The following is a 56,915-nucleotide window of genomic DNA, read 5'->3' on the forward strand; positions in this document are numbered from 1 at the left end:
GTCCACCCCGATGACCGAGCCCGAGGACGTCACCGCCTCCGCCATGGCGGGCAGATCGGTGCCCGGCCCGCACCCGACGTCCAGCACGGTCAGCCCGGGCCGGAGGTCGAGCGCGGCCAGCACCTGGCGCTTGTAGTCGCGTCCGGCCTCGGCGACGCGGGCGTAGTAATCGAGTTTGTCCGGTCTGGGGACTCCGAAAGTCTCGGCCATGTCTTCGAGTGAACCAGAAACGCCGGCGACGCGGATCAGGTGATCGGCTGGCGCCACGCGGGCTTTGTCCACTGTGGCCGGACTGGCACCAGCCCGCGGACCGGATCCTCGCTGTCGGACACGTCCGGGCCGTCGATTCCGGCTGGCTTTTCGCGAGAAAAATTCGCGGCGAATCAAGCCGGAATGGCAACACCCCTTCAGGGCGTCACGGTCTGCCCCGGGGAATTGGCCGGTGTCCAGGCGGCCGTGGCGGTTTTACCTGGTCGGGTTCCCCCTATGCGGTGATTCCTGGCCGTTCGCCTCCCCGCCGCGGGGGAGGGCGCGGTACGAATTCCCCTGTCCATTGTCGATGAACGCGGGTAGCAGCTCGACAATTCCGTCCATCCCCTCGGGAGCTTTCGTGATGGCCCGTCGTTCCGGATTCATGCGCTCCCGCGGGAAGCGCGCCGCCGCCGCTTTCGCGGTGGTTTTCGCCGTCGGCGTCGCCAGCGCCACGCCGGCGATGGGCGCGACCCTGCCGCCCAGCCTCAGCCCGGCGGCCCCGTCCGCCTCCGCACCGGCCAGTCCGGCGGCGGCCGCGCCGTCCAGCGCAGCCACCCCGGCCCCGGCCAGCCCCGCCCCGGCCAGCCCAGCACCCGCGAGCCCCGCCCCGTCCGCCGCGCCGCAGCCGAGAGCGGTGGAACCGAGAGGCCTGGGCACGCCGCGCAAAATCGGCCCCGACCCGGCCTTCTCGACGGTCGCCCACGGCGCGATCACGATGGCTTCGAACTCCGTCGTCAGCTGCAGCACCGTGCCGACGTCGTGCGGGGAGACGGCGAACAACTCGACCTACGGCTACTGGGTCAAGAGCGATCCGGCCGCGCCAGGCAACACGGCATCGAGCGCGAACCTCACCATCCCGCCCGGCGCGACGGTGCTGTCCGCCCGGCTGTACTGGCAGTCCAACCCCATCTCCTCGAACGCCGACTCCGGCGACCCGTCCCGCGCGAACCAGGTCGCGTTCAAGGCCCCGGGCTCCGGCTCCTACCAGCGCCTGACCGCCGACACCTACGACTGGTTCGACGCGCTCGGCGGCGGATACCCGCAGATCACCGCGCACGCGGGCGTCAAGGACGTCACCGATCTGGTCAAACAGGCCGGCGGCGGCTCCTACACCGTCGCCGACCTCCAGGCGTGCCGCGGCAACTCGGCCAACAGCGCCAGCAACCTCGGCTGCTGGGGCGGCTGGTCGCTGGTCGTGGCCTACGCGCTGGACACCGAACCGCTGCGCTATCTGCAGGTCTGGGACGGTTTCGACTGGGTCCGCGGCGGCGGCAGCCCGACCGCCACGACCATCGACCTGAACGGCATCCGCACCCCGGCCGACCACCCGCCGACGGCGACCCTCGGCGTCGTCCTCGGCGACGGCGACGCCAACATCTCCGGCGACTACCTCGAATTCGGCCAGGACGCCGCGTCGCTGCGGCGGCTGACCCTGCCCGCGCCCGGCGGCTCCAGCACGACCAACGCGTTCAGCAGCCGGATCGACCGCGTCACCGCGAGCGGCACCGGCAGCAATGTCACCGACCGCACCCCGAATCCGGCGAACAACTTCGGCTACGACGCGCGCACGGTCGACGTCACCGGCAAGCTGCCCGCCGGCGCGGACCGGGCCCAGCTGAAGGTCGGCACCACCGGGGACGCGCTCTACCCGCAGGTCGTCTGGCTGATGGCCGAGGCCAACGAGCCGAACCTGCAGATCGTCAAGACCAACGACCCCGAGGGCAACCTCCAGGAGCGCCCGCCCGGCTGGGTCGGGCGCGGCGGCGAGATCTCCTACGGGCTCGACGTGGCCAACCGCAACCCCGACGGCAGCATCACGAACCTCGACACCGCGACCGGCGTGGTCGTCACCGACACCCTGCCCGCCGGAGTGTCCTATGTGGCCGGTTCGAACCCGCGCTGCTCGGCGGCGGGCCAAGTAGTCACCTGCACCTTGCCCGACCTGGCCCCGGGACAGAGCACGCACGTCGGCTTCCGCGTCACCGTCTCGCCGACGGTCGCCGCGGGCACCCGGCTCGACAACACCGCGTCAGTGGTCTTCCGGGGCAAACAGACCGGCCGCGAACAGACGCGGGAGAGCAACACCGTCCGCAACGTCGTCGCGGTGCCGGAGTACACGCTGAGCAAGGTCGTGGACAAGGTGAACGCGCTGCCCGGCGACCAGCTGACCTACACCGTCACCCTGGAGAACACCGGCAACATCCCGGTTCCGCCGGTCACGGTCACCGACACGCTCCCGCCCGGCACGACGTTCGTCAGCGCGGACACCACCAGCGGGACCGTCTCCGGCACCGGCCCGCTGCAATGGCATCCCGCCGCGATCCCAGTCGGCGGCCGCGTCACGTTAACCGTTCACACCCGCATCGACGACGCGACCATCGGCACCACACTGATCAACCGCGCCAAGGTGACCGAAGGCCCGCCGCCTACCGTCCCGCCGGACCGGCAGTGCAAGGACGACGCCACGGCCTCCTGCGCGGAGACCGTCGTGCCCGGCACGAAAATCGAGATCGCCAAGACCGCCTCGCCAGCCAGCGCGAACCCCGGCGACACCGTGAAGTACACCGTGGTCGTGCGCAACACCGGCCAGGTCGCGGCGCGTGGCGCGACGTTCACGGACGACCTGTCGAAAGTCCTGGACGACGCCGTCTACAACAACGACGCCTCGCCTGCCGCGCAAATCTCTTACACCGCACCCCGGTTGACGTGGACTGGCGATCTGGCCGTCGGCGCTTCGGCGACGATCACCTACAGCGTGACTGTGAAAAATCCCAACACCGGTGACCACAGGCTGATCAACGTCATCACGTCCACGACGCCGGGCAGCAACTGCGCCGCCGGATCCACCGATCCTCGTTGCGGCACAACGACTCCGGTCTCGGGAATCCGGATCAGCAAGACCGCCGCTCCGGCCAGCGCGAAGCCCGGCGACACCGTGAAGTACACCGTGACCGTCGCGAACACCGGTCAAACCCCGTTGTCCGGCGCGACTTTCACCGACGACTTGTCGAAGGTCCTGGACGACGCTGCCTACAACGGCGACGCCTCAGCGTCGACCGGCTCGGTGAGCTACGCGGCACCGAAGCTGACTTGGACCGGCGATATCCCCGTCGGTGGCACGGCGACCGTGACGTATTCGGTGAAGGTCAACAACCCCGACACCGGTGACCACAAGCTGGTCAACGCGATTACTTCGACGACCCCCGGCAACAACTGCGTCGCGGGTTCGACCGATCCGGCGTGCTCGACCACGACCCCCGTGTCCGGCCTGCGGATCGAGAAGAAGGCCGACAAGCAGTCCGCAAACCCCGGCGACCAGGTGACGTACACCGTCGTCGTCACCAACACCGGCCAAACCCCGTTGCCGGGCGCGACTTTCACCGACGATCTGTCCAAAGTGCTCGACGACGCTTCCTACGACGGCGATGCGTCAGCGTCGGTGGGTTCGGTGGCTTACGCCGCGCCCCGGCTGACCTGGACGGGCGACCTGGCGGTCGGCGCGTCCGCGACGATCACTTACCGCGTCACGGTGAAGAACCCCGTGCCCGGCGACCACAAACTGGTCAACACGATCACCTCGACGACCCCGGGCAACAACTGCGTCGCGGGCTCGGCCGACCCCGCGTGCTCGACCACCACTCCGGTGTCCGGGATCGAGTTCGCCAAGACCGTCGACAAGACCAGTGTGAATCCCGGCGACAAGGTCACTTACACGGTGAGAATCATTAACACCGGCCAAACCCCGTTGTCCGGCGCGACGTTCACCGATGACCTGTCCCAGGTGCTGGACGATGCGGTCTACAACAACGACGCCACCCCGGCCGCGCAAGTCTCTTACACCGCGCCCAAGCTGACGTGGGCCGGCGATCTCCCGGTCGGCGGCTCGGCGACGGTGACCTACAGCGTGACTGTGAAAAATCCCAACACCGGCGATCACAAGCTGATCAACGTCATCACGTCCACGACACCGGGCAGCAACTGCGTCGCAGGCTCCGGCGACCCGAAGTGCACGACGGCCACGCCGGTGTCCGGGATGCGGATCGCCAAGTCCGCCGACCGCGAACAGGTCGTGCCCGGCGACAAGGTGACCTACACGATCACCGTCACCAACACCGGCCAAACCCCCTTGCCCGGCGCGACCTTCACCGATGACTTGTCCCAGGTGCTGGACGACGCCGTCTACAACAACGACGCCACCCCGGCCGCGCAAATTTCTTACACCGCACCGAAACTGACGTGGACCGGCGACCTCCCGATCGGCGGATCGGCGACCGTGAAGTACAGCGTCACGGTCAAGAACCCGGATCCGGGGGACAAGAAGCTCGCCAACGTCGTCACGTCCTCGACCCCCGGCACCAACTGCCCGCCGGGCTCCACCGACCCGTCCTGCTCGACCACGACGCCGGGCAAGGAGCTGACGGTCGCCAAGACCGTGGACAAGCAAACCGCGAACCCGGGCGACAAGGTCACCTACACGGTGAAAATCACTAACACCGGCCAGGTCCCGCTGCCGGACGCGAATTTCACCGACGACCTGTCGCAGGTCCTGGACGACGCTTCGTACAACGGCGACGCCGCGGCCTCAACGGGCTCGACGGCCTACGCCGCCCCACGCCTGACCTGGACGGGAGACCTGCCAGTCGGTGCCTCGGCGACGGTCACCTACAGCGTCACGGTGCACAACCCGATCACCGGCGACCACCAGCTGCGCAACACGGTCAGCACCCCCGTGCCCGGCAACTGCGAGCCAGGGTCGACGGACCCGAAGTGCTCGACCGTGACGCCGCTGCCCGGCCTGACGATCGAAAAGAAGGCCGACAAGCAGTCGGCGAACCCCGGCGACAAGGTCACGTACACGGTGACCGTGACGAACACCGGCAAGACCCCGTTGCCTGGCGCGACATTCACCGACGACCTGTCCAAGGTCCTGGACGATGCCGCCTACAACGCCGATGCCAAGTCGTCAACGGGCTCGACCGCGTACGCCGCCCCGCGCCTGACCTGGACCGGCGACCTGCCGATCGGCGCTTCGGCGACGGTCACCTACAGCGTCACCGTGAACAACCCCGCCGGCGGCGACCACCGGCTGACGAACGTCGTCACGTCGGACACTCCAGGCGGGAACTGCCCGCCGGGCTCGAAGGATCCGCGCTGTGGCACCACGACGCCGGTGTCCGGCATCGCGATCAGCAAGGTGGCGGACAAGAAGGACGCGAAGCCAGGGGACAAGGTCACCTACACCGTGACCGTCGCGAACACCGGCCAAACCCCGTTGTCCGGCGCGACGTTCACCGACGACCTGTCCAAGGTCCTGGACGACGCCGCCTACAACGGAGACGGCGCGGCCTCCGCCGGGGTGGTGACCTATGCGTCGCCGAAGCTGACGTGGACCGGCGATTTGGCCGTCGGTGCTTCGGCGACGGTGACCTACAGCGTCACGATCGCGAACCCGGTGAAGGGCGATCACCGGTTGACGAACGTCGTCACGTCGGACACCCCGGGCGCGAACTGCCCGCCGGGATCCACCGATCCACGGTGCGGGACAACAACTCCGGTCGCGGGCTTGGAGATCGTCAAGACTGTGGACAAGAAGGACGCGAAGCCGGGCGACAAGGTCACCTATACGGTGACGGTGAAGAACACCGGTCAGACTGTCCAAACGGGAGCGACGTTCACGGACGACCTGTCGAAGGTGCTGGACGATGCGATCTATGGAAACGATGCTTCGGCGTCGATCGGCAGTACGACCTATGCCGCGCCGCGTTTGACGTGGACCGGCGATCTGCCAATCGGTGCCACGGCGACGGTCACCTACAGCGTGACGGTGAACAATCCGGCTGGCGGCGATCATCGTTTGACGAACGTGGTCACTTCGGACACTCCGGGTGGTAACTGCCCGCCGGGTTCGAAGGATCCTCGTTGCGGGACGACGACTCCGGTCGCGGGCTTGGAGATCGCCAAGACCGTGGACAAGAAGGACGCGAAGCCAGGGGACAAGGTCACTTATACGGTGACGGTGAAGAACACCGGCCAGACCGTCCAAACAGGAGCGACCTTCACGGACGACCTGTCGAAGGTCCTCGACGACGCCACGTACGATGGCGATGCGGCAGCCTCCCTCGGCTCGGTGACTTACACGGCACCGCGACTGACCTGGACCGGAGACCTGGCGATCGGCGCGTCCGCGACGGTGACCTACAGCGTCACGGTGGCAAACCCGGTGAAGGGCGACCATCGCTTGACGAACGTGGTCACTTCGGACACTCCGGGCGGTAACTGTCCGCCGGGTTCGAAGGATCCCCGTTGCGGGACTACGACTCCGGTCGCCGGTTTGGAGATCGCCAAGACCGTGGACAAAAAGGACGCGAAACCGGGCGACAAGGTCACTTACACGGTGACGGTGAAGAACACCGGCGAGACCGTCTACAAGGGAGCGACGTTCACCGATGACCTCTCGAAGATCCTCGACGATGCCGCCTACGACAACGACGCAACAGCATCCATCGGCGACGTCACCTATGCGGAACCGAAGCTGACATGGCTGGGCGACCTCCCGGTCGGTGCCACAGCGACAATCACCTACAGCATCACCGTGAACAACCCCGTCAAGGGCGACCACCAGTTGACGAACGTGGTCACTTCGGACACTCCCGGCGGTAACTGCCCGCCGGGCTCGAAGGATCCGCGGTGCGGGACCACGACTCCGATCGCGGGCCTGGACATCACCAAGGTCGCGGACAAGAAGGACGTCAAGCCAGGCGACAAGATCACCTACACGGTGACAGTCAAGAACACCGGCCAGACCGTCCAAACAGGAGCGACCTTCACGGACGATCTCTCGAAGGTCCTCGACGACGCCACTTACGACGGCGACGCAACAGCCACGACCGGCGCAGTCACCTACGCGGCCCCGAAACTGACGTGGACCGGAGACGTGCCGATCGGCGGGACCGCGACGGTGACGTACAGCGTGACGGTGAACAACCCGGTCAAGGGCGACCACACGCTGGCGAACGCCGTCACGTCGGACACCCCGGGCACGAACTGCCCGCCGGGCTCGAAGGATCCGCGGTGCGGGACCACGACCCCGGTCGCGGGCCTGATCCTCGCCAAGAAGGCGAACGTCACCGAGGCCAAGGCGGGCGACCAGGTCACCTACACCGTCACCGCGACGAACACCGGCCAGACCGAGCTGAAGGGCGCGACCTTCACCGACGACCTGACCGGCGTCCTGGGCAACGCCGCCTACAACAATGACGCGACAGCCTCGACCGGCGCAGTCACCTATGCGGCCCCGAAGCTGACCTGGACCGGTGATTTGGCGGTCGGCGCCGTCGCGACGGTCACGTACAGCGTGAAGGTCAAGACCCCGGTCGGCGACGGGCAGAGCCTGCGCAACGTCATTTCCTCGACAACGCCAGGCACCAACTGCCCAGACCCCTCCACCGACCCGAGGTGCAAGACGACCACCCCACTCACCAAGACCCCGCCGACTCCGCCCACGCCGCCAACGGTCCCGCCGACTCCGCCGGTCCAGCCGCCGAACCCGCCGCTGGCGTCCACCGGGGTGGTGCTGATCCCGGTCGGAATCGCAGCCCTCGCCCTCCTCGCCGGCGGCGGTGCGCTGCTGCTGATCTCGCGCCGCCGCAGGTCCCAGCGATGACCGCCTGATGCGGTGGCGGGCAGGGCGCAGCCGGTGAACCGTTCTCGCGCACGGGGAAAGCGGTCGCTGACCCGCTTCGCCCGCTGCGAGGCCATCGGTGCGAGGTTCCGCCGTCCGTGAAGGACTCCTTGAGGGAATCAGATTCCCCCAAGGAGTCCTTCACGTACATCTGCGAACCAAAGCCGGATGGTCGGCGTTGGTTCGGCCGATGGTCAGCATCGCCCGCCGGGGCCTCGTCACGACGAACCCACCGTCACGCCGCGCTGGTGAGAACCCCAATGTGGCATTGGGTGCGTCCCACGCACCGAACGCCACATTGGGTGCGCTCGACGCAACCAACGCCATATTGGGTGTGTCAGATGCACCCAATGCCACATTGGGGCGGTCGGCAGCGAGGCACGGACTTTGCCGTCGCCAGGGACCAGGTCCGGGACCCCAAAGGGCACCGGCCCCGGTGCTGCCAAGAGCCCCGGACTGGTGCTGCCAAAGGGCCCCGAACCCGGCAAGGATCAGCCCTGCTTCAGCAACCCCTGCATCTCGGCGATCTCCGCCTGCTGCGCGTCGATGATCCGCTGCGCGAGCGCCTTCGCCCCGGCATCGGCGCCCTGGGCCAGTTCGGTCTTCGCCATCTCGACCGCGCCCTGGTGGTGCTTGATCATCATGTCCAGCCACGCCCGGTCGAACTCCGGGCCCTTCGCGGCGTCCAGGCTCTTCATGTCGGCGTCGGACATCATGCCGGTCATGTTGTGGTCGCCGGACATCTCGTGGCCGCCGGGCATGGAGTGGCTGGCGGCCGCGACGCCCCAGGCGCTCAGCCAGCCCTGCATCTGCCGGATTTCCGGGTCCTGCGCCCGGTCGATCCGGCCGGCCAGGTCGACGACCTTCGGGTTGCTGCTGCGCGACGGCACCATTTTCGCCATCTCCAGCGCCTGCTGGTGGTGCGGGATCATCTGCTGCGCGAACGTCGCGTCAGCGGCATTGTGACCCGCCTGCGCACTCGGCGCGGGAGCGGGGAATCGGTGCTGCTGCACGCGCCGAGCAGGAGCGAAGCCGCAAGGACGGCACCGCTGAAAAAGATTTTGCGCACGAGAAAACCTTCTCTCAAAAGGAAAAATTGCGAAGAGGACCGGAACAGCGAAGGCCGGTCAGGTGCGCAACACGCAGAGAGAAGTCAGGACAGTCCGGCCGCGTCTGTCCGGCGGCCGGTCGACGGCGGGGGAGCCGCGCGTGCCGTCGGGCGCTGCGGCGACGGCGGTGTAGCGGCGGAAAGCCAGCAGCCCGAGGATGAGCGCGCCGGCGGCATACAGGACGGCCAGGCAGAGGTGCAGCATCGAGTGCTCGCCGGCGGGCATGCCGGAGTCCACGGCAGCGGCGGCGTCATGGCTCTCGACGACCGACATCTGGCTCGACATGACGTGCGCGGCACCGTGCGCGGGAGAGGGCACGTGGTGCATCACGGCGATGCCCAGGGCCAGGGCGAACAGCAGCAGAACCCGCTGCACGCTGCCGAGCCGGGACGCCGCCATGAGCCAACCGTACCGGGGTCCGCGCGGCATCCGGGCGAGCAGGTGGCACGAGGGTGATATTTCCGACGGACCGGTCACCGTCCGTGGCCGCGAGGATCCCGCGCGACCTGCCCGGTACTGGAAGTTGAACGTTCACTCAACCAGGTTCCAGCCTGTGGAGCGGAGGCCGCCCCCGCTCGCCCGGGACCGGGGTGTGCTACTAGGTTCGAGGGGGCAAGACTTGATGTCGGAAACAGAAGGAGGGCCCCATGGCCCGGTACGAGCTGCCCGAACTCGATTACGACTACGGTGCCCTCGCGCCGTCCATTTCGGGTGAGATCAACGAGCTGCACCACAGCAAGCACCACGCGACGTACGTGAAGGGCGCGAACGACACGCTGGAGAAGATCGCCGCCGCGCGCGAGGCGGGCGACTTCGGTTCGATCGTGGGCCTGGAGACGACGCTGGCGTTCAACCTGGCCGGGCACGCCAACCACGTGGTGTGGTGGAAGATCCTGTCGCCGGAGGGCGGGGACAAGCCGACCGGGGAGCTGGCGGCGGCGATCGACGAGGCGTTCGGGTCGTTCGACAAGTTCAAGGCCCAGTTCACCGCGGTGTCGACGACGATCCAGGGCAACGGGTGGGGCGCGCTGTCGTGGGACCCGATCGGCAAGACGCTGATCACCCAGCAGCTGCGCGACCACCACAACAACCTGATCCTGCCGACCACGCCGATCCTGCTGGTCGACGTGTGGGAGCACGCGTTCTACCTGGACTACAAGAACGTGAAGCCGGACTACGTCAACGCCCTGTGGAACATCTTCAACTGGGCCGAGATCAGCAAGCGCTTCGACAACGCCGTCGCCGGCGGCAACGGCCTCCTGCTCGGCTGAGCAGCGGCGCGCACTGCGGCACCCGAAACGGGGTCCGGCCCACGCGGCCGGGCCCCGTTTCGCATTCCGGCCCGCAATAGTCGCCCGGGTGGCGGAAATCGTTGCGACAAATGTCGGGAACTGCCGGGCCGCGGGCAGTCTGGCACCCGGCGGGAAGCGCGGTCCGCGCCGGGCGCACAGTACGGGGCAAGCGGCATCCGGGCGTGCACGGCCCGCCCGGCGAATGCGCTCGGCGGCTTCGGCGAGACGATTTGTCTCGAATCCGCGGTTCGCGCGCGAACGGCCTCCGGGCGACCACCTGATTCAGCGAGATTCGCTGGCATTCGGTGGGTTCTTTCCCCGAACGGAAAAAGCGCCTGGACAGCGGCGGATCGGCGCGGCACCCTGGAAGCGCAACCATGTCGGGGGGCAGGGGGAGCACATGGCGTTGCGCATTCATTTCACCGACGACGATTTCGGCCGGACGAGGCGGCGCACCGGCCCCGATCCGCTGTGGGAACTGGTGCTGAGCCTCACCGCGCTGCAGAGCCGCCGTCCCGCCGGAGGGCTGCGGGTCTGGTCCGCGCGGGCCCGCAAGCAGCTTCGCCGGGAGGGGCTGCTTCCGCCGTCCCGTCCGGTCGCCGCGCTGGACTTCCGCGCTCGGGCGGTGAAGGCGCTGCCGCCCGGCGGCGAAGCGCGGGCCCGGCACGCGAGCGTGCTGCGGCAGGCGGACCCGCGGCCGTTCGGCGGGCGCGAGATCGGCCCGGTCGCGGGAAGCGGCGTCGTGCACGTCCCGAAAACGAGCCTGCGCGCCGAACTCCAGACGTTCTTCGTGCACGGGGTCGTGCCTCCGTGGGCCGGGGACCTCGCGGACGGACCCCGCGCGATGCTCGCCTCGTCCGGCGCCGCGCGGCGCGCGCCGATCTGGCCTTCTGCCAACAATAATCGGGATCCCGGCGTGCCCCCGGTCCGCTGGGAGAACCCGGAGGAGCCGCCCGCCGACCGCAGTGTCTACTTCGGCGGTTTGCTCGTGATCCCGGCCTATTTCCGGGTTGTGGAGCCGGATCCGGACGTCCGGCCGGAGCTGCCGGGCCGTCCGGCGATCGACGCCGCGCCCGATCCGCTGCCCGACCTGCTCGGCGCGACCCGCGCCCGTGCGCTGCACGCGCTGGCGGTCCCGCGGTCCACCGCCGAGCTGGCCGGCGAGATCGGCGTGACCCCGGGGGCGGCGAGCAAGCACGCGGGAGTCCTCCGCCGCGCCGGATTGGTGGAAAGCCGTCAGGACGGAAGCACAGTCCGGCATGCGGTGACGCCCACCGGGCAGGCATTGCTGAGCGCGTCGAACGGGTAAGCCGGGAATGGTTGTGCGGGCTGGAAGAATTCCACGTACTGGCGGAAGACGGCGGGAATAAACGACCGGTCAGACGACGCGGTACCGCGCGCGTTTACGCTGGCCAGCCGGGAATGGGGCGCTCCCAGTCGGCCGCGGCGTCCAGGTTGCTTCGGGTGGCGTTACTCACGAATGAGTGAAAACAACGGGTGAAATCGGGCGAGTCCGCGCGGTCGCTTGCCCGCGGCGGGCATCTTCCCCCGCGACGAGGGGCACATTCGGCCCGCGAACCCTGCCGTTCTCCGGGTTTTCACGGCATTCTCGAGGCATGGCTCCTGGTGGTTTTCGCGCGTCCGCGGTGCGCGGTCGCGTGTTCCTGCTGCCGATGCTCGCCGCGGCCGTCGCGGTCTCGGCGGCGGCCGGGATCTGGCTGGGCCTGTGGATCCACCGGCAGGGCGCGGCGGCGATCGACCGCGCGCCCGGCCGGTCCGTGGTCGCCGCCGTCCATCCCGGCTCCGGCGCGCTGCGCGGCAGCGAGGGCACCGCGATGCCCGACACCCGGCGGGTCACCTGGACCGCCCCGGACGGCGGCACCGAGGAGGCGAACATCCCGCTGCGCTCCGACCCGGCGGCGCGCGGCCGGACCCGCGTGCGCGTCGACAGCAGGGGGCAGCTCCAGCCGTCGTCCCCGGACCGGATCGACGTGCTGTCGATGTCGGTCATCACGACGGTCGCCTGGGAACTGGTCACCGCGATCGCGGGATTCGCGCTGTACCGGCGTTTCGGGCGTGCGCGCGTCGCCTGACGCGCGCACGATCTCGTCGCGGATTTCCCGGCGGTCAGCCACAATCGGCCGGCCGGGTCACGACCTCGCGGCACTCTCGGCGCGGCGGATCTGTCCGGGACAGCGAAAGCCGTGCTGCCGCGGCGGGTTCATCGCCAGTGGCAGCGGTAGAACCACACGAGCGCGAGCGGGATCGCGGTCGTGAGCACCGCGCCCACCGCGATCGGCGGGGCGGAGCCCATCCCGAAGCCGACCACCAGCGTGACGAGCCCGGTGAGGAACACGCTGAGCACGCCGAGCGCGGCCGCGGCGAAGGTCACGACCGGCACCGGACGGAATTTCTCGAACCGGCGGGCAAGGCGCGGATTCTCCTGGGCGAGGCGGCGTTCGATCTCGTCCAGCTGGTGTTGTTCGTGGTCGCGCAGCGCCATCGTCCGCTCCGCCCGTCGACCTGGCCGGGATTTCGTCCGCTGATTCTGCCACGAAACACGGCCGGAATCCGGAGCCGAGTTCAATCCGAGGCCCCGTCCGGGTGAGTCCGCGAGATCGGCGGCTGAGGAGACGAAAGTCTTTCGTAATCGGCGAATCAGCGCTGTGCGGAGGGACCGGCCTCGGCGACGACGCATCCCGGGTGACGACCGCTGGTCCTGCTCCGCGGCGAGACCAGCGCGATCGCCGGGGCGACGTCGGCTGCGCAGATTCCGGCGAGGCGGCGCGTGGACCGTGCCGAGGGCCGCCTCCACGGTGCCGCTCGAAGCGGGTGGTGCGGTGCGCGGTCGCGGCGGCGGGTGGCGGGCAGGTGGCTGGGCCTGGCGGAGCGGGCCGCGTCGCCTGCCGGTCGTGGCGGCTGCTTGCGGTATGTGGGTCAGCCTAAGCGGGCTGGTCGCGGCAGCTGCTCAGCCGAGGCTGTGCGGTGTGGCAGTGGTGGCGCGTGTGGCAAGCCGGTGTCGGCCGAAGCGGCCTGCCTGGTGGGCCGGTGAGGCGGTTGCCTGCGGCTGGTCGCGGCAGTTGCTTGCGATGGCCGCTCGGCCGAGGCGTGCGGCGTTGCGGTGACAGCTGCCCGCGGCAAGCCACTGGCCGGTCAGCTGGGAGCGGCCCGCCAGACGCGCCAGTCGAGGCGGCTGCTGTGTGCCAGTCAGCAGAAGCGGGCCGCCCGCGCAGGTCGGTTCCCGCAGCGGCCCGCGATCAGCCGGTGACCGACCAGCCGCAGCGGGCCGCCCGTTGGGTCAGTCTCGGCGGCGGCCGCCCACGATGAGGCGGTAGCCGGTCAGGATGACGAGGGCTCCGAGGATCGCGAGGCCCCACGTGCGCAGGTCGAAGAACGTCCCGAGCTGGGTGTGGAACAGCGTTTTGCCGATCCAGCCGCCCACGAACGCGCCCCCGATCCCGAGCAGGATGGTGATGATGCAGCCGCCCGGGTCCTTGCCCGGCATGAGGGCCTTGGCGATCAATCCGGCGATCAGGCCCAGCACGATCCAGCTGACAACGCCCACGTCGGTCCTCTCCTCGGTACGGCGGCGGCCGGTGGGGCCGCCCCTGTCGCCACCAGGATGGCATGCTCCGTCCGGGTGGCGCGCGGCACCGTCGGCGCTACTCTGCGTAGCACCGGGCCGAGTCAGCGGCGGAGGGCGGTTTCCTCTTCCATGTGCGACAGCTTTGCCGGATTCCGCACCGCGTACAGTCCGGTGATCTTGCCCTCGTCGATGCGGAGCGTGATCACCGTGTCGACCTCGCCGTCGAGTTGCAGCACCAGGGCCGGGTGGCCGTTGACGTGCCTCGGGCGCAGCGACTGGGCGGGGATCTGGACGTGTCCGGCGGCCAGCAGCCGTGCGACCTTGTCCGCGCCGACGATCGGCCGCAGCACTGCCTGCTTGACGCCGCCGCCGTCGCCGAGGAAGACGACGTCCGGGGCCAGCATGTCGAGCAGTCCCTGCAGGTCGCCGGTCTCGATGGCCTTCTGGAACGCGTCGATCGCGCCGCGGGTTTCGGCGGGCGTGACGTCGCCGCGCGGACGGCGGGCGGACACGTGCGACCGCGCTCGGTGTCCGATCTGGCGCACCGCCGCCGGGGTTTTGCCGACTGCCTCGGCGATTTCGTCGTAGGGCATGTCGAAGACCTCGCGCAGGACGAAAACCGCGCGCTCGGTGGGCCGCAGCGTCTCGAGCACCAGGAGCATCGCCATCGAGACGTGGTCGGCCAGTTCGACGTCCTCGGCGACGTCCGGCGCGGTGAGCAGCGGCTCGGGCAGCCAGGTGCCGACGTAGGACTCCTTCCGCCTGCCCAGGGTGCGCAGCCGGGTCAGCGCCTGGCGGGTGGTGATCCGGACCAGGTACGCGCGGTGCTCGCGGATCTCGGCGAGGTCGACGCCTGCCCACTTCAGCCAGGTTTCCTGCAGCACGTCCTCGGCGTCGGCGGCCGAGCCGAGCATCTCGTACGCGACGGTGAACAGCAGGTTCCGGTGGGCGAGGAAGGTCTCGGTGGCGAGGTCCGGGCTCGCTTCGCCGGGCGCTGTCATGGGTGGCTCCTTCGGGTTCTCGGGTCGATCGCCCTTAGGACGCCGGCCGCCGCGAGTTTGTGACATCGCGGTTTTCGCGGCGGCTCCCGTGCGCGGTCCGGGCTCCCCCACGGGATGCGAGAGTACTGGGAGACGACCTCGACGGAGAGGAGTTCGCGACGATGGCGGAACGGGGACCGGACTGGCTGCGCCGGACGTGGGACGAGGCCGCGCCGCAGTACGACCGCGACATCGCCTGGTTCGAGCGGGCGCTGCTCGCCGACGGCCGCGAGTGGGTGTGCGCGCAGGCCGAGGGGGAGGTGCTGGAGGTCGCCGTCGGGACCGGCCGGAACCTGCCGTGGTATCCGCCGGACGTGCGGCTGACCGGCGTCGACCTCAGCCCGTCGATGCTGGACCTCGCCCGCCGCCGGGCCGCCGGGAGCGGACGCGAGGTGACGCTGACCGAGGCCGACGCGCAGTCGCTCCCGTTCCCGGACGCCGCGTTCGACACGGTCGTCTGCACGCTGGGCCTGTGCGGCGTCCCGGACGAACGCGCCGCGATCGCGGAGATGCACCGGGTGCTGCGGCCGGGCGGGCGGCTTCTGCTGCTGGACCACGTCGGCAGCCACCGCCGGTTCGTTCTCGCTGGTCAGCGGCTGCTGGAGAAGCTGACGGTGTCGCGGCTGGGGGACTATCTGACCCGCCGTCCGCTGCCGTTGCTCGCCGCGGCCGGGTTCGCGGTGGAGCGGTCGGAGCGGAGCAAGGCCGGGATCGTCGAGCGGGTGGCCGCGCGGAAGGCGGCCTAGTCCTGTACGGTCGTATTGTACGTTCGTATAGGAGGTTGGGGATGAACGGGAACTGGGGGCACGTCGCGGCGGGCGTGCTGATGGTGGTCGTGGGTGCGGTGCTGTACTTCGTGTTCCACGACGTCGAGACGCCGGTGGTCGGGTTGCGGCAGGTCGGTGTGGTGGTCGGGGTGATCGGGGTTCTCGAGCTGCTCGCGGTCGCCTGGCGAGCGCGAGCGGGGGCACGGGCGTCGCGGCGGTGAAGCGCGCCACCCATGTGCTCGACGCGGTGCTGGATGTACTGGCGGAGCAGGGAATCGGTGCGCTGAGTGTCCGGACGGTGGCCGCGGCGGCGGGTGTTTCCCCGGCACAGGTGCAGTACTACTACCGGACGAAGAACGACCTGGTGCGGGCCGGTTTCGAGTACGCTGGAGAGCAGTTTCTGGCGGAAATCGAAGCGGCGCAACCGAAATCGATCGCCGGGGTTGTCGAGCTGTGGCTGCCGCTGGACGAACCTCGGTCCCGGCGCGCCCGGGTGTGGCTCGCGTACGCGGCGGCGGCCGTAGTGGATCCGGTGCTGCAGAAGGAAAACGCGAAGCTCGATCGCGAGCTGCGGCAGTGGTATGTCGACGCCGGGCTCACCGAGGACGTGGCGGCGCAGCTGTTCGCGATGATCGACGGGGCGACGCTGCAGTGTCTTTCATTGCCGCTGGCGGAGCGCCGGGCGCTGGTTGACCGGACGGTCGGCGCCTTCCTCGCGAAGCTGGCAGTACCTGGCTCGATGTAACACGTGCTACATTCTGCGGTGTGGCAGAGGACAGATGGCTGGTGCTCGTGGTGCGGGTGCCGTCCGGGCCGTCGCGGCACCGGGTCGCGGTGTGGCGTGAGCTGAAGCGGGTCGGTGCGCTGTCGCTCGGGCAGGGTGCCTGGGCGGTGCCGGACGTGCCCGGGTTCGCCGGCGGGGTCGCCCGGGTCGGCGAACTGGCCGAACGCGGCGGCGGCGAGGTGATCGCGCTCGACGCCGCCGAGCGGGACGGTTCGCGGCTGGTCGAGCTGTTCACGGCCGAGCGCGAAGAGGAGTGGACGGAGTTTCTCGCCGACTGCGGGAAGTTCGACACCGAGATCGACAAGGAAATCCGCATCCGCAAGTTCACGATGGCGGAGCTGGAAGAGGAAGAGCAAAGCCTCGAACGGTTGCGGCGCTGGTATCGCGACCTGAAAGCCCGGGACGTGTTCGGGGCGCCGTCGGCCGCGGAGGCTGAGCTGCGGCTCAAGCACTGCACGGAACGGCTCGGCGAGTACACCGAGCGGGTTTTCCAGGCGCTGCACCAGATGTGAAGGCTTCACAGAGGCTGCGCCTTCTGGTTGATGGTTGTTGACACTGCGGGCGGCGATCGGGTGTGAGGGATTCACATGGGCTCGGCTGGCTTTGTCTCGGGTGTGTGAGGGATTCACAGGCGTTGTGCTGAGGGCTGTGAAGCGGTTTGTCGACTATGCCGGGCGGATTCTCCGGGCCTGGCATCGGATGTGAAGGTTTCACATGCGTTCTGCTGAACTGCGTCCGTTGTATGCGGCTGGTTTCGTCACGGCGTTCGGGGCGCACAGCATCGCCGCCAGCCTGGGTGCGTTCACGCACGGGGATTCGTTGCTGACCTTGGGGTTGCTGCTCGCGGTGTACGACGGGGCCGAGGTCGTGCTGAAGCCGGTGTTTGGTTCGCTGGCTGACCGGATCGGGCCGCGGCCGGTGTTGCTGGGCGGGTTGCTGGCGTTCGCGCTCGCGTCGGCGGCGTTTGTCGTCGCGGGGGATCCGGCTGCGGTCGGGCTGGCCCGGTTTGGCCAAGGGGCGGCTGCGGCGGCCTTTTCGCCCGCGGCGGGGGCGCTTGTCGCGCGGTTGTCGCCGAAGAAGAGGCAGGGGCGGGCATTTGGGGGTTACGGCGCTTGGAAGAGCGTCGGGTACACGCTCGGTCCGTTGCTCGGCGGGGTGCTGATCTCGCTGGGCGGGTTTTCGTTGCTGTTCGGGACACTTGCGGGGTTGGCGTTTGCCGTCGGGGTTTGGGCGGTCGTGGTGGTTCCGTCGCCGGAGCCGTTGCCTCGGGAGCGGCAGACCGTGCTCGATCTTGTTCGGCGGCTTGCTGAGCCTGGGTTTCTGCGGCCGACTGCGGTGTTGGCTGGGACGACGGCGGCGCTGGCGGTGGGGATTGGGTTTCTGCCGGTGGTGGGGGCGGAGAGCGGGTTGGGCACGGTTGCTACTGGTGCGGTGGTGTCGGTGCTGGCGTTGTGTTCGGCGTTGGTGCAGCCGTGGGCTGGTCGGGTTCGGGACGCTGGGCGGGTTTCGGACGGGTGGGGGATGGGTGGGGGGTTGTTGCTGACTGGTGCCGGGCTCGGGGTGGGTGCCTTGGTGCCGGGGGTTGTGGGGGTTGTGGTTGCGGCTGTGGTGGTTGGGGTTGGGGTGGGGGTGGCTACGCCGGTGGGGTTCGCGCATTTGGCTGGGGTGGTGCCGGAGGAGAGGCTGGGGCAGATGATGGGGGCGGCTGAGGTGGGGCGGGAGTTGGGGGATGCTGGGGGGCCGTTGCTCGTCGGGGTGCTTGCGTCGGCGGTGACGTTGGGGGTGGGGTTTGGCGGGGTGGCGGTGGTGTTGGTGGTTGTTGGGCTGGTGGTGGTGCGGGGTGTTGGCTCGTCGCCTGGCGGCGACATTGCGGGCCGGTGAGTGCGTGGGGCACCCCGAAGCCCGAGTGTGCTGACGGTCTGGGGGTGCTTGTCAAGGCGGGAAAGATGCCTTGACAAGCACCCCCAGACCGCAGGGCGGCTTCGTATCGGGGTGCGGGGGAGGGGCTGGGTGCCTCGATTGTTGGGTGCATTGGCGGCGGGTTTGGGCCGTGAAGGACTCCTTGAGGGAATTAGATTCCCTCAAGGAGTCCTTCACGGTCGGGTGTGGTCAGGTGGTGGCGATGGCTGGGTCGCTGGTTGAGGCTTGGCCGGTTTCTGCGTGGCCTGCGAAGCGGCGGACGTATTTGGCGTCGTGATCCGCTTTTACCGTGATGTCGTACCAGCCGTTGGCTACGCCCCACTTCGGGACTGTTCGCGAGCCGCCGGGGGCGATTGTGTAGCGGTAGGACTCTGTGGGGGCGTAGGCATCGGTTCCGGTGAAGGTGACCGTTCGGGTGCTGGGGTTGGTGAAGGTGATTGTCACGTATCCGGCGTCGTGGCGGGCGGTTACCTCTGGGCCTAGTCCGCCGATTGTTCCTGCTTGCTCTCGAAGCCAGCCGTTGGGGCCGAAGACCGAGTACTGGTACCAATCGCCTGCGCCGGTTGGCAGGCGCCAGCTGTCGGTGACCGATTTGTGTCCCTCTACTGTGTACGGCCACGGGCCGTCGGAGCGCATTCGGGACGTCACGTGAAAACCAGCACCGGCGGAGCCCAGGTTGGTGAACGTGAAGTACATTCGTCCGTCCCTTGCCTGGGTGTCGGCGGCCAGGTCGTAGGGCAGCGGGCTGGCTTTTCGGGTGCCTGGTTCCTGTTTCGGGAGCGAGCCGTTCGACGGGGGCACGGGGTGATACGTCGGCGGGGTGCTGTGATCGGCGGGCGGTTGGTAGTCGTCGGTGCCGGGCAGGGGCGGGACGCCGCTGTTGGCTCCGGTGAAGTCGAATGCTGAGGTGAGATCTCCGCATACTGCCCGGCGCCATGGTGAAATGTTCGGGTTGTGCACTCCGAAGCGCTTCTCCACGAACTGGATCAGCGAAGTGTGGTCGAAGGTCTGCGAGCAAACCCAGCCGCCGGTGCTCCAGGGCGAAATAGCCAGCAGGGGGACTCGGGGGCCCAGTCCGTACGGCATTCCGGTGGAGTAGGACGCTGCGGCACCGCCCTCGTACCATTCTCCGTTGACGCTCACCGTCGACTTGCCCCAGTTTGCGTCGCGCGGGGGATACGGCGGTACGACGTGGTCGAAGAAACCGTCGTTCTCGTCGTAGGTGATGAGCAGGACCGTTTTGCTCCACACATCCGGGTTCGACGTGAGGGCGTCCAGCACGCCGGAGACGTACCAGGCGCCGTAATTCGCGGGCCAGGCCGGATGTTCGCAATAGGCTTCGGGGGCGACGATCCAGGAAACCTGCGGCAGGCGGTTCGCTTTGACGTCGGCGGTGAGGTGGTCGAAGAAACCGTCGCCGGCGGTCGCTCGGGTGCCGGTGCGCGCTTTGTCGTAGAGCGGCGTGCCCTGAGTGGATTTCTGGTACTGGGTCAGGTAAAGCAGCGAGTTGTCGCCGTAATTTCCGATATACGGGTCCTTGGTCCAGCCCCAGCCGTGTTCCTTGTCGAGGCCGTCGCCGGTGTCCTGGTAGATTTTCCACGATACCCCGGCCTTTTCCAGGATTTCCGGGAAACTCGTCCAGCCGTAGCCGGATTCTTCATTGCCCAGTACCGGTCCGTTGCCTGAGCCGTCGTTTCCGGTCCAGCCGGTGTACATGTAGTACCGGTTCGGGTCGGTGGAGGAGAGCATCGAGCAGTGGTAGGCGTCGCAGACGGTGAACGCGTCGGCCAGCGCGTAGTGGAACGGGATGTCCTTGCGCGTCAGATACGCCATCGTGGTGCGGGTTTTCGCCGGGATCCACTGGTCCCACCGGCCGGTGCTCCACGCGGTGTGCGTGCCGTTCCAGTCGTGGTTGAGGTCCTCGATGAAGGTCAGGCCGAGATTGTCCTCGGCGGGCCGGAACGGCAGTGTCTCGGCGCCGCCGGCGTCGGCCTGGTGCCACACCGGTTTTCCGTTCGGCAGGGAGACCGGGCGCGGGTCGCCGAAGCCGCGGACGCCGTTGAGGGTCCCGAAATAGTGGTCGAACGACCGGTTTTCCTGCATCAGCACGACAACGTGCTCGACGTCCGCGAGGGTGCCGGTGCGCACCGCGGCGGGCACCGAGGCCGCCCGCGCGATGCTCGCGGGCAAGGCGGTGCCGGCGGCGGTGGCCGCGGCGAGGTGCATGAATCGGCGACGGCTGACCGATGACATCGATGTCTCCTGGAAAAGTCGGGGACAGTTCGCGGACGCGTTCGGGAATTTCCCACCCGGAAAAGCCGAAGGAATCATCGACGGACCCTCCGCGCGCTGTCAACCGCCAGCTGGGATGGCGCCCGTTCTTACCGGGTCACAGCCGGTTTGCTGCCTGTTTCACCGTTTTGATCACCGGCGCGGTTTCCACGTGGGTGATCGCCGGGAGAGCGGCGACGCTGGTGGTGAGGTAGCGGTACAGCTCGTGCTGGCTGGCGCACACCACCGTCGCGTACAGGTTGGTCGGGCCGGTCGTCGCCGCCGCGTACGCGACTTCCGGGTGCGCGGCCAGCGCGGTGCCGGTTTCCTCCAGTGCCGAAGGGGCGACGGAAAGCCACAGCAGGGTCCGGATTCCCTTGCCGTACAAGCGCCAGTCGAGATCGAGGTCGAAGTACAGGACGTCCCGTTCGCGCAGTTCCGCCATGCGGCGGCGGACGGTGGTGGGGGACCAGCCGGTGGCGGCGGCGAGGTGTTCGAACCCGGTGCGGCCGTCGGCGGCCAGTGCGGCGAGGAGTGCGCGGTCGCCGTCGTCGAGTGTCGCTGGGCCGGGGCGATGGGGGAGCGGTGGCGGGCGCAGCCGGGCGACCGCGGCGTCGTCCAGCGTGCCGAGTTTGGCGACCATGTTGTCCGAGCCGCCGTAGAAAGCGTGCAGCACCGAATGGGCGGTGACGCCCTCGACCCGTGGGGTGCGGGGGAGTTTGGCCAGCAGCAGCGCTTCGCTGTCGGCCTCGTTCTTGGTGCGGACTGTGCAGGCGATTTCGGTGCCGCCGGACGTCAGGCTCACCCAGGCGGTGTCCGGCCGCCGGGCGAGCGCTTCGGCGACCGCGCTGGCCGCGGTGGGGGCGCAGCGGACTCGCAGGAACCATTGCACCGCGCCGAAAGCGGTCTCGTTCACCCCGCCGAAGACCCGGACCGCGCCGGTCGACCGCAGCCGGGCGTAGCGGCGTGCGACGGTGCGATCCGACACGCCGAGCACCTCGGCGATCGCGCTGAACGGAGCCCTGGGGTCGACTTGCAGGGCGTGCACGAGCTGCCGGTCGAGGTCGTCGTAGTCGGAATCCACCTGCTTGAGGTTACATATGTCGGAATCCGCCGCAATCGTGTCGCTTTCTGGCAAGGGCGCGGCGGCCGGGTGGAGAGTCGGTCCCGAAGCGAGAGGAGACGACCATGACTGCCGAGGTGCTCGTCGTCGGAGCCGGTCCGACCGGGATGACAGTGGCGAACGAACTGCGGCTCGCCGGGGTGTCCGGGGTGCTGGCGGACCGGCTGCCGAGGGCGAGCGAACTGTCCAAGGCGGGCGGACTGCAGTCCCGCACGCAGGAGGCGCTCGACCAGCGCGGCCTGCTCGAACCGTTGCTGGCCACCGGGGACTATCCGGTCACCACCGCGCATTTCGCCGGGAATCTGCTGCCGCTGGTCCGCGAGCGGCACCGGTTCCCGTGGCGGTCGGTCCCGCAGGTGGCGGTCGAGAGTTTCCTGGAGAAACACCTTGCCGCGCAAGGCATCCACGTCCGCCGGAACCACGAGCTGGTCGCGCTGGAGCAGGATGCGGACGGCGTCACCGCGACGTTCGCGAACGGCACTGTGCTCCGGTCGCAGTACCTGGTCGCCGCGGACGGCGGGCGCAGCACGGTCCGGAAGCTGCTGGGCGCGGAGTTCCCGGGGCGTCCCGGAACCGCGACCACGGTGGCCGCCGACGTCCGGTTGAGCGCCGAGGTCCCGATGCACACGATCACCCCGGACGGCTATCGCGCGCAAGTGTTTCCGCTCGGCACCGACGCCGAAGGCAGGCCGCTGCACCGGCTCGCGCTCGGCGGGCCAGGGTGGTCGCTGGAGCGGGACGTCCCGGTCACCGAGGACGAGATCCGCACCGGGCTGAAGACGGTCTTCGGCGACCGCGTGGACCTGGTCGAACTCCGGTACGCGCGGCGGATCACGAACGCCGCCCGGCAGGCCGCGCAGTACCGGCACGGTCGCGTCTTCCTGGCCGGCGACGCGGCGCACGTGCACCTTCCGCTCGGCGCGCAGGGCATGAACACCGGCATCCAGGACGCGCTGAACCTCGGCTGGAAGCTCGCCGCGGCGGTCCGCGGCACCGCGCCCGAGGGGCTGCTCGACAGCTATCACGCGGAACGGCATCCGGTCGGCGCGGCGGTGCTGCGCAACGTCCAGGCGCAGGCGCTGCTCCTGGACGACGGGCCGGATTCGGCCGCGGCCCGTACGTTGTTCGCGGAGCTGGTGGAGCTGCCCGAGGTCCAGTACCAGCTGGACGACCTGCTGTCCGGCATGGGGTTTCGCTACGCGATGCCGGGGAGTCATCCGCTGGTCGGGCTTCCGGCGCACGATCTCGGTCCGGAACTGCGGTCCGGACGCGGCGTCCTCGCGGATCCGGAAGGACGGTTCGGGGAGATCGCGGCACGGTGGGCGGACCGGGTGCACCACGTTGAGACGGGTGCCGAGGCGAGGCTGGTCCGTCCGGACGGATACGTGGCGTGGGCCGGTGATCTGGCCGGTCTGGAACCCGCGATTCGCCAGTGGTTCGGCGCGCCGGTGAACTAGCGTGACCGTCGTGCAGACCTGGCTGACCGACACCCGGACCTCGTACGACACCGTCGCCGTCAGCTACGCCGACCGGTTGCGCGATTCGATCGCCGAAAGCCCTTCGCTGCGCATGACGTTGGGGCTGTTCGCTTCGCTCGTGCACGGAAACGGCCCGGTGGCCGACGTCGGCTGCGGCACCGGGCACGTCACCGCGCACCTGAACGGCCTCGGCCTCGACGCGTTCGGCCTCGACCTGTCGCCGGGGATGGTCGAGGTGGCCCGCCGGGACTACCCGGAGGTGCGGTTCGCGGTCGGCTCGATGACCGCGCTTCCGCTGCCGGACGCGTCGGTGGCCGGGTTGCTGTCGTGGTGGTCGCTGATCCACCTGCCGGACGACGCGGTGCCCACCGCGCTCGCGGAGTTCCATCGGGTGCTGCGGCCTGGCGGACCGGTCGCGATCGGGTTTCACGTCGGCGACGTCGCCCGGTTGAAGACGCAGGGTTACGGCGGGCATCCGATGCGGGTGCACGTCCACCGCCGCCGGCCGGCGCGGGTGTCGGAGTGGTTGCGCGAGGCCGGGTTCGCCGTCGAGGCGGAATGGGTGGAGGAGCTGGACAGCGAGGTGCCGCAAGCGGTGGTCTACTCCCGCCGTCCAGCTTGCCGGGTCAGCTGAAGTCGAGTTTCGCCAGCCGCGGCAGCACGCCGTCGCGCCAGCCGGGGCCCATCCGCTCGCACGCGTCGGACTGGCGTTTGTCGTCGAGGTCGAAGCCGGAGTGGTTCAGCAGCAGGCGGGTGCCCTGGCCTTCGGCGACGAGCGTCCAGGTGAGGGTCCAGTCGCCGTTGAAGGTGTAGACGAACCGGGACGGCGGCTCGGATTCGATGACGCGGCAAGGGATTGAGCCGAACCCGGGCATCTCGAGGTGGAACTCGCGGCCGACCTCCGGGCCGATGTCGCCGGGCGCCCACCACTTGGCGTGCAGTTCGGGATCGGTGAGCGCGCGCCAGACCTTTTCCGGCGCGGCGGCGATGAACTGGTCGACCGAGATGCTGCCGGTCCGGGCGTAGGTCATGGGGTTTCCTCCTCGTTTTCCAGCAGGTCGGCCATGTCGCGCAGGCGGCCGCGCCAGAATCGTTCGAATGGGTGCAGCCAGACGCCGACCTGCTCCAGCGGATCGCTTTCCAGGTGGTAAACACGTTGCCGCCCCACGGGTTCGTCGCGGACCAGGGCGGCGTCCCGCAGCACCTTGAGATGTTCGGCCACCGCCGGGCGGCTCAGCTCGAACCGCGCCGCGAGGTCGCCCGCCGTGCGCGGGCCGTCCGCCAGGATCTCCAGCAGGCGCCGCCGGACGGGACTGGCGAGAGCGAGGAAGACGTCGTCGGGCATGACGCTACGTTACGTCGGAAGTTTCCGACATGTCAACCAGTGGGACCCCGGGCCGTGATCGGTAACGTCCGCCGATCCGGGCGGGATATCCGGACACTATGACACGTATGGGGAATTCCAGAGTTCGAAAGTTGACAGTTTCCTCGGTCGCCGTTCTCGCCGCGCTGACCGTGGCGACCGGGGCTCTCGCTCCGGCGGCGACCGCGGCTCCGGCTGCCGCCGTCGTGGCGCAGACGCCGGAGGAGGTGCGCACCAACGCCGCCGCCGTCGTCGGGCTCGCGATCACGCCGGAACTGCTGCGGCTCAGCGAAAGCGACTTCGTCTACCAGATCTACCTGGCCGCGAAGCGCCAGGGCGACGTCGCGCAGGAAGTGCAGTGGGAGGCGTACTACGCCTACTCCAAGGGGTCGACGTCGCTCTTCCTCACCACCTGGATTTACCAGGCACACCAACGGGATCTGGACCGCGAGGCGTTGTACCAGGTCCGGCGGACCGAACGGCAGCCCGCCGCCGCGCTGCTCGGTTTCGAGCTGACCACCGTTCTGCTGGCTCAGGACGACAAGAACTTCGTCTTCGCGCTGTGGGAACACGCCGCCAGCGGTTCGTTCGTGAAGTCCGCCGCGGGCGCGGTTTTCAGCGGAACTCCGGAGGCGCAGAAGGAATTCATCCTGCGCGGCATCTTCGTCGAGCACCAGCGCGACGTGGACGCGGCGAAGGAGGCGGCCGAGAAGGAAGCGGCGGAGAAGAAACTCCGCGACGCCCGGGTCAAGGCCGCCGCGGTCGTGGGCATGGACCCGGCGCTGGCCGCGGTGCTGACCGACGAGCAGTTCGTGCAGGACATCTGGTACCGCAACCTCGCACCGGAGGATTCCGAGGTGTGGCACCAGGCCTTCAGCAGCCGGACGCCGGAGCAGTGGCGAGCGTTCATCGACACCGGCATTTTCGCGGCCGCGGCCAAGGACAAAGTGGACACGATCAAGGTGCGCGCGGCGGCCGTGGTCGGGATCGAGGCCGGGTACGCGCGGTATCTCGAGGAGGGGCCGCTGGTCCGGGAGATCTGGACCCGGTCCAAGCCGGGAAGCCAGGTGCAGGCGGCGGCTCGGCGGGCGATGGAGAGCCAGTCGCCGGCTGAGTGGCGGGCGTTCCTGGAGACGGGGATTTTCGTCGCGCAGGCGGCGGACAAGTCCTGAGGCCGATGCGGCGGGGCGGGGGTGTCCCGCCGCATTACTTGTTTCGTTCGGCCAGGACTCGCCTGGCGATTTCGCGGACGCGTTCCCGGTCGTCGTCCCGCACCGACTCGATGACGCGCCAAGCGTGGTCGTCGTCGATGGCGAGCAGTGCGTCGAGCGCTTTGAAACCCAGGTCGTGGAACTCGTCCCAGTCGGGCCGCCAGTGCAGTGCGCGTTCGATGGCGGGAACCGAGGACGGGTCCTTGATGTCGCGCAGGTAGGCCAGAATGTCGCCGAGATTGAAGTCGCCGTTCCGCGAGTCGAGGGCTTCGGCGAAGATCGGTACGTACTGTGTTGTAGGTCGGCGGCCAGCCAGGAAAAGGTAGGTCTGGAACAGGTACCAGTCGGAGACCGCCAGAGAGGTGCGCAAGCCTTGGGAAATCAGGCCTTCGACGGCGGGGAACTTCCCGAGAAAGCTCAGGTCGTCGCCGCGTCCGGGGTCGGCTGTCCGGACGATCTCGTCGAACTTCCGGAAATCCTCGTCGGCAGCCGTCATGAGGGACAAACGTACGAGAACCTGCGCGGCCGCTGCAAAGGATTTCCGGTCGTGGGCAACCCCACGCCAGCCGCCGCGTCTTGATGTTGTAACCGCCCGGCTGCCGAAGGGATCTCTCGACCATGATTCTCCGCAGGCTGGCCGTCCTGGCCCCAGTCGCCGCGCTGGCCGCGATCGGCGTGGCGGCTCCGGCGTCGGCGGTGATCGGCGGGTCGGTCAGCGGCTACGGCCCGTGGGCGGTGCGGATGCTGGTCGACGGCAAGCCCGAATGCACCGGCACCGCGATCAGCCGCGAGTGGATTATCAGCGCCGACCATTGCTTCGCCGAGGCCGCCGAGCCCATCGCCGATTCCCGGATCGAGTTCCGGGTCGGCAATCTCGATCAGCGGCTCGGCACTGTCGTCCGGCCGGTGGCGGGCAGCCGCAACAACCACACGCTGGCCGACCTCATGCTGATCAAGGTGACCCCGATGGACATCACCCCGGCGAAGCTGCCGAGTGCCGGGCGGGTGCGTCCGGGTGAGACGGTCCGCCAGCTCGGCTGGGGCGCGACCTGCACCGGCGACGAGAACAGCTGCCAGTCCGACGTGCTCAAGCAGGTGGACGCCAAGGTCATCGACCCCGATGACCGGCGCTGCGAAGGCATGACGGTCTCAGGGGGCACGGATTTCTGTGCGCTGAGCACGACCGGCGTCACCGCGGGCGGCGATTCCGGCGGGCCGGTCATGTCGACCGTCGATCGGGACGTGCTCGTCGGGGTCACCAGCAAATCCGATCGCAGCAGCGTCGCGGCCGACGGCGACGTGTTCGGTCAGCTGGAGTGGATCAAGCAGACCATCAAGGGCTGAGGACAGCGGTCCGGAGGAGCCGCACGGCCTCGTCGCGCGCGCCGGTCAGGGCGGGGGAGCTGGTGGCGCGCGGGGCGCGGAGGGGGACGTTGCGCGGCAGCCGCGCGAAGCGGCCGGACACCGCGTCGAGCACGGCGGGTTCGGAACCCCACGGGCCGCCCAGGACGATGAGTTCCGGGTCGGCCACGGTCACCAGCGCCAGCAGGACGCCGCAGATCGCCTCGGCGAGGATGTCGAGGACGTCGTCGGATTTGATCGCGGTCAGCAGGGCGGCGACGTCGATCGTGGTCGAATCCGGTTGGCGCACCCCGAGATCCGCGAAGACGTCGATGAACGCGGTCGCCTGCCCGTCCGGGCCGCGGGTGAGGACGTGCGCGATTTCCCCGGCGAAACCGGCGTGCCCGCGCCGCACCTCGCCGTCGGCGACTACCGCGCAGCCGAGTCCTTCGCCGAGGAAGAGATAGGCGAAATCGTCAGCGGCCTGCTCGGTGCGAGCGGCCCAGTTCACGTCGTTGTCCACGGTGACCGGCCCCGCGACGAGCGGCGCGAGGACGTCGGCGGGGGAGAGTTCTCCGAGGAGGAACGGGGAATCGGGCAGGTGGACCAGTTTCCCGGTGGCGCGGTCGACCGGGTCGGCGGCGCTGACGACGGCGAGCCGGAGCGGTCCGGCTTCGGCGACCTTCGCGGCGGCCTTGCGCAGTGCGTTCGCGACCTTCCGCGGACGCACTGGGCGGCCGAGGTTTTCGCCGTGCCGGGCGCGCACCTCGCCGTAGACGTCGACGGCCTCGGCGACCGCGCCGTCGTGGGCGATGCTGACGACCAGGGCGGTGCCGAGGTCGTCGGCCAGCGCGTAGTAGGTGCCGACGCGGCCGCGCCCGGTGGTGCGTTCGCCGGTGTCGCGCAGCAGACCGGACTCGGCCAGCCGGGCGACGCTGTCGCCGACCGCGGGCTTGGAAATGCCGGTGCGAGCGGCGATTTGCGCGCGCGTGAGCTGCCGTTCGGCGAGCAGTGCCCGCAGGACGTGCTCGTCGGTCAGCGACCGGAGCAGGTCGAGGGAGGGCTTGGCCGGGGTCACCGGCGGGAGTGTAGCCGATTTGGTCAGGAGTGTTGCCTGAATCCGCGCGGGCGCCCTACCGTCGGTTCAGTAAGGAGCCCTTCCTGAATGGAGCGAGCGCTATGCAGCTGCCCCCGTTGCCGCACTGGGAGACCGCGCCGGACGATCCGCCGGCGGCGATTCGCGAGATCAAAGCCGCGCTGCGGGCGCGGATCGAGGCGTCCGGGCGCACCGTGGAAGAGGTTTTCGCGGTGATCGAGGCTCGGGTCGCCGCCGCGGTCGAGGAGATCGAGGCGGCGAAAGCGCGCGGCGAGGCGATCTGGCCGGAGCTGGAGTACGCCGACATCGAGGCGGGCCGGGTCTCCGACGAGGACCTGGCCCGGATCCGGCGGCGCGGCTGCCTGGTGGTGCGCGGTCACTTCCCGCGCGAGCAGGCACTGGACTGGGATGCGGGGATCGTCGGCTACGTCGAGGGCAACGGGTTCTTCGAGCAGTATCGCGGGCCGGGCGACAATTTCTTCGGCAGCCTCGTTTCCCGGGCCGGGATCTACCCGGTCTACTGGTCGGCGGCGCAAATGGAAGCGCGGCAAAGCGACCGGATGGCGTGCGTGCAAAAATTTCTCAACGCGCGGTGGGAGTCCGAATCCGAGGGTGTGAAGTGGTTCGATCCGGGCCGGGATTCGCTGTACCCGGACCGCATCCGCCGCCGTCCGCCGGGCGCGGATTCCGGCGGCCTCGGCAGTCATCTCGACCCGGGCACGCTGGACCTCTGGATGACTGAGGAGTACCAGCGGGCGTTCCGGCATCTGTTCGACGGCACCGTCGAGTCCTACGATCCGTGGGACGCCGCGCACCGCACGGCCGGGCCGCAGTTCGAGGGTTCGACGATGTGCTCGGTGTTCCGCACTTTTCAGGGCTGGACCGCGCTGTCGGACATGAATCACGACCAGGGCGTGCTGCACGCGGTGCCGATCCCGGAGGCGATGGGCTACCTGATGCTGCGGCCGTTGCTGGCCGACGTGCCCGAGGACGACATGTGCGGCGTCATGGTGAGCAAGGTGTACTCGGTCAGCGAGCGGTGGCATTCCTTGCTGCTGCGGGCTTCCGCCGCGATTCCGGACGTGCGGGCCGGCGATTCCGTGTGGTGGCACTGCGATCTCGTGCACAGCGTCGCGCCGGTGAAAAATCAACAGGGCTGGGGCAACGTGATGTACATCCCGGCCGCGCCGTGGTGCCCGCGGAACGAGGCGTACGCCGGTTCGGTGCGGGAGGCGTTCGAGTCCGGCTCCAGCCCGTCGGACTTTCCGCCCGAGCATTACGAGCGGTCATGGCCGGACCGGTTCGTCCCGGAACAGCTGAACGAGACCGGGCGGCGCGGGCTCGGCATCGGATGAAAGCGGTCTAGTCCATTCGGGGCGGCGGGCGGTCGGCCTCCGTTGTGCCGGGCGAGGTTGATCGCCGCCGCGCTCTTGTATCAGCTCGGGATTTACCGGTGTGCGGACGAGCCTGTTCGCCGCGCACGCGTGGATCGAGGCCGACGGCTGTGCGGACGAGGGCGGGAGCCGGATCCGGACGGTCACTGCTCGCCGCTGCTGCCGGTCCCGGCGCGGGTGATGTCCAGAAACGCTTGCGTCGCCGCGGTAATCGGCCCGGAGCGGTACACCAGCCACTGGGGGAGTTTCTCCGGCGGCGAGAACCGGAGCACCTCGGCGCCGGCCCGGCGGGCCAGGCCGGCCCAGCCGTCCGGCATCAGGCTCGCGCCGATGCCGCGCAGCACCATCGGGAGCACCACGCTGCGGTCGCCCACCTCGGCCGCGATCGACAGGCCGGGCACGCTCGCCGCGAGCCGGTCGAAGAAGCCGCGGACCGCGGTCGCCGAGCTGGTGACCACGAACTGCATGCCGGTGAGTTCAGACCGCTCGACCACGCCGTGTGAACCGATCACAGTGCCCGGCGGGGCGACCAGCAATACTTCCTCGTCCCGCAGGTGGTGCGCGAGCAATCCCGGTCCGACCGGTCGTTCGGCGCTCCCGCACACCCCGGCCTCGCACCGGCCCTGCACCACCATCGCGACCACCTCGGCCGCCGACAGCGCCGCCGACGTGCTCACCAGGACGCCCGGGTAGCGCGTGCGCATCTCGGCGATGATGCTGATCACCGGCTCCAGCGCGGACGACGACGTGGCCGCGACGTCGATCCGCCCGGCCGGTCCGTCGCCCGCCATCCGGGCGGCGGCGCGCAGGGCGTCGAGGTCGCGCAGCACCAGGCGGGCGCGGCCGGCCAGCAGTTCGCCGGCGTTCGACAGCACCGCGTTGCGCCCGACGCGGTGAAACAGCTCGACGCCGAGGTCCTGTTCAAGTTTCGCAATCGCTCGCGACAACGACGGCTGCGCCACCCGCAACGCCCGCGCCGCGTGCGTGAACCCGCCGTGCTCGGCGATCGCGACGAAGTACTCCAGCTGACGGCGTTCCATAGCGATACGCTATCGGACTGGTGCCTCAGATGTCTTTGACGTACCGCCAGCTCGCGCGCGACGATAAGGCCATGGTCCAGACGCGCCCGACGTTGCAGGGCACCTTCGGCATGGTGTCGTCCACCCACTGGCTCGCTTCGGCGGCCGCGATGGCGGTTCTCGAGGACGGCGGCAACGCCTACGACGCCGCGGTCGCGGGTGCGTTCGTGCTGCACGTCGTCGAGCCGCATCTCAACGGTCCCGGCGGCGAGGTGCCGATGATCCTCGCTCCGGCGGGCGGCGCGCCGAAGGTGCTGTGCGGGCAGGGGCCCGCGCCGGCCGGGGCGACGATCGGGCATTACACGTCGCTCGGGCTGGACCTCGTCCCCGGCACGGGTCCGCTCGCCGCCGCGGTGCCGGGCGCGGTCGAAGCGTGGCTGTTGCTGTTGCACGACCACGGCACCAAGTCGTTGCGCGAGGTTCTCAAGTACGCCATTCACTACGCGGCGGACGGGCACCCGGCGGTCGAGCGCGTCGGCGCGACGGTCGAGACCGTCCGGGAGCTGTTCGAGAACGAATGGACCACCTCGGCCGAGGTGTACCTGCCCGGCGGTGTCGCGCCGAAGCCCGGGGCGTTGTTAAAAAATCCCAAGCTCGCCGAGACGTGGCGTCGCCTGATCACAGAGGCGGAGGCGGCCGGGAGCAATCGGGAAGCACAGATCGAGGCGGCGCGGAAGGCGTGGCGCGAAGGATTCGTCGCCGAAGCACTCGCCGCGTCCGCCGCGAAACCGGCCATGGACTCGTCCGGCGAACGGCACGCTGGCACCCTCACCGCCGACGACCTCGCCGGGTTCCGCGCGACCTACGAGGACCCGGTCACCCACACCTGGAACGGCTGGACCGTCGCGAAACCCGGGCTGTGGAGCCAAGGCCCGGTGTTCCTGCAGCAGCTCGCGCTCCTGCCGGAAGAACTGGACTACGCGACGCCGGACTACTACCACCAGCTCATCGAGGGCACGAAGCTCGCGATGGCCGACCGCGAAGCCTGGTACGGCGACAGCGCGGAACTGTCCGTCGATGCGCTGCTTTCCCGCGATTACAACGACATTCGCCGCAAACTGATCGGCGAACGCGCGTCTTTCGACCTGCGGCCGGGCAGTCCGGAAGACCGTACGCCGAAACTGAGCCGGCACGCGCAGTACGTCGCGGGCGGCGGGGTCACCGCGTCCGCGATCGGGGCGGGGGAGCCGACCGTCGCGAAGGACGGCGTGACCCGGGGCGACACCTGTCATCTGGACGTGGTCGACCGCTGGGGCAACATGATCGCCGCGACGCCGAGCGGCGGCTGGCTGCAGTCGAATCCGGTGGTGCCGGAGCTGGGTTTCCCGCTGGGCACCCGGCTGCAGATGGCGTGGCTCGACGAGGGTCTGCCGAACTCGCTGGCCCCGGGCAAACGGCCGCGCACCACGCTCACGCCCTCGCTCGCGCTGCGCGACGGTGTGCCGGTGATGGCGTTCGGCACGCCCGGCGGCGACCAGCAGGACCAGTGGAACTTCCACTTCTTCCTCGCCGTGGCGTTGCGCGAGAAGGTCCGCGGCGGGCTCGACCTGCAGGGTGCGATCGACGCGCCGAACTGGCACACCGACAGCTTCCCCAGCTCGTTCTACCCGCGCGGCATGGCGGCGGGCAGCGTGACGGTGGAATCGCGGATCGGCGCGGACGTCATCGCCGCACTGGAAAGCCGGGGCCACGACGTGACCGTCGGCGAGCCGTGGTCGGAGGGGCGGTTGTGCGCGGTGGCGAAGGATCCGGAGACCGGGGTGGTGTCGGCGGCGGCGAATTCGCGTGGCGCGCAAGGGTATGCCGCTGGGCGGTGATCCGCGCTTTCCGGACATAGCGGGGAACGCCGGATTATCTGAGCCGCCGGAGCGCCGTGAATGGGGCCTTCACTTTCACCGGGCAACCGATTCGGCGGAACCGGTGTAGCGGGCGCGCAATTCGCGTTTCAGCAGTTTCCCCGTGGCATTGCGGGGAAGCTCGGCGACGATCTCGACCCGGCGGGGACATTTGAACGCGGCGATCCGTTCGCGGCAGTAGGCGATCACCGCGTCCCCGTCGAGCGAGCCGGCGGCCGGCACGACCACCGCGACCACCGTTTCTCCCCATTGCGGGTCCGGCGCGCCGATGACCGCGACGTCGGCGATGTCCGGATGCCGGTGCAGCACCTGCTCGACCTCGATGGGGTAGACGTTCTCGCCGCCGGAAATGATCATGTCTTTCTTGCGGTCCACCAAAGTGACGAAACCGTCGGCGTCGCGGCGGGCGAGGTCGCCGGAGTGGAACCAGCCGCCGCGCATGGTTTCGGCGCTCGCTTCCGGCAGGCCCCAGTATCCGGCGAAGACGTTCGGGCCGCGCAGCACCAGCTCGCCGACCGTCCCGGTGGGGACGTCGTCGTCGCGTTCGTCCACGATCCGCGCCTCGACGTGCAGGAACGGCCGTCCGACGGATCCGGCGTGCGAGCGGACGAAGGCCGATTCCAGCACCAGCGCGGCGGGGGAGAGTTCGGTCATCCCGAAACCCTCCACAAAGGTCAGTCCTTTGCCCTCGTAGAACTCGATCACCGGCAGCGGGCACGGCGCGCCGCCGCACAGGAGGTACCGCAGTCGCGACAGGTCGTAGGAATCGAAATCCGGGACCTGCGTCATCGCCGCCCACATCGCGGGCACCATGAAGTGCACAGTGACTTTCTCCCGCTGGATCAGCGAAAGAGTCTCTTGTGGATCGAACTTGCCCGCGACCACCACCGTGCCGCCCGCGTACAGCAAGGGAAGCGTGAACAGCGCCAGCCCGCCGATGTGGAAAAGCGGCGCGACGGTCAGCGTGATGTCCAAGGGGAGCACGCCTTCCCCGGAGGTGAGCACATTGATCGCGTTCGCCTCCAGGTTGCCGTGGGTGAGCATGGCTCCCTTGGGCCGGCCGGTGGTGCCGGAGGTGTACATCAGCACCGCGACCTCGTCCGCCCCGGTCGGCTCGAGTTCGACGCGGTCCTCTCGGAGGAGTTCGCTGTTGTTGACCAGCGTTCGGTCGCCAGCCGCTTCCCGGGCGAGGGCGGCGAAGGCGTCGTCGTGCACCACGACCACGGGCCGGGCGTCGTCGAAAAGGTACTGGACTTCCGCTGCCGCGAGCCGGAAATTGACCGGCAGCGTGATCGCGCCGAGCCAGGCGACCGCGAAGAGCGTTTCGAGGTATCCGGTGGAATTCAAGGCCAGCAACGCGACCCGATCGCCCTTGCGCACGCCCAGCTCGCGCAACGCCGCCGCTCGCCGCGCGACCCGGTGTTCGAGTTCGGCGTACGTGATCCGCTCGCCGGTCTCGGCGGCCACCAGCGCCACCGACTCGGGCGTGACGGTGCTGCGCCGGGCAATCCAGTGCGCCAAGCTCGATGCCATGCCGAGACTCCTTCGTCCGCGGGGACCACGACGAAGGTAACCGTACGGACGGTCAGTGGTCAAACCTCGGCTACAGTGGCCCGATGGCACGCACCGGCCGCGCAGACGACATCCTGGCGACGTTCACCCGCTATGTCGCCGAACGCGGCTACGACGCCACGAACTTCTCCGACATCGCCGGCGAGCTGGGATTGTCGAAGGGCACCATCGTGCACCACTTCGGCACGAAGGACCGGCTGCTCGCCGCGCTGCACGAGTCGTACATGCGCCGCAGGCTCGCCGAGGCCGCGCTGATCCGCGACCGTCTCGCGACGCCGACGCAGCAGCTGGCCGGGCTGCTGTACGCGTTCGTGCTGTACCAGGTGGTGGACCGGGAGGCGACTGTCGCGTTCCAGCGCGAGGTCGTCCGGCTCGCCGACCACGAGGCGATGGCCGAGGGACGCCGGATGCGGGCGGAATACCTTGACCTGGTGCGTGGCGTGCTGTCCGCGGGGATCGCGGCAGGGGAGTTCCGGGCGTGCGACGTGGACGTGCGGAGCCTGCTGATCTTCGGCTCGGCGCAGTGGGCGTGGACGTGGTTCGACCCCGCCGGTCCGGTTTCGGCGGAGCAGGTGGGCGCGCAGCTGGTCGAGTTGGTCCTCAGTGGACTGCTGACGCGCCGCACCCGGCTCAATGGACTGACCGATGTGGACGGAAGGGTGGTCCGGGCCGTGCGTCAGTCCATTGCGGACGCTACCGGATCCTGAGCCGCCGCATCATCTTCAGCCCGGACAGCATTCCTTCCACGTACTTCTCGTACTTCTGCCCCGGCCGCGGGCTCATCACCGGCTTCTTCAGCACTGCCAGGTTCTGCACGTCGGTGTACTTCAGCAATCCCTGGTCGCCGTGCCGCGCGCCGACCCCGGACGTCTTCACCCCGCCGGAAGGCGTCCCCTTGGCGGCATAAGCGGTCGCCAGGCTGTCGTTCACGTTGACGTTGCCCGTCTCCAGCCGGGCGGCTACCGCGGAAGCCGCGCGGATGTCCTTGCCCCACACCGACGCGTTCAGCCCGTAGTCGGTGTCGTTCGCCAGTTCGACGGCCTCGTCGACCGTCCGGTACCGGTGCAGGGCCACCACCGGGCCGAAGGTTTCGGTGACCCCGCACAGCATGTCCTTCGTGACGCCTTCCAGAATGGTCGGCTCGAAGAACGCCGGGCCGAGGTCCGGCCGGGGACTGCCGCCGCACAATACGGTGGCTCCCTTCGCCACCGCATCGTCCACATGGGACTTGACCCGGTTCATGTGGTCCACCGAAACCAGCGAACCCATTTCCGGGCCGAAATCGTAAGCCGCCCGTACGTCAAGCGCGGAAGCCTTGGCCACGAAGGCTTCCTTGAACTCCTCGTACCGCGATTCCGGAAGGTAGATCCGCTCGATGTGCATGCAGATCTGCCCGGTGTTGCCGAACGCGCCGAACACCGCGCCCGGCACGACCTCGGCGAAATCGGCGTCCGGCAGCACGATCATCGGGTTCTTGCCGCCGAGTTCGAGACAGCAGCCGATCAAATTCCGGCCCGCCCGTTCGCCGATCACCTTGCCGGTGGCGGTGGAACCGGTGAACATCACGTAATTGGCCTGGTCGATGAGCGTCGGGCCGACATCGGGACCCTCGCCGCACACGACCTGGAACAGGCCCTTCGGCAACCCAGCTTCTTCGAGCAGCTGCACGCCGTACAGCGGCGACAACGCGGTCTTGTTGTCCGGCTTCAATACGACCGCGTTCCCGGCCATCAATGCCGGAATCGCGTCGGAAATGCCGGTGGCGAACGGGAAATTCCACGGCGCGATGATGCCGACCACGCCTTTCGGCACGCGGATCTCGGTCGACGACGACACCACCGGAACGGGTCCGCCGCGCCGGGTCGGGACCAGCAATTTGGGCGCCCGGCGGAGATAGTGGCTCATGATCATCGGCGGATCGCACGTTTCCTCGATCGCCATCCGCCGGTTCTTGCCGCTTTCGACCTGGATCAGGTCGGCGATCGTGCGCGCGCGGTCGATGAACAGCGAATGCGCCCGCCGGAACACCGCGAGCCGCTGTTTGAGCGGCGTCGCGGCCCATTTCGCCTGTGCCTTCCGCGCGGTGGCGAACGCCTGCTCGATGTCGGCCGGCGTCGACTGCGGCAGGTCCACCAGCACGTCGCCGGTGTAGACCTCGGTGAGCGGCCACACCGCGCCGCCCGAGCCCGGCACGCGCGCGACGAGCCCGCGGAGGAAGTCGTCGGTCGCCGAGGCCGGGCGGGTGGGCCGGACCGGGGTGAGGGTCATGGTCTTCCGCTCCTCGTCAGTTGCCGGAAAGAACCAGCTGCGCGCCCATTTCGCCGATCATGATGCAGGGCGCGTTGGTGTTGCCGCCGGTGATCGACGGCATGATCGAGGCGTCGCAGACCCGCAGCCCGTCGACGCCGCGGACCTTCAGGTCCGGCCCGACGACCGCCAGGTCGTCCACGCCCATCCGGCAGGTGCCGACGCCGTGGTACACCGAGGTCGCGCGGTTGAGGATCGCGTCGCGCAGTTCCTGGCCGCGCACCTGCTTGCCCGGGTGGATTTCTTCGTTGATCGAGCCCTTGAACGCCTTCGAAGCGAAGATCTCGCGCACCATCTCGGAGCCCTCGCCGAGCACTTCGAGGTCGGCCGGGTCGGAGAGGTACTGGGGATCGATGAGCGGCGCGGCGGCCGGATCGGCGGAGGCGAGCCGGATCGTGCCGCGGCTCTTCGGGTAGATCAGCGTGGTCAGCACGGTCAGCGCTGGCCGCTTGTCGACCGGATGCCGCACCGGGGCGTCCTGGTTCGGCGACACGTACGCCCACGGCAGCAGGTGCAGCTGCAGGTCCGGCACCGTGGTGGCCTGCGAGGTCTTGAGGAACGCGAGCGCCTCGAACACCGAGTTCGCCAGGAACGTCGAGCCCGGCTTGAGCAGTTCGCGTGCCATCCCGCGGGCGAAATACGGCGCGGTGCCCTTGTTCTTGCACGACGACACCTGGAACGTGAGCGCGTGGAACATGTGGTCGTGCAGGTTGTCGCCGACCGGCAGATCGGCGAGCACGTCGATGCCGTGCTCCTTGAGGTGCTCGGCGTGCCCGATCCCGGACAGCATCAGCAGCTGCGGCGACCCGACGAACCCGGCGGAGAGGATGACCTCCTTGCCCGCCCGGACGGTGCGGCGCTTGCCGTTCGCGTCGGTCACCTCGACGCCGGTCGCGCGGCCGTTCTCGATTAACACCTTCCGCACGAACACGCGTGACTGAATCTCAAGCGTCCGCGGAGCGAGGTGGTGCAGGTAGCCGCGCGAGGCGCTGTAGCGGAGGCCGCCGGCGGCGTTCTGCTGCATCCGGCTGACGCCTTCCTGCGACTCGCCGTTGTAGTCGTCGATGATCTCGCAGCCGATCGCGTCCGCCGTCGCGTCGAGGAACTGCAGCGTGCCTTCCTGCGGGATCTTGTTGCGGGTGATCTTGATCGGCCCGCCCGCGCCGCGGTAGGCGTTCTCGCCGTCCTCGAAGTCCTCCATGCGCTTGTACGCGGCGTTGACGCCGTCCGCGTCCCAGCCGGTGTTGCCCTCGGCCGCCCAGGAGTCGAAATTCGCCCGGTTGCCGCGGACGTAGACCATCCCGTTGACCGAACTGGACCCGCCGAGCACCTTGCCCCGGGGCACCGGCATGCGCCGATCGAGAACGTGTTTCTGCGGGACCGAGTAGAACCCCCAGTCGCTCATCTTCTTCAGCTGCGGCACCGCGTGCAGCGGGGCGACCAGCCCCGGCTTGCGCAGCAGCAGCTGCTCGTCGCTCTTGCCCGCTTCGAGCACGATCACGCTGGCCCCGGACTCCGCGAGCCGTCCGGCGACGGCAGCCCCCGAGCTGCCCGACCCGACGACCACGTAGTCGGCTTCGTTGCTCCGGGCCACCCTGGCTGCCATGTCCGCTCCTCGTCCCGCGCCCCGCCGAAACTATAACCTGTTCTAGTTCAGGCACGGTATAGCTTTCCCGCCGGGCGCGCAACGCCCTGCGCGCGAACCTGATTGACTTGCCCCCATGGGGACCGAGGAAGCGAACCGCCGCGTCGACGCCGCGCTCGCCGCCGGGGAGACGACGCTCGATCTGCGGGGCCTGCACCTGACCGAGGTCCCGTCGCGGGTGGCGGAGATCGGCGGCCTCGAGAAGCTGGTGCTGGAGGACAACTTCCTGCGCGAGCTGCCGGAATGGCTCGCGGACCTGCCGCTGCGGGAGCTGAACGCCCGGCGGAACCGGCTCGTGCGGCTGCCGGAGCGGCTGGGGGAGATGTCCGCGCTCCGGAGCCTGGAAGTCGACCGGAACCGCCTCGCTGAACTGCCTCGGACGCTGGCCGGGCTGGACCTGACCGAACTGTGCGTCTCGGTGAACCGGCTGGCGGCTCCGCCGGAGTGGATCGGCGGGATGACCAGCCTGGAAGCCCTCGACCTCGGCTCCTGCCGGCTGACGGCGGTCCCGGAGTGGGTGCGCGGCCTGGCGAACCTGACCCGGCTCGATCTGGACGGCAACCGGCTCGAAGCGCTCCCGGACTGGCTCGGCGACATCCCCGGCCTGGCGAAGCTGTTCCTGCACGGCAATCTGCTGGCCGAGCTGCCGGACTGGCTGCGCGGCTTGCCGCTGGACGAGCTGTACCTCGACGACAATCCGCTGGCCGCGCTGCCGCCCTGGCTGGGCGAACTGACCGGGCTGACCGAACTCGGCCTCGCCCGCCTGCACCTGACCGAGGCGCCGGAATGGCTCGCCGGACTGGACCTCCTGGCCGAACTCGATCTGGACGGCAACCGGCTGACCGCCTTGCCGGACTGGATCGGCGGCCGGGAAAACCTGCGGATGCTGGACGTCGCGCGGAACCGGCTGCGCACGCTGCCGCGGCTGCCGTCCGGGCTCCGCGGGCTGAATCTCGCGTCGAACCCGCTCCAGGAGCTTCCCGCGCAGCTGGCGGACCTGACCGGCCTGACGTCGCTGACGCTCAGCGACTGCGGCCTGGCCGAGATCCCCGGGTGGGTCCGCGGCTGCTCCGGGCTGACCCTGTTCTACGCCGACCAGAACGAGCTGACCGAGGTCCCGGAGTGGATCGGCGAGCTGACTGAGCTGGAAGCCTTGTGGCTCAACGACAACCGGCTGGCCGAGCTGCCGGAGTCGCTGCGCGGCCTGCGCGGTCTCCGCCGCCTGCACATCGGCGGCAACGTGCTGCACGGGCTGCCCGGATGGCTCGGCGAGCTGACCGGCCTGACCACGCTCGGCATCGGCGGATGCGGCCTGGCCGAGCTGCCGGAGTGGCTGAGCGGGCTGACCGGGCTCGACATCCTGTGGCTCAACAACAATCCGCTGCGCGAGCTGCCGGACTGGTTTGCCCGGCTGGAGAACCTGGCGCAGCTCCGGCTCGACAACACCCTGCTCGCCGAACTTCCGGACCAGCTGGGCGAGCTGGCCCAGCTGACCTCGCTGTACCTCGACCTCGTGCCGCTGGCCGAACTGCCGTCGTGGTTGCGGCGGACCGAGCTAACCGAGCTGAGCATCAGCAATTGCGGGCTGGAGTCCCTGCCGGAATGGTTCGGGGACTTGACGTCGCTGCAAGTCCTCCAGGCGTCCTCGAACCGGGTGACGGAGCTGCCCGGTTCGTTCGACCGGCTCACCGGGCTGACCGAGCTGCGGATGGACCGCAACCGGCTCGCCGAGGTGCCCGCTCAGCTCGCGCCGCTGGCCGGTCTGCGCGTCCTTTCCCTGGCAGGCAACCAGATCGCGGAGGTGCCGGGCTGGGTTCGCCGGTTCACCGGACTGCAGGAACTGTCGATCGGGGACAACCGGCTCGGCGGGGCACCGGAATGGCTGGGCGATCTCGCCGCGCTGACGAGGCTGGACCTGGCCCGCAGCGACCTCGGCGCGGTGCCCGAGTGCGTGCGCGGCCTGCGTCGTCTCGAAGGCCTCGACCTGAGCCACAACCGGATCGCGAAGCTGCCCGCCTGGTTCCCGGAACTCGCCAGCCTGAGCGACGTGCGCCTGGACAGCAACAAGCTGGCCGTCCTCCCTGTGGAGCTGGCCGGACTGACCCGCCTGGTGTCGCTGTCCGTGCGGAACAACGAGATCGCCGAGCTGCCGGACTGGCTCGGCTCGTTCCCGGCGCTGAGCGACCTGTGGGTCAGCTCGAACCCGCTCGGCCGCCTGCCGGACGAGGCGGGCGGCCTGACCGGCCTCGCCATGCTGGAACTGGACGACATCGGGATCACCGAACTGCCCGCGTGGCTGGGCCGCTGCACCGGGCTGCGCTACCTGTCGGCGGACGGCAACCCGCTCGACCTGGCCGGCTTCGACTTCAGCGGGCTGGCCGGGCTGCGCACGGTGTACCTGGCCCGGTGCTCGCTGAGCGAGCTGCCGGACACGCTCGGGCAGCTCACCGGCTTGCGCTACCTCATGCTCAGCCACAACCAGCTCGCCGAGCTGCCGGGCTGGCTGACCGGGCTGACCGGCCTGCTCACTCTGCACGTGGACGGGAACCAGCTCACCGCGCTGCCGGAGAACATCGGCGACCTGGCCAAACTCCGCCGGCTGCGCGCGGAGCGCAACTATCTTGCGGACGTGCCGGACAGCCTGGCCGACCTGGGCGGTCTCCAGACACTCAACCTGATGGCCAACGATCTGCGGAGCCTGCCGGACGACCTGGCCGGCCTCGTCTCGCTGGAAAATCTGTCCCTGGCCGAGAACGTCCTCGCCGAGCTGCCAGCCTCCCTCGGAGACCTCACCAGCCTCCGCAGCCTGGACGTCCGGGGAAATCTGCTCGCCGCCCTTCCGGACAGCCTCCCGCGTCTGGAACGTCTCGACACCCTCCTCCTCTCCGACAACGAACTCCGCAGCCTCCCCGCCGCCCTCGTCGAACTGCCCAACCTCACCACTCTCAGCGTCGCCGGAAACCCGTTCATCAGCCCACCCCCGGAAATCACCGCCAGCGGGTCCGAATCCGTTCTCGAATTCCTCCGCGAACGGGAACGCGGCAGCACCGCCCAATGGGTGTCCAAACTCCTCGTCGTCGGCGAAGGCGGCGTCGGGAAAACCTCGCTCGTCCGCGCCCTCGCCGCGGATGAGCACGATCCGGACGAACCGTCCACGCACGGGCTGCTCATCCGGGACCTCGAACTCGGCCATCCGGGCCGGGACGTCCGGATGCGGCTCAGCACCTGGGATTTCGGCGGCCAGCAGATCTACCACGCCACGCACCAGTTCTTCCTCACCAATCGTTCCCTGTTCGTCCTGCTGTGGAATTCGCGGCTCGGCTGGGAACAGGGGAAACTGCACTACTGGCTCGACATCATCACCGCCCGTGCGCCGGAATCGCCGATCGTTCTCGTCGCCACGCACATTCACGGCCGTCCGGTCGACCTGCCGCTCGCGGAATTGCGGTCGAAATATCCGAGAATCGTCGCCAGCGTGCACGTGGACAACGCGACGCGGGACGGCGTCAGCGATCTTCGCGACCTTCTCGCGCAGCACGCGGCGGAGCTTCCGCTGATGGGTTCGGAGTGGCCGACCTCGTGGCTGACCGCCGCGGACGCGGTGCGGGCGGTGCCGGAGAACCACATCACGGTGAGCCGGATGTGGCGGATCATCGCCGACGCGGGGGTCACCGGTGCGGAGCCGAGCCGGTTCATCGCGCGGGCGCTGCACGAACTCGGCGACATCCTCTACTACCCGGACGATCCCGAACTGCAGGAAACGGTCGTGCTGCGCCCGTCGTGGGTCAATGACTACATCAGCCGGGTGCTCGACAGCGACGAGGTCGCCGAAAAGCACGGGCTGCTCACGCGGGAGCACCTGACCGCGCTCTGGCACGACCTCGACAAGGGGATCCGCGACCATTTCCTCGGCATGATGGACAAGTACGACCTGTCCTACCGCGTCGAGTCGAGCGGCGGGGGAGATCTCAGCCTGGTCGTCGAGCGGCTGCAGTGGAACCCGCCGGACTACGCGGAGCAATGGGCGGCCGCGCGGGAGAACTCGCGGCAGATCAAGGTGATCTATCAGCTCAACACCATGCCGCCAGGCATTCCGACCTGGTTCATCGCGCGGTCGCACCGGTTCAGCCGCGACGTGCATTGGCGCACCGGCGCGCTGCTCGGCCACCGCGACGGCAGGCACCTCGCGCTGGTCAACGCCGACCGGCAGCACAACACCGTCGAGCTGACCGTGCGCGGGCCCTCGCCGGCCGGGTTCTTCATGGTGCTCGACGAGGGCCTCAACCTGACCCTGGAACGGTTCCCCGGTCTGGACATCACGCGCCGCGTGCCGTGCCGGTGCGAGCCGGACTGCCCGGAGCTGTTCGACTACGAGAACCTGCGCGCCCGGCTGGAGCGCACGCCGCCGAGGCACGAGATCGAATGCCACCGCTCCGGCGAGCAGGTGTCGGTGCCGGAACTGCTGTTCGGCCTCGCTCCGGCCGAACGCGACGCCACCCGCGCGTCGATGGAGCGGCTGACCAGGACCGTCGAGCAGTTCGGCGAGCAGCTGGAGGAGCAGAGCGACTACCACCAGCGGATGTTCCTGCGCCTGCAGCGGCTCGCGCAGCACCAGCAGGAAGCGCGCTGCCCCAGCGTGTTCGCGGTCGTCCCGGCCGGGCGGCGGCGGATCACCGGCTCGCCGTACGAGATCCACCTCTACTGCGAGGAACCCGGAGCCTGGCATCGGCTGGACGGCGACAAGGGCGTGTACTCGGTGTCGCAGCCGCGGGAATGGTTCGTCCGGCTCGGGCCGTACCTGGAGCACCTCATCCGGGCGCTGAAACACGCCGCGCCGCTGGCCGGTCCGGTGCTCGGGGTGGCCGCGGGCGTGCTGAACGAACAGCTGAAGTCCGACTGCGACCTGATGAAGGAGCTGGCCGCGCAGCTGCCGAAGGAGCTGAACCGCGAGCGCCTGCTGCCCGGGACTGACCGGCCGGAGGAGGACGTCCCGGAGGCGCACGCGAAGACCGACGCGGACTTCCGCGCGCTGAAGGCGATGCTGGGCAAACTCGATCCGGACGAGGAGTGGGGCGGGCTGTCGCGCTACGACACGCCGGAGGGCCTCACGCTGTATCTGTGCCCGGAGCACCTGGCGTTCTACCGCGACCCGGCGTGAGCGGCCTTGCTCCGTTCGGTGCGACCCCGGGCACACCGGCTGCGCAAACCGGGCGATAGCGGACGTCCCGGGCGCCCGGGCGATTGACGGGCGGCCGGACACCGCCGTACCGTGCTGCTCGCGCGACGGCTTCCCGAAGCCGGTGGGATTCCGGCACGGTCGCGCCACTGTGTGCCCCATCCAGACGGAGCGGGCGAGTCAGGTCGAGGAGCCGTCGTCAGGTCCACCCGCAAGGGACGCGTCATCCCGAAGGAGAGCCATGGCCACCATTCCGGCCGACCGGTCCACCCCGGTCGTCTTGCCCGTGTCGAAAGCCGCTTTGCTGCTCGGCGCGACGATCGTCGGCGCGCTGCTGCTGTACTACTTCATCGGCGTCGACCAGGGCGCGGTCTCGATCTTCGGCAGTGACACGCACGTGCACGAGTTCGTCCACGACGCGCGGCATTTCCTCGGCTTCCCCTGCCACTGACGCGCGCGGAACGGACAACCGAACAATGCAGAACAAGCTGATTCTGCGCGGCCTCCTCGCCGGAGCGCTGGGCGGATTGCTGGCATTCGTCTTCGCCCGGGTCTTCGCCGAACCGCTGACCCAGTCGGCCATCGACTACGAATCCGGCCGCGAAGAGGCGCAGATGGCGCTCGACAAGGCCGCCGGAGCGCACGCCGAGCACGAGGGTCACGAAGTGTTCAGCCGTGCCGTGCAAGGCAACCTCGGCATTGGGCTCGGCATGGTGCTCTTCGGGGTCGCGATGGGCCTGCTCTTCGCGGTGACCTACACGGTGCTGCTCGGCCGCGTCGGCCGGATCCGCGCGCGGGTGCTGGCGGTGCTCGTGGCCGGGGCCGGATTCCTGACCCTGTACCTCGTGCCGTTCCTGAAATACCCGGCCAACCCGCCGGCGGTCGGGCACGAGGCCACCATCGGCGCGCGCACCGGGCTGTACCTGACGATGGTCGTCGCTTCGGTGATCTTCCTGGTGGCGGCCGTGGTCGTGGGCAAACGGCTCGCGCCGCGGCTGGGCAACTGGAACGCGACGCTCGTCGCGGGCGCCGGCTTCGTCGTGCTGTCCGGGCTGCTGATGGCGCTGCTCCCGTCGCTCGGGTCGCTGGCCGTCAACGTCGCCGAATACGGCCCGCAGGCCAGCGAGATCCCGCTGCCGCTCAAGGGTCCGGACGGCCAGATCGTGTACCCCGGATTCCCCGCCGACACGCTCGTCGAGTTCCGGCTCTACTCGGTGCTGGCGATGGCCATCCTGTGGACGACCATCGCGCTCGTGTTCGGCCCGCTCGCCGAACGCGTGCTGGACCGCGGGCGCGCGGTTACCGTCGAGGCGTGAACCCGCTGACCGGACTGGGCCCGTTCTTCGCCGTCGACACGCATTCGGCGGACGAACCGGCGCGGCCGTGGCATCCGCTGTCCGAAGTCCTCGACGACGGTCCGGTTCTGCGCGAACGAATCGCGCAGAACCGGGCCGTTCTCGGCGGCGATTTCGTGGAAGTGCGGGTCGCGGCGTCGATCGCGCATCTCGGGCTGGCGGCCCGGATCATCTCGCCCGCTTTGGGCCTCGCCGTCGGCGCGGGAGCGGTGCCGGACTATTCGGCGGCTTGGTGGCAGCCGAAGCTCGGCGGAGCGTTCCCGTTGTCGCTGAAGGAAAATCCGGCGGTCGAGTCCGATGTGGTCAGTGCGTTCGCCGAACGCGTGCTGCGCGGTCCGCTGGCGCGCCTGGACAAGGCGATGGCCCAGTTCTCGCTGGCGGAGAACGTCCGGCGGGGGAATGTGGCGTCGGCCTTGAACGGGGCGGTGACGGTGTTGCGGTCCGAACGTCCGGAGTGGACTCAACGGGTGGCCGGAATCGTTGGTGCATTGGAGGAACTGCCGGAACTCGCCGGTACCGCGACCCGGGTCGGCGGGCGGTTCCGCCGTCGCAGCTGCTGCCTGTTTTATCGCGCGACGCCGGATCGCGACGGCCCTAAATGCGGGGACTGCGTTCTGGCCTGAACTCCCGTTCGGTGGGACGACAGCCGCCGGTGCTGGGCTCTGGTTCGTACGCTGGCCCGGTGATCCCCGTTGAGGACTGGGCCGCCCTGCACGATCTGGCGCATCGCTACGCCGCCTGCGTCGACGAGCGGGATTTCGCCGGGGTCGCCCGGCTGTTCGGCGAAGACGGGGTGCTCGTGCTGCCGGATCCGCCGCGCGAGTTCGACCCGGTCCTGGAGCATCGCGGCCCGGAGGGCGTCACGGCGGCCCTGTCGGTGCTGGAGGACGTGCCGCTGACCGCGCACGGCATCACTGGCATGGTCTTCGATCCTGGCGGTAACCCAGCGACCGCGCGCGGGCGGATCGGCTGCGTCGCCCACCACGTGAGCCCGCGCGACGGACGGTTCGCCGACGCCGTGTGGCATCTCCGCTACCTCGACCGTTACGCCCGGATAGAGGGCCAATGGCGGTTCGCGCGCCGCGAGGTGCACCTGGATCTGATCGAAACCCGGGAGGTTCGCGCGTCCCGCCTGGGCCGGTGACCTGCGCGGAGTCACCCGAACGGGCGGACCCGGCAGGGGCGGCGGGGCGACCGGTTTGCCCGGAAACTGCGTAAGGTCGAAACCATGTCAGGGGACGAGGCCTTGCTCACGCACGACAGCACGCGCGGGCTCACCGCGGCCGAGGTGGCCGAGCGGGTCGCCGCGGGGCGGACCAACGACGTTCCTTCGCGCACGAGCCGCAGCGCGTGGGAGATCGTCCGGTCCAACGTCTTCACCCGGATCAACGCGATCTTCGCGGTGCTCGCGGTCATCATCTTCTCCACCGGCTACCTGCTGGACGGGCTGTTCGCCGGGGTGATCGTGGCCAACAGCGTCGTCGGCATCGTGCAGGAGCTGCGCGCCAAGCGGACGCTGGACCGGCTCGCGATCGTCGGCCAGGTGCGCCCGCGCGTGCGGCGCGACGGGACCAGCAGCGAGCTGGCCCCGGAGGAGGTCGTGGCCGACGACGTCATCGAGGTCGGGGCGGGCGACCAGGTGGTGGTCGACGGCGAGGTGCTGGCCGCCGAAGCGCTCGAGGTCGACGAATCGCTGCTCACCGGCGAATCGGACCCGGTGGTGAAGCGCGCGGGCGACCCGATCATGTCCGGCAGCTTCGTGGTCGCCGGGAATGGCGCGTACCGGGCGACGAAGGTCGGCTCGGAGGCGTACGCGGCGAAGCTGGCCGAGGAGGCGGGCCGGTTCACGCTGGTCGATTCGGAGCTGCGGAACGGGATCAACAAGATCCTGAAGGTCATCACGTACCTGCTCATCCCGGCCGGCGCGCTGTCGATCTACAACCAGCTTTCCGGTTCGCAGGCGCTGCCCGCCGCGCTGCGCGGGATGGTCGCGGCGCTCGTCCCGATGGTGCCGGAAGGCCTGATCCTGCTGACGTCGGTCGCGTTCGCGGTCGGCGTGATCCGGCTGGGCCGCCGGCAATGCCTGGTCAACGAGCTGCCCGCGATCGAGGGCCTGGCCCGCGTGGACGTGGTCTGCGCGGACAAGACCGGCACGCTCACCGAGAACACCATGCGGCTGTCCGAGCTGCGGCGGCTGCACGATGCGGGTGAGGAACCGGAGACGGTGCTGGCCGCGCTCGCCGCCGCGGACCCGCGCCCGAACGCCAGCCTGGTCGCGATCGCCGAGGGCTGCCCGGCCGCACCGGACTGGCCGGCGACCGCCGTGGTGCCGTTCTCGTCGGCGCGGAAGTGGAGCGGCGCGGCCTTCGGCGAACACGGCGACTGGGTGCTCGGCGCGCCTGACGTGCTGCTGCCCGCCGAGTCGGCGGAGCGTGCGGAGGCGGAACGGATCGGCGCGCAGGGCTTGCGGGTGCTGCTGCTCGGCCGCGCCGCAAACGCGGTCGACGCGCCGGACGGCCCGGGCGAGGTCACGCCGGTCGCGCTGGCCGTGCTGGAACAGAAGATCCGCGGCGACGCCCGCGAGACGCTGGACTACTTCGCCGCGCAAGGCGTCGCGGTGAAGCTGATTTCGGGCGACAACGCGGTGTCGGTCGGCGGCGTGGCCCGCGCGCTGGCGCTGCCCGGCGGCGAGGCTCCGGTCGACGCGCGGACGTTGTCCGAGGACCCCGGCAAGCTGGCCGAGGAGCTGGAAGGCACTGCGGTGTTCGGCCGCGCGACGCCCGCACAGAAACGGGCGATGGTCGCGGCGCTGCAGGCGCGCGGGCATACCGTGGCGATGACCGGTGATGGTGTCAACGACGTGCTTGCGTTGAAGGATGCCGACGTTGGTGTGGCGATGGGTGCGGGCAGCCCGGCTACCCGGTCGGTCGCGCAGATCGTGTTGCTGGACAATGCTTTCGCCACCCTGCCGCATGTTGTCGGCGAGGGGCGTCGGGTGATCGGCAATATCGAGCGTGTCGCGAATTTGTTCCTTACTAAGACTGTGTATTCGGTGCTGCTGGCGTTGATCGTGGGCGTGCCTGGGCTGATTGGGCTGGATGCGATGCCGTATCCGTTCCTGCCTCGGCATGTCACGATTGTCGGGTGGTTCACGATCGGTTTGCCTGCGTTTGTGTTGTCGCTGGCGCCTAATAATGATCGTGCGCGCAGCGGGTTTGTGGGGCGGGTGCTGCGGATGGCGGTTCCTGCTGGGGTGGTTATTGGGGCTGCGTCGTTTGTTTCTTATATTCTGGTGCATCCTGGCGGGGCTACTACCGATGCGGCGCAGGTGCAGGCTAGTACTACGGCGTTGATTACGTTGATGGCGTTGGCGTTGTGGGTGCTTGCGGTGGTGGCGCGGCCTTATAACTGGTGGAAGGGTGCGCTGGTTGCGACTATGGCGGTTGTTTCGGCGTTGATGTTTTTGCTGCCGTTTACTCGGGGGATTTTTCAGTTGGATCCTAGTAATGCGGGGTACACGCTGACGGCGGTGGTTTGTGCTGGGGTGGGGGTTGTGTTGATTGAGATTGGTCGGTGGGTGGGGAATCGGATCGGGAAGTAGTGGTCCGTTGGGTTTGCTTGGTTGCGTGGGGCACCCCGAAGCCTGATTGTGCTGACGGGCGGCGGGTGTTTGTCAAGGCGGGAAAGATGCCTTGACAAACACCCGCCGCCCGCAGGGAGGCTTCGTATCGGGGTGCGGGGGAGGGGCTGGGTGCCTCGCTCGGTTGGGTGGCGTGCTGCGGTTTCGGTGGGGGTGGGGCTAGCGCCCCAATGTGGCATTGGGTGCATGTGACGCACCCAATGTGGCGTTCGGTGCGTGGGACGCACCCAATGCCACATTGGGGCGCATCGGCGGACGGGTGGCGCAGGTCGGGTCGGGGCGGGTCGTGAAGGACTCCTTGAGGGAATCTAATTCCGTGAAGGAGCCCTTCACGGATCGGCGGGAGCCGCAGAGGGGTCGTGAGGGGAACCCTGCGGGAATCAGAGTCTGTCAGGGTTCCCCTCACGGCGGGGGTCCAGGGGGCGGGTGAGAGTCAGGTGCCTGGCGACGACAGGTGGTGCTGCAACGCCCCTAGTCCCTCGGCCCGTTCCCGGTCGTGGGCGTCTTGTTCGGCCATTTCCGCGTCGGTCAGCACGATCGCGTCCGGGCCCGGGAAGATCGTCGAGTCGTGGTCCGCGCCTTGCCAGCGGACGGTGAACGGCGGGCCTCCGTCCGGCGAACCCACGGCTACGATGCGGCCCCGGTGCTCCGGCACGTCTACCCGGATTCCCTTCACGACCAGCCAATCTCCGCGCTGTGCGTGCATGGTTCCTCCTCTCGCCAGCGGCTTCGCCCGGAGCGATACCTCGCCGCGCCGGGCGTGAAACGTCGGAGTAGTCCGATCAGGTGGCGGCAAGTGACTTTTCGTGTTCGGTTCGGCTTAACCGAGGCGTTCGCGCGGCGGCATCGGGCGGAAGGACGCTGCGAGCGGAGCCGACCCGAAGGAGCCCGCCATGGTCCGTCATACCGCCGTCGCCGCCTCGCTGGCGAGTGCCGCGCTGGTCCTCGCCGCTTGCGGCCAGAGCGCGGCGGGCGGCACGCAGTCCGGCGATCCCGATACCCTGGTCTTCGCCGCGATCCCGTCCGAGAACGCGCAGACATTGCAGCAAGCCTACCAGCCGGTGATCAAGATGCTGGAGAAGGAAACCGGCAAGAAGGTGCAGTTCCAGAGTGCCACCGACTACGCCGCGGTGATCGAGGCGCAGCGCACCGGCAAGGTGCAGATCGCCCAGTACGGGCCGCTTTCCTACGTGCTCGCGCGCAACACCGGCGTCAAGGCGACGCCGGTCGCGGCGCAGGTCAAGAAGAAGGGCGAGCAGCCTGGCTACCGGTCTTACGGCATCGTGCCCGCGGGGTCGCCGATCAAGGATCTTGCCGGGTTCAAGGGCAAGAAAGTGTGCTTCGTCGACCCGAACTCCACCTCCGGATATCTGTATCCGAAGGCGGGATTGATCGACGCGGGGGTCGACCCGCAGTCCGGCGTGAGTCCGGTGATGGCGGGCGGGCACGACGCGTCCGCGTTGGCTGTCGCAAGTGGACAGTGTGACGCCGGGTTCGCGTATGACGCCATTGTGGACACCGCGCTCATCAACAAGGGCCAGCTAAAACCGGGTCAGCTGACCACGGTGTGGAAGTCCGACGTGATCGCCGGTTCGCCGGTCGCGATCTCCGACAGCGTCTCCGAGGACCTGAAGGCCAAGATCGCCAACGCTTTCCAGCAGAAGGCCAATGTGGACTACTTGAACGCCAACGGATTCTGTGCCACCACGTGCAAGGCCGCCGACGACGCGGGCGACTGGGGCTACGCGAAGGTGGACGACCAGCTGTACGACGGCGTCCGCAAGGTCTGCGCCACCACCAAGGACAAGCAATGCACGGCCGCGTGAGCGAGGCGGTCCGGTTCGACCGGGTGAGCAAGAGCTTCGGCACGCTCGCGCTGGACGACGTTTCGCTTACCGTCGAGCCCGGCGAGGTCGTGGTGCTGCTCGGGCGGTCCGGTTCCGGGAAATCCACGTTGCTCCGGCACGTCGACGGCCTGCAGCGGCCGACGTCGGGCACCGTCACGGTGCTCGGCACGGACGTCGGCCGGGCCAGCGGCGGCGAACTGCGCCGGTTGCGGCGGCGGGTCGGGTTCGTGTTCCAGCAGTTCCACCTCATCGGCAGCCTGACCGTGCTGGAAAACGTCTGTTCCGGCGCGCTCGGCCGGTTGCGCGGCCCGCGGCTGGGCCTGCTCAGCTACCCGAAACGGCTCCGTCACGAGGCGCTCGACGAACTGGACCGGGTCGGCCTCGCTGACCGGGCCTTGCAGCGTGCGGACACGCTGTCCGGCGGTCAGCAGCAGCGGGTCGCGGTGGCGAGGGCGCTGCTGCAGCGGCCGGACATCCTGCTCGCCGACGAACCGGTCGCGTCGCTCGATCCGGAGTCCTCGGCGCAGGTGATGCGGCTGATCAGGGAGATCAGCTCGGAACGCCGGCTGACCGTGCTGTGCAGCCTCCACCAGCTCGACCTGGCGCTGAGCTGGGGAGACCGGATCGTCGGCCTGCGCGCGGGCCGCACGGTGCTCGACGCTCCGGCAGCCGGGCTAGACCGCGAGCGCGCGATGGAGCTGTACGCCGGGGTCGCGGCCGAGCCGGCGGCGGTCGGATGACCGCGGGCACCCTGGCCCGCCCGACCCGCTCCGGCACCGCCGCGGTGCTGGTGGTCCTCGGCCTGCTGGCCGCGGGCGTCTGGGCGCTGACCGACCTGCGGATCAACTTCGCGACGCTCGCCGACAGCGCGGGCAACGCGGTGGCCTTCGCGCGCCGGATGTTCCCGCTCGACTTCCCGCCGCTCGCCGAGCTGCTGGAGCTGGCGGGCCAGACGCTCGCGATCGTCATCTCGGCGACGCTGCTGTCGGTGCTGCTCAGCGTGCCGTTGGCGATCTTCGCGGCGGCCAACACCACGCCGGGGCCGGGGTCCCGGCTGGCCGCGCGCACGGTGATCGTGCTGGCCCGCGCGATCCCGGACGTCGTGCTGGCCATCGTGTTCTTCCGGATCTTCGGCCTCGGTGCGATGACCGGCGTGCTCGCGATGGGCCTGCACTCGGTCGGGATGGTCGCGAAGCTGTACGCGGACGCGGTCGAGCAGATCGACGAGGGTGTCCGGTCCGCGGTGCGCGCGGGCGGCGCGGCGCGCGGGCAGGAGCTGGTCACCGGCGTGTTGCCGCAGGTCATGCCCGCCTTCGTGGCGACCGCGCTGCACCGGCTGGACATCAACCTGCGGATCTCGGTGGTGCTCGGGTTCGTCGGCGTCGACGGCCTCGGCTACGCGATCGCGACGTCCTTCCAGCGGCTCGACTACCGGCGCGGGATGGCGCTCGCGCTCGTCGTGCTGATCCTGTGCGTGCTGGTCGAACTCGGGTCGGGCGCGATCCGCCGGCAGCTGTTGCGCGGCGGCGGACCGGCCGTGCACCTCCCGGCTCAGCGAGGGATCGCTCCACAGTGGACCTTCGCGCGGGTGCGCCGCACTTGTTACGCCGCCGCGACAGTACTGGTGGTGGCGGTTTCGTTGTGGGGCGCGGAATTGTCGCCGGTGCAGTTCTTTCATGGGCTCGGTGACATCGGCCATTCGCTGGGTTTGTTCTGGCCGCCGGACACTGGCGGGGTTTTCCCGACACTGCTCGCCGATCTCGGTGAGACAGTGAAGATCGCTTTGGCCGCAACGGTTCTCGGCGCGCTTTTCGCGTTGCCAGTCGGTGCGCTGGCCGCGCGGAACGTCGCACCGAGGCCGTGGGTGGCGCGAGTGTTCCGCGTTTTCGTAGTGCTGGTGCGCGGGGTGCCGGAATTGGTGCTGGCGATCGTTTTCGTGGTGATCACCGGGCTCGGTCCGGTCGCGGGCACGCTGGCGCTGGCGGTCGGCGCGGTGGGACTGCTGGGCAAGCTCGTCGCGGATTCTCTGGAGGAGGTCGACCCGGACGTCGAACAGGCGGTGCGGGCCACCGGCGCGACCCGCTGGCAGGTGTTCACCTCCGCGACGCTTCCGCAGGCGGCCCCGGCGTTCGCCGCGCACGTGCTGTACCAGCTCGACGTGAACATCCGCTCGGCGACGCTGCTCGGCATCGTCGGGGCGGGCGGGATCGGATTCGACCTGCTCAGCGCGTCGCGGATCCTCGAATTCGGCATGGTCACCACGATCCTGCTGCTCGTGTTCGCGACCGTGCTGCTGGTGGAACTGCTGGCCGTGTGGCTGCGCCGGGTCACGGCGTGAACGGTTAACAGCGAACGGCTGACAACTGTTCCGGGAATTCACTTTCGGGGGCGGGCGCGTTGGCCGCGGCGCAGTTGTCCGGACAAGCCGGGAGCGCATCGTCGGTGCCATGACCTCGACGAGGTACCTGGACATCGCGGAGAAGCTGGCTGTGGAGATCGCCGGGAGCGCGCCCGGCACGCGGGTCTCCAGCGAACCGGAGCTGGCCGCCCGGTTCGGCGTGGGGCGGGCGGCGGCCCGCTCGGCCCTGCAGGAGCTGGAACGCCGGCTGCTGGTGCGGCGGGTGCGCGGCGCGGGAACGTTCGTGAACCGCCGCATCGACTACGTCATCTCGCACAGCAGGCCGCCGTCGTGGCACGCCACGGTGGAGGCGGCGGGCGCGACGCCGCGCTCGCAGATCAAGTCGGTGGACCGGTTGCCGCTGCCCGCCGTCCGCGCGGCGCACCTCGACCGTCCGGCCGGCGCGCTGATGCACCGGGTCGTGCGGACGTTTTTCATCGACGACCTGCCCGCCACCTGGATCGAGGAGTGGATCCCGGTCGAGGTGGCCCCTGACCTGGACCTGGCGCTGCACAGCGTCGAATCGATCGACCTGGTGCTGCGCCAGATGGGCCGGGTCCGCCCGGTGCGGGCGTGGTGCCGGGCGAGCGTCGACCTGCCGCCGCCGGAGGTGCTGCGCGGGCTCGGCATCGAGGCGAGCGTGCCGGTGTGGCTGGTGGACAGCGTCAGCCGGGACGCCGATACCGGGCAGGTCCTGATGGCCAGCAGCGCGTGGACGCGCGCCGACGCGGTCCGCGTCGTGGTCGAACTTTCGGACACGGTCTACCCCGAGGAGAAGACGTGCGAATAGCGAGGGAAGAACGCTGCGGCCTGCTCGCCGCGGCGGAACCGGACGAGCTGCGGGAACTGGCCGACGCCTGTCTCGCCGACGGCGCCGAGGTGACGGTGGTGCTGGCCCCGGAGGTAGGCACCATCTCCACCCAGGTGCGCGAACCCGTGGCGGCACAACGGTTTCTGCTCGGCGACGTGCTCGCCTGCCGGGCCGAGGTGGAGATCGCCGGACAGCGCGGCTGGGCCATGCGGCTCGGCGGCGACCGGGCCGCGACGCTCGCCGCCGCGGTGCTGGACGCCGAGGCCGAGGCGGGCCGTCCGCTGGCGGCCGAAGTGGACGAACTGTGCGGCCGGGTCGCGCGGCGGCTGGCGGAGCGGGACGAGCAGGAGTGGGCGGAACTGGCCCCGACCGTCGTGGAATTCGAGGAGCTGACGTGATCACTCTGCCTGTGAATGAATCACAGCTGGCGTTCCGGACCGTGTTAAACGCTCTCGCGCACCCCGGCGCGACGTACCGGCTGCCGGACACCGCGGTTCCCCCGGCGGTCCTTCCGACGCTCGCGCTGGCCGATCTCGGCACCGCGGTGTGCTTGCTGGAGGAGGAAACGGACTGGGTGGAAACGGTTGTCTCCGCGACCTCCGCGCCGTTGTCCGATTTGAACAAAGCACGGCTCGTGACCGCGTTGCGTGCGATGACTGTCGAGGAGATCGCTGAACTTCACCGGGGTACTGCGCTCGCGCCGGAGGACGGTGCGCTGGTCACGCTCGCGGTGTCAGATGTGGACGGTGGTCCCGCCTGGCGGCTGACTGGACCGGGCGTTCCGGGCGAGAAGACGTTGGCACCACAGGGTTTGCCCGCCGGATTCGTCGCGGCGCGGGCGGAGCTGGTCGCCGGATTCCCGGCCGGAGCCGACTTCCTGCTGGTCTGCCCGGACGGCCGGATCGCCGGGCTGCCGCGCACGACGACGATCGAAGAGGAGAGCTGAATGGGGTACTCGGGAGCGCGCGGCGGGCTGGAAGCCATTCTCGCCGCGGAGGACCTGGTGCGCCGGGCCCGCGACCACGCACCGGTGCCGTGGGCGCCGGACGAGCAGATCGTCGCCCGGTTCCGCCTGGCCGTCGACCGGGTGATGGGCGAGGCCGGGCTGTTCGACGAGGGCACCTCCGCCGCCGCGCTGCGCCAGGCCGAAGGCGACCCGCTGGAAGCCTCGCACCTGGTCCGCGCTTACCGGTCCACCTTGCCGCGGCTCGCCGTCGCCGACCCGGTGGACCCGGACGAGCTGCTGATCCTGCGCCGCATCGTGCCCGCGTTCCGCGAACCGGACGGTCCGCAGCTGCTCGGCCGCACCACCGACTACACCGGACGGCTGCTGGAGCGTCCGGCCGCACCGCCGGAGCCCGTCGAGCACGAGCCCGGCACGCCGAAACCGCGCACGGACGAGCAGAAGCGCCCGCGCCGCTTCCTCGACCTGCTGCGTGAGCTGGACCTGGTCGTCGAGCACCGCACCGGCGAGGACCCGGAACCGTTCGACCTGACCCGCAAACCGGCCCGGCCGCCCGCCCCGCGTTCGGCCGCGCTGGCGGCGATGGCGCGGGCGGAAACCGGGGCGCTCGTCGCGCTCTGGTACCGCTCGATCCTCGGCCCGGACGGCAACATCCACGAGGTGACGCTCGGCGAGGTCCGGCACGGGCGGCTGCCGTTGCGAGTCCGGCATCCGCACACCGGAAACCCGGTCGCCGTGGGGGAATTCCGGGTCACCGAGGCCGAGGCGATCGAAGATCTCGACGGAGCCGACGAGGATCGGACCTGCTTCGACGTCGGCTACGGCCTGTGCTTCGGGCACAACGAACGCAAGGCGATCGCGATGGCCAATCTCGACGTCGCGAACCGCCGGTTCGGCCGCCAGGGCCCGCTGGAGCAGCTGCTGCTGCTCACGACCGACGGCCTCGACTCCGGCGGCTTCCTGGAACACCTGAAGCTGCCCCACTACGTCACCTTCCGCTCGATGGTCGAGCGCAAACAGGCGATGCGCGCCGCGGCGGCCGCGGGGAGGGGCCCGCTCCCCGTCCGACCGAGCCCGCCGGAAAGGAATGCTGATGAGCGTCACCACCGATCTGCTGGCCGAACTGGACCCCGGGCCGGCCGGATTGCTCGACGAGGGCGGCAAACGCGAGGTCCGCCGCGCCGCGCTGACCGCGGTGTGCGTGCCCGGCTACCAGGTGCCCTTCGGCTCGCGGGAGATGCCGGTCGCGCGCGGCTGGGGTTCCGGCGGCCTGCAAGTGACCCTCGCCGTGATCGGTTCACAGGACACAGTGAAGGTCATTGACCAAGGCGATGACGCCGGGGTGAACGCGACCAACCTCCGCCGGATGATCGCCGCGACCACCGGCAGCGAGGAGACCGCCGACACGCGCGAGGCGACCATCGTGCAGTCGCGGCACCGCATTCCGGAGGAGGCGATGGCTCCGGGAGATGTGCTGGTGTTGCAGGTGCCGGTGCCGGAACCGTTGCGCGGCGTGCAGAAATCGGTCGAGGAATGCGCGCGGATGCACGCCGAGGGCGACTACGCGGCGATGTGGGTCAGCCTGTACGAGGACATCGTGCGCAACGGCATGATCACCCGCACCACCGGCTACCCGGTGCTGGTCGACGGCCGTTACGTCCTGGCCACTACGCCGATCCCGCGCTGGGACGTGCCGCGTTTGCACCAGAGCGACCAGCTGAACCTGTTCGGCGCGGGCCGGGAGAAGCGGATCTACGCCATCCCGCCGCACACCGACGTCCGGCCGCTGACCTTCGACGACGTTCCTTTCGAGGTCGAGTACACGCCGGGCGCGGTGTGCAAACGCTGTGGCAGCGACGATGTTTTCTTGGTGGAAGCCGGACCTCGCGGCGGTTATGCGTGCAGTGACACCGAATGGTGTGCCCGGGTTCTGGCCGGTGACGTTGATGCCGGGGCACATCGGGATCGTGCGCCCTTGGATTTGATTCCCTCCGCGGCTCGTCTCTCGTCTACAGTGGACTCTCCGCGCATCGAGCCGATCCGAGTGGTCGGCGGTCCGGAATGGGCGCTGCGAGTCGACGGAATCGGCAAGGTGCACGGCATCGGCGGCGCAGACGCGGTTCCCGGCACCGGCCCGGAGCACGGCACCGCGGTGAGCCCCTCGACTGGCGCGATCGTGGCGGCCTGGGACGTGTCGTTCGACGTGGCTCCGGGGGAGGCGCTCGGGGTGATCGGCGAATCCGGGTCCGGAAAGTCCACTGTGCTCGCTTGCGTGATCGGCGACGAGCGGGCCACCGCAGGCAGCGTCCGGCTGGCCACTGTGGACAGCGGGGAAACCGACCTGCTTGGACTGTCCGATCAGGACCGGCGCAAGCTGCGCATCGGCACGATGGCTGTGGTGCACCAGAATCCGGCCGACGGACTGGACTTGCGGGTGAGCGCGGGCGGCAACATCGCCGAACGGCTCACCGCGGCGGGCTGGCGGGGCTACCACGCGATCCGCCGCCGGGCCGCGGAACTGCTCGACCGCGTCGAGGTGCCGCTGTCCCGGATGGAC

General features: G+C 69.4%; 47 protein-coding genes, 1 pseudogene and 1 riboswitch (2 of these 49 running past the window's edge). Of the genes and pseudogenes, 30 read left to right on the forward strand and 18 right to left on the reverse strand.

What is annotated here, in order from left to right:
- Together RPX00_RS30870 and RPX00_RS30875 are read right to left on the reverse strand one after the other, a co-directional pair.
- Positions 1 to 210: the start of a methyltransferase domain-containing protein gene (locus RPX00_RS30870; protein WP_406630639.1), read on the reverse strand. The gene continues 555 nt to the left of window position 1, outside the view; the window shows 210 of its 765 coding nt (coding positions 1–210); its start codon is at positions 208 to 210; the stop codon falls past the left edge of the window.
- Positions 211 to 465: 255 nt separating this feature from the next.
- Positions 466 to 999, reverse strand: a complete 534-nt coding sequence (locus tag RPX00_RS30875; protein WP_406630640.1) for a hypothetical protein — start codon at positions 997 to 999, stop codon at positions 466 to 468.
- Between RPX00_RS30875 and RPX00_RS30880 the strand changes: the two genes are divergently transcribed.
- The gene (locus RPX00_RS30880) at positions 968 to 7,915 is read left to right on the forward strand and encodes a hypothetical protein (RefSeq protein WP_406630641.1); all 6,948 of its coding nucleotides are present in this window, start codon (positions 968 to 970) and stop codon (positions 7,913 to 7,915) included. The two genes, RPX00_RS30875 and RPX00_RS30880, sit on opposite strands and share 32 nt — an antisense overlap.
- A 509-nt stretch (positions 7,916 to 8,424) precedes the next feature.
- On the opposite strand, the gene RPX00_RS30885 is transcribed toward RPX00_RS30880, so the two are convergent.
- Entirely contained in the window at positions 8,425 to 8,946 is a 522-nt protein-coding gene (locus RPX00_RS30885; RefSeq protein WP_406630642.1) for a DUF305 domain-containing protein, read from the reverse strand.
- A gap of 114 nt (positions 8,947 to 9,060) precedes the next feature.
- On the reverse strand, positions 9,061 to 9,441 hold the full coding sequence (locus tag RPX00_RS30890) for a hypothetical protein (RefSeq protein WP_406630643.1): 381 nt from the start codon (positions 9,439 to 9,441) through the stop codon (positions 9,061 to 9,063).
- A gap of 248 nt (positions 9,442 to 9,689) precedes the next feature.
- On the opposite strand from RPX00_RS30890, the gene RPX00_RS30895 reads away from it, so the two are divergent.
- The 3 genes from RPX00_RS30895 to RPX00_RS30905 all read left to right on the forward strand — a co-directional run bounded on the left by RPX00_RS30895 (position 9,690) and on the right by RPX00_RS30905 (position 12,427).
- The gene (locus RPX00_RS30895; RefSeq protein ID WP_406630644.1) at positions 9,690 to 10,313 is read left to right on the forward strand and encodes a superoxide dismutase; all 624 of its coding nucleotides are present in this window, start codon (positions 9,690 to 9,692) and stop codon (positions 10,311 to 10,313) included.
- 421 nt (positions 10,314 to 10,734) lie between these two features.
- Positions 10,735 to 11,643, forward strand: coding sequence for a winged helix-turn-helix domain-containing protein (locus RPX00_RS30900; protein WP_406630645.1), 909 nt, complete (start codon positions 10,735 to 10,737; stop codon positions 11,641 to 11,643).
- 307 nt (positions 11,644 to 11,950) lie between these two features.
- Entirely contained in the window at positions 11,951 to 12,427 is a 477-nt protein-coding gene (locus RPX00_RS30905) for a hypothetical protein (RefSeq protein WP_406630646.1), read from the forward strand.
- A 128-nt stretch (positions 12,428 to 12,555) separates the two neighbouring features.
- Here RPX00_RS30905 and RPX00_RS30910 read toward each other — a convergent pair whose 3' ends face one another.
- From RPX00_RS30910 to RPX00_RS30920, 3 genes are all read right to left on the reverse strand, one after another.
- Complete coding sequence (locus RPX00_RS30910; protein ID WP_406630647.1) at positions 12,556 to 12,837, reverse strand: DUF3040 domain-containing protein; 282 nt, start codon at positions 12,835 to 12,837, stop codon at positions 12,556 to 12,558.
- Between the two features lie 795 nt (positions 12,838 to 13,632).
- The gene (locus RPX00_RS30915) at positions 13,633 to 13,899 is read right to left on the reverse strand and encodes a GlsB/YeaQ/YmgE family stress response membrane protein (RefSeq protein WP_406630648.1); all 267 of its coding nucleotides are present in this window, start codon (positions 13,897 to 13,899) and stop codon (positions 13,633 to 13,635) included.
- A gap of 122 nt (positions 13,900 to 14,021) precedes the next feature.
- Entirely contained in the window at positions 14,022 to 14,921 is a 900-nt protein-coding gene (locus RPX00_RS30920; protein ID WP_406630649.1) for an RNA polymerase sigma-70 factor, read from the reverse strand.
- 161 nt (positions 14,922 to 15,082) lie between these two features.
- Between RPX00_RS30920 and RPX00_RS30925 the strand changes: the two genes are divergently transcribed.
- From RPX00_RS30925 to RPX00_RS30945, 5 genes are all read left to right on the forward strand, one after another.
- A complete protein-coding gene (locus RPX00_RS30925; protein WP_406630650.1) occupies positions 15,083 to 15,706 on the forward strand; it encodes a class I SAM-dependent methyltransferase in 624 nt (207 codons plus the stop codon).
- A gap of 41 nt (positions 15,707 to 15,747) precedes the next feature.
- A complete protein-coding gene (locus RPX00_RS30930; protein WP_406630651.1) occupies positions 15,748 to 15,948 on the forward strand; it encodes a hypothetical protein in 201 nt (66 codons plus the stop codon).
- The gene (locus tag RPX00_RS30935) at positions 15,945 to 16,472 is read left to right on the forward strand and encodes a TetR/AcrR family transcriptional regulator (RefSeq protein WP_406630652.1); all 528 of its coding nucleotides are present in this window, start codon (positions 15,945 to 15,947) and stop codon (positions 16,470 to 16,472) included. The genes RPX00_RS30930 and RPX00_RS30935 overlap by 4 nt, the downstream gene beginning before the upstream one ends.
- Positions 16,473 to 16,492: 20 nt before the next feature.
- A complete protein-coding gene (locus RPX00_RS30940) occupies positions 16,493 to 17,023 on the forward strand; it encodes a Chromate resistance protein ChrB (RefSeq protein ID WP_406630653.1) in 531 nt (176 codons plus the stop codon).
- Between the two features lie 202 nt (positions 17,024 to 17,225).
- On the forward strand, positions 17,226 to 18,392 hold the full coding sequence (locus tag RPX00_RS30945; protein WP_406630654.1) for an MFS transporter: 1,167 nt from the start codon (positions 17,226 to 17,228) through the stop codon (positions 18,390 to 18,392).
- Positions 18,393 to 18,620: 228 nt separating this feature from the next.
- Here the strand turns inward: RPX00_RS30945 and RPX00_RS30950 are convergent, their stop codons facing one another.
- Together RPX00_RS30950 and RPX00_RS30955 are read right to left on the reverse strand one after the other, a co-directional pair.
- Complete coding sequence (locus RPX00_RS30950) at positions 18,621 to 20,684, reverse strand: phosphocholine-specific phospholipase C (protein ID WP_406630655.1); 2,064 nt, start codon at positions 20,682 to 20,684, stop codon at positions 18,621 to 18,623.
- A 136-nt stretch (positions 20,685 to 20,820) separates the two neighbouring features.
- Positions 20,821 to 21,786, reverse strand: a complete 966-nt coding sequence (locus RPX00_RS30955; protein ID WP_406630656.1) for an Lrp/AsnC family transcriptional regulator — start codon at positions 21,784 to 21,786, stop codon at positions 20,821 to 20,823.
- Positions 21,787 to 21,890: 104 nt separating this feature from the next.
- Between RPX00_RS30955 and RPX00_RS30960 the strand changes: the two genes are divergently transcribed.
- Complete coding sequence (locus RPX00_RS30960; RefSeq protein WP_406630657.1) at positions 21,891 to 23,282, forward strand: FAD-dependent monooxygenase; 1,392 nt, start codon at positions 21,891 to 21,893, stop codon at positions 23,280 to 23,282.
- A 1-nt stretch (position 23,283) separates the two neighbouring features.
- Positions 23,284 to 23,937, forward strand: coding sequence for a class I SAM-dependent methyltransferase (locus RPX00_RS30965; protein ID WP_406630658.1), 654 nt, complete (start codon positions 23,284 to 23,286; stop codon positions 23,935 to 23,937).
- On the opposite strand, the gene RPX00_RS30970 is transcribed toward RPX00_RS30965, so the two are convergent.
- Complete coding sequence (locus tag RPX00_RS30970) at positions 23,930 to 24,334, reverse strand: SRPBCC domain-containing protein (RefSeq protein WP_406630659.1); 405 nt, start codon at positions 24,332 to 24,334, stop codon at positions 23,930 to 23,932. The two genes, RPX00_RS30965 and RPX00_RS30970, sit on opposite strands and share 8 nt — an antisense overlap.
- Positions 24,331 to 24,648, reverse strand: a complete 318-nt coding sequence (locus RPX00_RS30975) for an ArsR/SmtB family transcription factor (RefSeq protein WP_406630660.1) — start codon at positions 24,646 to 24,648, stop codon at positions 24,331 to 24,333. The genes RPX00_RS30970 and RPX00_RS30975 overlap by 4 nt, the downstream gene beginning before the upstream one ends.
- A 131-nt stretch (positions 24,649 to 24,779) precedes the next feature.
- Here RPX00_RS30975 and RPX00_RS30980 point away from each other — a divergent pair, with 131 nt between their 5' ends.
- The gene (locus tag RPX00_RS30980; RefSeq protein ID WP_406630661.1) at positions 24,780 to 25,838 is read left to right on the forward strand and encodes a hypothetical protein; all 1,059 of its coding nucleotides are present in this window, start codon (positions 24,780 to 24,782) and stop codon (positions 25,836 to 25,838) included.
- 34 nt (positions 25,839 to 25,872) lie between these two features.
- Here the strand turns inward: RPX00_RS30980 and RPX00_RS30985 are convergent, their stop codons facing one another.
- Entirely contained in the window at positions 25,873 to 26,373 is a 501-nt protein-coding gene (locus tag RPX00_RS30985; RefSeq protein ID WP_406630662.1) for a HEAT repeat domain-containing protein, read from the reverse strand.
- A gap of 122 nt (positions 26,374 to 26,495) precedes the next feature.
- Here RPX00_RS30985 and RPX00_RS30990 point away from each other — a divergent pair, with 122 nt between their 5' ends.
- Positions 26,496 to 27,221 (forward strand): S1 family peptidase, encoded by a 726-nt coding sequence (locus RPX00_RS30990; protein ID WP_406630663.1) that lies wholly within the window; start codon positions 26,496 to 26,498, stop codon positions 27,219 to 27,221.
- On the opposite strand, the gene RPX00_RS30995 is transcribed toward RPX00_RS30990, so the two are convergent.
- Positions 27,211 to 28,296, reverse strand: a complete 1,086-nt coding sequence (locus tag RPX00_RS30995) for an ROK family protein (protein ID WP_406630664.1) — start codon at positions 28,294 to 28,296, stop codon at positions 27,211 to 27,213. The two genes, RPX00_RS30990 and RPX00_RS30995, sit on opposite strands and share 11 nt — an antisense overlap.
- 101 nt (positions 28,297 to 28,397) lie before the next feature.
- On the opposite strand from RPX00_RS30995, the gene RPX00_RS31000 reads away from it, so the two are divergent.
- The gene (locus RPX00_RS31000; protein ID WP_406630665.1) at positions 28,398 to 29,669 is read left to right on the forward strand and encodes a YbiU family protein; all 1,272 of its coding nucleotides are present in this window, start codon (positions 28,398 to 28,400) and stop codon (positions 29,667 to 29,669) included.
- 182 nt (positions 29,670 to 29,851) lie between these two features.
- Here the strand turns inward: RPX00_RS31000 and RPX00_RS31005 are convergent, their stop codons facing one another.
- Complete coding sequence (locus tag RPX00_RS31005) at positions 29,852 to 30,748, reverse strand: LysR family transcriptional regulator (RefSeq protein WP_406630666.1); 897 nt, start codon at positions 30,746 to 30,748, stop codon at positions 29,852 to 29,854.
- Between the two features lie 71 nt (positions 30,749 to 30,819).
- Between RPX00_RS31005 and RPX00_RS31010 the strand changes: the two genes are divergently transcribed.
- On the forward strand, positions 30,820 to 32,604 hold the full coding sequence (locus tag RPX00_RS31010; protein WP_406643146.1) for a gamma-glutamyltransferase family protein: 1,785 nt from the start codon (positions 30,820 to 30,822) through the stop codon (positions 32,602 to 32,604).
- Positions 32,605 to 32,679: 75 nt separating this feature from the next.
- Here the strand turns inward: RPX00_RS31010 and RPX00_RS31015 are convergent, their stop codons facing one another.
- The gene (locus RPX00_RS31015) at positions 32,680 to 34,176 is read right to left on the reverse strand and encodes an acyl-CoA synthetase (RefSeq protein WP_406630667.1); all 1,497 of its coding nucleotides are present in this window, start codon (positions 34,174 to 34,176) and stop codon (positions 32,680 to 32,682) included.
- An 83-nt stretch (positions 34,177 to 34,259) separates the two neighbouring features.
- On the opposite strand from RPX00_RS31015, the gene RPX00_RS31020 reads away from it, so the two are divergent.
- Entirely contained in the window at positions 34,260 to 34,922 is a 663-nt protein-coding gene (locus tag RPX00_RS31020; protein WP_406630668.1) for a TetR/AcrR family transcriptional regulator, read from the forward strand.
- Here RPX00_RS31020 and RPX00_RS31025 read toward each other — a convergent pair.
- Both RPX00_RS31025 and RPX00_RS31030 read right to left on the reverse strand, forming a co-directional pair.
- Positions 34,909 to 36,483, reverse strand: a complete 1,575-nt coding sequence (locus RPX00_RS31025; protein ID WP_406630669.1) for a succinic semialdehyde dehydrogenase — start codon at positions 36,481 to 36,483, stop codon at positions 34,909 to 34,911. The two genes, RPX00_RS31020 and RPX00_RS31025, sit on opposite strands and share 14 nt — an antisense overlap.
- A 16-nt stretch (positions 36,484 to 36,499) precedes the next feature.
- The gene (locus RPX00_RS31030; RefSeq protein ID WP_406630670.1) at positions 36,500 to 38,128 is read right to left on the reverse strand and encodes a GMC family oxidoreductase; all 1,629 of its coding nucleotides are present in this window, start codon (positions 38,126 to 38,128) and stop codon (positions 36,500 to 36,502) included.
- 115 nt (positions 38,129 to 38,243) lie between these two features.
- Between RPX00_RS31030 and RPX00_RS31035 the strand changes: the two genes are divergently transcribed.
- The 6 genes from RPX00_RS31035 to RPX00_RS31060 all read left to right on the forward strand — a co-directional run bounded on the left by RPX00_RS31035 (position 38,244) and on the right by RPX00_RS31060 (position 48,299).
- Complete coding sequence (locus RPX00_RS31035) at positions 38,244 to 43,325, forward strand: COR domain-containing protein (RefSeq protein WP_406630671.1); 5,082 nt, start codon at positions 38,244 to 38,246, stop codon at positions 43,323 to 43,325.
- A 138-nt stretch (positions 43,326 to 43,463) separates the two neighbouring features.
- Positions 43,464 to 43,528, forward strand: a riboswitch (cobalamin riboswitch).
- 56 nt (positions 43,529 to 43,584) lie between these two features.
- Positions 43,585 to 43,794 carry a CbtB-domain containing protein gene (locus tag RPX00_RS31040; protein ID WP_009077103.1) on the forward strand — a complete coding sequence of 70 codons (210 nt, stop codon included), beginning with the start codon at positions 43,585 to 43,587 and terminating at the stop codon, positions 43,792 to 43,794.
- 25 nt (positions 43,795 to 43,819) lie between these two features.
- Positions 43,820 to 44,659 (forward strand): CbtA family protein, encoded by an 840-nt coding sequence (locus tag RPX00_RS31045; RefSeq protein ID WP_406630672.1) that lies wholly within the window; start codon positions 43,820 to 43,822, stop codon positions 44,657 to 44,659.
- Positions 44,656 to 45,321 carry a (2Fe-2S)-binding protein gene (locus tag RPX00_RS31050; protein WP_406630674.1) on the forward strand — a complete coding sequence of 222 codons (666 nt, stop codon included), beginning with the start codon at positions 44,656 to 44,658 and terminating at the stop codon, positions 45,319 to 45,321. The genes RPX00_RS31045 and RPX00_RS31050 overlap by 4 nt, the downstream gene beginning before the upstream one ends.
- Before the next feature lie 59 nt (positions 45,322 to 45,380).
- Positions 45,381 to 45,842: a nuclear transport factor 2 family protein gene (locus RPX00_RS31055; protein WP_406630675.1), complete on the forward strand. Its 462-nt coding sequence runs from the start codon at positions 45,381 to 45,383 to the stop codon at positions 45,840 to 45,842.
- 84 nt (positions 45,843 to 45,926) lie between these two features.
- Positions 45,927 to 48,299, forward strand: a complete 2,373-nt coding sequence (locus RPX00_RS31060) for an HAD-IC family P-type ATPase (RefSeq protein WP_406630677.1) — start codon at positions 45,927 to 45,929, stop codon at positions 48,297 to 48,299.
- 472 nt (positions 48,300 to 48,771) lie between these two features.
- On the opposite strand, the gene RPX00_RS31065 is transcribed toward RPX00_RS31060, so the two are convergent.
- Entirely contained in the window at positions 48,772 to 49,044 is a 273-nt protein-coding gene (locus tag RPX00_RS31065) for a DUF1918 domain-containing protein (RefSeq protein ID WP_406630679.1), read from the reverse strand.
- Positions 49,045 to 49,231: 187 nt separating this feature from the next.
- On the opposite strand from RPX00_RS31065, the gene RPX00_RS31070 reads away from it, so the two are divergent.
- From RPX00_RS31070 to RPX00_RS31105, 8 genes and pseudogenes are all read left to right on the forward strand, one after another.
- Positions 49,232 to 50,164 (forward strand): phosphate/phosphite/phosphonate ABC transporter substrate-binding protein, encoded by a 933-nt coding sequence (locus RPX00_RS31070; protein WP_406630681.1) that lies wholly within the window; start codon positions 49,232 to 49,234, stop codon positions 50,162 to 50,164.
- Positions 50,149 to 50,925: a phosphonate ABC transporter ATP-binding protein gene (phnC, locus tag RPX00_RS31075; RefSeq protein WP_406630683.1), complete on the forward strand. Its 777-nt coding sequence runs from the start codon at positions 50,149 to 50,151 to the stop codon at positions 50,923 to 50,925. The genes RPX00_RS31070 and phnC overlap by 16 nt, the downstream gene beginning before the upstream one ends.
- Positions 50,922 to 52,523, forward strand: coding sequence for a phosphonate ABC transporter, permease protein PhnE (phnE, locus tag RPX00_RS31080; RefSeq protein ID WP_406630685.1), 1,602 nt, complete (start codon positions 50,922 to 50,924; stop codon positions 52,521 to 52,523). The genes phnC and phnE overlap by 4 nt, the downstream gene beginning before the upstream one ends.
- 109 nt (positions 52,524 to 52,632) lie before the next feature.
- On the forward strand, positions 52,633 to 53,373 hold the full coding sequence (locus RPX00_RS31085; RefSeq protein ID WP_406630687.1) for a GntR family transcriptional regulator: 741 nt from the start codon (positions 52,633 to 52,635) through the stop codon (positions 53,371 to 53,373).
- Entirely contained in the window at positions 53,364 to 53,792 is a 429-nt protein-coding gene (locus RPX00_RS31090; RefSeq protein WP_406630689.1) for a phosphonate C-P lyase system protein PhnG, read from the forward strand. The genes RPX00_RS31085 and RPX00_RS31090 overlap by 10 nt, the downstream gene beginning before the upstream one ends.
- On the forward strand, positions 53,789 to 54,340 hold the full coding sequence (phnH, locus tag RPX00_RS31095; protein ID WP_406630691.1) for a phosphonate C-P lyase system protein PhnH: 552 nt from the start codon (positions 53,789 to 53,791) through the stop codon (positions 54,338 to 54,340). Before RPX00_RS31090 ends, phnH begins: the two co-directional genes overlap by 4 nt.
- A pseudogene (locus tag RPX00_RS31100) lies at positions 54,341 to 55,330 on the forward strand (carbon-phosphorus lyase complex subunit PhnI); the annotation flags it as partial.
- Positions 55,331 to 55,451: 121 nt separating this feature from the next.
- Positions 55,452 to 56,915 carry the 5' portion of an alpha-D-ribose 1-methylphosphonate 5-phosphate C-P-lyase PhnJ gene (locus tag RPX00_RS31105; RefSeq protein ID WP_406630693.1) on the forward strand. Its footprint extends 336 nt past the window's final position, so 1,464 of the gene's 1,800 nt are visible here — the first part of the coding sequence; its start codon is at positions 55,452 to 55,454; its stop codon lies beyond the right edge, outside the window.

This window comes from Amycolatopsis sp. WGS_07, from assembly GCF_045278895.1.
Classification (GTDB): Bacteria; Actinomycetota; Actinomycetes; order Mycobacteriales; family Pseudonocardiaceae; genus Amycolatopsis.

What these genes read in the sequence shown, in the direction of transcription:
- RPX00_RS30880 (WP_406630641.1), top strand. Translation starts at nt 968, where the DNA reads ATGGCTTCGAACTCCGTCGTCAGCTGCAGCACCGTGCCGACGTCGTGC.
- RPX00_RS30890 (WP_406630643.1), bottom strand. Translation starts at nt 9,441, where the DNA reads ATGGCGGCGTCCCGGCTCGGCAGCGTGCAGCGGGTTCTGCTGCTGTTC.
- RPX00_RS30895 (WP_406630644.1), top strand. Translation starts at nt 9,690, where the DNA reads ATGGCCCGGTACGAGCTGCCCGAACTCGATTACGACTACGGTGCCCTC.
- RPX00_RS30900 (WP_406630645.1), top strand. Translation starts at nt 10,735, where the DNA reads ATGGCGTTGCGCATTCATTTCACCGACGACGATTTCGGCCGGACGAGG.
- RPX00_RS30905 (WP_406630646.1), top strand. Translation starts at nt 11,951, where the DNA reads ATGGCTCCTGGTGGTTTTCGCGCGTCCGCGGTGCGCGGTCGCGTGTTC.
- RPX00_RS30910 (WP_406630647.1), bottom strand. Translation starts at nt 12,837, where the DNA reads ATGGCGCTGCGCGACCACGAACAACACCAGCTGGACGAGATCGAACGC.
- RPX00_RS30920 (WP_406630649.1), bottom strand. Translation starts at nt 14,921, where the DNA reads ATGACAGCGCCCGGCGAAGCGAGCCCGGACCTCGCCACCGAGACCTTC.
- RPX00_RS30925 (WP_406630650.1), top strand. Translation starts at nt 15,083, where the DNA reads ATGGCGGAACGGGGACCGGACTGGCTGCGCCGGACGTGGGACGAGGCC.
- RPX00_RS30930 (WP_406630651.1), top strand. Translation starts at nt 15,748, where the DNA reads ATGAACGGGAACTGGGGGCACGTCGCGGCGGGCGTGCTGATGGTGGTC.
- RPX00_RS30945 (WP_406630654.1), top strand. Translation starts at nt 17,226, where the DNA reads ATGCGTTCTGCTGAACTGCGTCCGTTGTATGCGGCTGGTTTCGTCACG.
- RPX00_RS30950 (WP_406630655.1), bottom strand. Translation starts at nt 20,684, where the DNA reads ATGTCATCGGTCAGCCGTCGCCGATTCATGCACCTCGCCGCGGCCACC.
- RPX00_RS30960 (WP_406630657.1), top strand. Translation starts at nt 21,891, where the DNA reads ATGACTGCCGAGGTGCTCGTCGTCGGAGCCGGTCCGACCGGGATGACA.
- RPX00_RS30970 (WP_406630659.1), bottom strand. Translation starts at nt 24,334, where the DNA reads ATGACCTACGCCCGGACCGGCAGCATCTCGGTCGACCAGTTCATCGCC.
- RPX00_RS30975 (WP_406630660.1), bottom strand. Translation starts at nt 24,648, where the DNA reads ATGCCCGACGACGTCTTCCTCGCTCTCGCCAGTCCCGTCCGGCGGCGC.
- RPX00_RS30985 (WP_406630662.1), bottom strand. Translation starts at nt 26,373, where the DNA reads ATGACGGCTGCCGACGAGGATTTCCGGAAGTTCGACGAGATCGTCCGG.
- RPX00_RS30990 (WP_406630663.1), top strand. Translation starts at nt 26,496, where the DNA reads ATGATTCTCCGCAGGCTGGCCGTCCTGGCCCCAGTCGCCGCGCTGGCC.
- RPX00_RS31000 (WP_406630665.1), top strand. Translation starts at nt 28,398, where the DNA reads ATGCAGCTGCCCCCGTTGCCGCACTGGGAGACCGCGCCGGACGATCCG.
- RPX00_RS31005 (WP_406630666.1), bottom strand. Translation starts at nt 30,748, where the DNA reads ATGGAACGCCGTCAGCTGGAGTACTTCGTCGCGATCGCCGAGCACGGC.
- RPX00_RS31010 (WP_406643146.1), top strand. Translation starts at nt 30,820, where the DNA reads ATGGTCCAGACGCGCCCGACGTTGCAGGGCACCTTCGGCATGGTGTCG.
- RPX00_RS31015 (WP_406630667.1), bottom strand. Translation starts at nt 34,176, where the DNA reads ATGGCATCGAGCTTGGCGCACTGGATTGCCCGGCGCAGCACCGTCACG.
- RPX00_RS31020 (WP_406630668.1), top strand. Translation starts at nt 34,260, where the DNA reads ATGGCACGCACCGGCCGCGCAGACGACATCCTGGCGACGTTCACCCGC.
- RPX00_RS31025 (WP_406630669.1), bottom strand. Translation starts at nt 36,483, where the DNA reads ATGACCCTCACCCCGGTCCGGCCCACCCGCCCGGCCTCGGCGACCGAC.
- RPX00_RS31030 (WP_406630670.1), bottom strand. Translation starts at nt 38,128, where the DNA reads ATGGCAGCCAGGGTGGCCCGGAGCAACGAAGCCGACTACGTGGTCGTC.
- RPX00_RS31035 (WP_406630671.1), top strand. Translation starts at nt 38,244, where the DNA reads ATGGGGACCGAGGAAGCGAACCGCCGCGTCGACGCCGCGCTCGCCGCC.
- RPX00_RS31040 (WP_009077103.1), top strand. Translation starts at nt 43,585, where the DNA reads ATGGCCACCATTCCGGCCGACCGGTCCACCCCGGTCGTCTTGCCCGTG.
- RPX00_RS31045 (WP_406630672.1), top strand. Translation starts at nt 43,820, where the DNA reads ATGCAGAACAAGCTGATTCTGCGCGGCCTCCTCGCCGGAGCGCTGGGC.
- RPX00_RS31060 (WP_406630677.1), top strand. Translation starts at nt 45,927, where the DNA reads ATGTCAGGGGACGAGGCCTTGCTCACGCACGACAGCACGCGCGGGCTC.
- RPX00_RS31065 (WP_406630679.1), bottom strand. Translation starts at nt 49,044, where the DNA reads ATGCACGCACAGCGCGGAGATTGGCTGGTCGTGAAGGGAATCCGGGTA.
- RPX00_RS31070 (WP_406630681.1), top strand. Translation starts at nt 49,232, where the DNA reads ATGGTCCGTCATACCGCCGTCGCCGCCTCGCTGGCGAGTGCCGCGCTG.
- phnC (WP_406630683.1), top strand. Translation starts at nt 50,149, where the DNA reads ATGCACGGCCGCGTGAGCGAGGCGGTCCGGTTCGACCGGGTGAGCAAG.
- phnE (WP_406630685.1), top strand. Translation starts at nt 50,922, where the DNA reads ATGACCGCGGGCACCCTGGCCCGCCCGACCCGCTCCGGCACCGCCGCG.
- RPX00_RS31085 (WP_406630687.1), top strand. Translation starts at nt 52,633, where the DNA reads ATGACCTCGACGAGGTACCTGGACATCGCGGAGAAGCTGGCTGTGGAG.